41 protein-coding genes, 1 other RNA gene and 1 riboswitch are annotated in these 57,671 nt (G+C 33.5%); of the genes, 10 read left to right on the plus strand and 32 right to left on the minus strand.

Annotated elements, in window-relative coordinates; translation table 11 throughout:
* Window positions 1-367: 367 nt before the first annotated feature.
* From E4T68_RS00450 to E4T68_RS00520, 15 genes are all read right to left on the minus strand, one after another.
* A complete protein-coding gene (locus E4T68_RS00450; protein WP_135123030.1) occupies window positions 368-1,231 on the minus strand; it encodes an ROK family protein in 864 nt (287 codons plus the stop codon).
* 319 nt (window positions 1,232-1,550) lie between these two features.
* A complete protein-coding gene (locus E4T68_RS00455) occupies window positions 1,551-2,681 on the minus strand; it encodes an ABC transporter ATP-binding protein (protein ID WP_135123032.1) in 1,131 nt (376 codons plus the stop codon).
* Between the two features lie 481 nt (window positions 2,682-3,162).
* Window positions 3,163-4,035: a helix-turn-helix domain-containing protein gene (locus E4T68_RS00460; RefSeq protein WP_135123034.1), complete on the minus strand. Its 873-nt coding sequence runs from the start codon at window positions 4,033-4,035 to the stop codon at window positions 3,163-3,165.
* 16 nt (window positions 4,036-4,051) lie between these two features.
* Window positions 4,052-5,359, minus strand: a complete 1,308-nt coding sequence (locus tag E4T68_RS00465) for a response regulator transcription factor (protein ID WP_135123036.1) — start codon at window positions 5,357-5,359, stop codon at window positions 4,052-4,054.
* 41 nt (window positions 5,360-5,400) lie between these two features.
* Window positions 5,401-7,041, minus strand: a complete 1,641-nt coding sequence (locus E4T68_RS00470) for a sensor histidine kinase (protein WP_135123038.1) — start codon at window positions 7,039-7,041, stop codon at window positions 5,401-5,403.
* A gap of 9 nt (window positions 7,042-7,050) precedes the next feature.
* The gene (locus E4T68_RS00475) at window positions 7,051-7,662 is read right to left on the minus strand and encodes a DUF624 domain-containing protein (RefSeq protein WP_135123040.1); all 612 of its coding nucleotides are present in this window, start codon (window positions 7,660-7,662) and stop codon (window positions 7,051-7,053) included.
* Window positions 7,663-8,295: 633 nt separating this feature from the next.
* Complete coding sequence (locus E4T68_RS00480) at window positions 8,296-9,768, minus strand: ABC transporter substrate-binding protein (RefSeq protein WP_135123042.1); 1,473 nt, start codon at window positions 9,766-9,768, stop codon at window positions 8,296-8,298.
* Window positions 9,769-9,864: 96 nt separating this feature from the next.
* Window positions 9,865-10,788, minus strand: a complete 924-nt coding sequence (locus tag E4T68_RS00485) for a carbohydrate ABC transporter permease (RefSeq protein ID WP_135123044.1) — start codon at window positions 10,786-10,788, stop codon at window positions 9,865-9,867.
* A gap of 11 nt (window positions 10,789-10,799) precedes the next feature.
* Window positions 10,800-11,681: an ABC transporter permease subunit gene (locus tag E4T68_RS00490; protein WP_167753753.1), complete on the minus strand. Its 882-nt coding sequence runs from the start codon at window positions 11,679-11,681 to the stop codon at window positions 10,800-10,802.
* Between the two features lie 459 nt (window positions 11,682-12,140).
* Window positions 12,141-13,517, minus strand: coding sequence for a glycoside hydrolase family 1 protein (locus E4T68_RS00495; RefSeq protein WP_135123048.1), 1,377 nt, complete (start codon window positions 13,515-13,517; stop codon window positions 12,141-12,143).
* A gap of 72 nt (window positions 13,518-13,589) precedes the next feature.
* Complete coding sequence (gene manA / locus E4T68_RS00500) at window positions 13,590-14,609, minus strand: mannose-6-phosphate isomerase, class I (RefSeq protein WP_228099197.1); 1,020 nt, start codon at window positions 14,607-14,609, stop codon at window positions 13,590-13,592.
* Between the two features lie 267 nt (window positions 14,610-14,876).
* Window positions 14,877-17,975 carry a G5 domain-containing protein gene (locus E4T68_RS00505; protein ID WP_135123050.1) on the minus strand — a complete coding sequence of 1,033 codons (3,099 nt, stop codon included), beginning with the start codon at window positions 17,973-17,975 and terminating at the stop codon, window positions 14,877-14,879.
* Between the two features lie 214 nt (window positions 17,976-18,189).
* Window positions 18,190-24,843, minus strand: a complete 6,654-nt coding sequence (locus E4T68_RS09500) for a putative Ig domain-containing protein (RefSeq protein WP_209305042.1) — start codon at window positions 24,841-24,843, stop codon at window positions 18,190-18,192.
* 28 nt (window positions 24,844-24,871) lie between these two features.
* The gene (locus tag E4T68_RS00515) at window positions 24,872-25,303 is read right to left on the minus strand and encodes a hypothetical protein (protein ID WP_135123052.1); all 432 of its coding nucleotides are present in this window, start codon (window positions 25,301-25,303) and stop codon (window positions 24,872-24,874) included.
* Window positions 25,304-25,324: 21 nt separating this feature from the next.
* Complete coding sequence (locus E4T68_RS00520; protein ID WP_135123054.1) at window positions 25,325-25,915, minus strand: hypothetical protein; 591 nt, start codon at window positions 25,913-25,915, stop codon at window positions 25,325-25,327.
* A gap of 249 nt (window positions 25,916-26,164) precedes the next feature.
* On the opposite strand from E4T68_RS00520, the gene E4T68_RS00525 reads away from it, so the two are divergent.
* Complete coding sequence (locus tag E4T68_RS00525; RefSeq protein ID WP_135123056.1) at window positions 26,165-26,578, plus strand: VOC family protein; 414 nt, start codon at window positions 26,165-26,167, stop codon at window positions 26,576-26,578.
* A 556-nt stretch (window positions 26,579-27,134) separates the two neighbouring features.
* Here the strand turns inward: E4T68_RS00525 and gorA are convergent.
* Entirely contained in the window at window positions 27,135-28,484 is a 1,350-nt protein-coding gene (gene gorA, locus E4T68_RS00530; RefSeq protein ID WP_135123058.1) for a glutathione-disulfide reductase, read from the minus strand.
* A 254-nt stretch (window positions 28,485-28,738) separates the two neighbouring features.
* On the opposite strand from gorA, the gene E4T68_RS00535 reads away from it, so the two are divergent.
* The 3 genes from E4T68_RS00535 to E4T68_RS00545 all read left to right on the plus strand — a co-directional run bounded on the left by E4T68_RS00535 (window position 28,739) and on the right by E4T68_RS00545 (window position 31,465).
* Entirely contained in the window at window positions 28,739-29,599 is an 861-nt protein-coding gene (locus tag E4T68_RS00535; protein ID WP_135123060.1) for a transporter substrate-binding domain-containing protein, read from the plus strand.
* 119 nt (window positions 29,600-29,718) lie between these two features.
* Complete coding sequence (locus tag E4T68_RS00540; RefSeq protein WP_167753750.1) at window positions 29,719-30,384, plus strand: amino acid ABC transporter permease; 666 nt, start codon at window positions 29,719-29,721, stop codon at window positions 30,382-30,384.
* A gap of 133 nt (window positions 30,385-30,517) precedes the next feature.
* Window positions 30,518-31,465 carry a 1-phosphofructokinase family hexose kinase gene (locus tag E4T68_RS00545; RefSeq protein ID WP_135123064.1) on the plus strand — a complete coding sequence of 316 codons (948 nt, stop codon included), beginning with the start codon at window positions 30,518-30,520 and terminating at the stop codon, window positions 31,463-31,465.
* A 267-nt stretch (window positions 31,466-31,732) separates the two neighbouring features.
* On the opposite strand, the gene E4T68_RS00550 is transcribed toward E4T68_RS00545, so the two are convergent.
* The 11 genes from E4T68_RS00550 to E4T68_RS00595 all read right to left on the minus strand — a co-directional run bounded on the left by E4T68_RS00550 (window position 31,733) and on the right by E4T68_RS00595 (window position 42,462).
* Window positions 31,733-32,296 carry a redoxin family protein gene (locus E4T68_RS00550; RefSeq protein ID WP_135123066.1) on the minus strand — a complete coding sequence of 188 codons (564 nt, stop codon included), beginning with the start codon at window positions 32,294-32,296 and terminating at the stop codon, window positions 31,733-31,735.
* A gap of 13 nt (window positions 32,297-32,309) precedes the next feature.
* On the minus strand, window positions 32,310-33,026 hold the full coding sequence (locus E4T68_RS00555; protein WP_370543837.1) for a cytochrome c biogenesis CcdA family protein: 717 nt from the start codon (window positions 33,024-33,026) through the stop codon (window positions 32,310-32,312).
* 588 nt (window positions 33,027-33,614) lie between these two features.
* Window positions 33,615-33,773: a hypothetical protein gene (locus E4T68_RS09210; protein ID WP_167753751.1), complete on the minus strand. Its 159-nt coding sequence runs from the start codon at window positions 33,771-33,773 to the stop codon at window positions 33,615-33,617.
* Window positions 33,766-35,160: a Fe-S cluster assembly protein SufB gene (gene sufB / locus E4T68_RS00560; RefSeq protein WP_135123068.1), complete on the minus strand. Its 1,395-nt coding sequence runs from the start codon at window positions 35,158-35,160 to the stop codon at window positions 33,766-33,768. Before sufB ends, E4T68_RS09210 begins: the two co-directional genes overlap by 8 nt.
* Window positions 35,161-35,169: 9 nt before the next feature.
* A complete protein-coding gene (gene sufU / locus E4T68_RS00565; RefSeq protein WP_135123070.1) occupies window positions 35,170-35,607 on the minus strand; it encodes a Fe-S cluster assembly sulfur transfer protein SufU in 438 nt (145 codons plus the stop codon).
* Complete coding sequence (locus E4T68_RS00570; protein WP_370543838.1) at window positions 35,604-36,809, minus strand: aminotransferase class V-fold PLP-dependent enzyme; 1,206 nt, start codon at window positions 36,807-36,809, stop codon at window positions 35,604-35,606. The genes sufU and E4T68_RS00570 overlap by 4 nt, the downstream gene beginning before the upstream one ends.
* A complete protein-coding gene (sufD, locus tag E4T68_RS00575) occupies window positions 36,809-38,068 on the minus strand; it encodes a Fe-S cluster assembly protein SufD (RefSeq protein WP_228099198.1) in 1,260 nt (419 codons plus the stop codon). Before sufD ends, E4T68_RS00570 begins: the two co-directional genes overlap by 1 nt.
* Before the next feature lies 1 nt (window position 38,069).
* The gene (gene sufC, locus E4T68_RS00580; protein ID WP_135123074.1) at window positions 38,070-38,843 is read right to left on the minus strand and encodes a Fe-S cluster assembly ATPase SufC; all 774 of its coding nucleotides are present in this window, start codon (window positions 38,841-38,843) and stop codon (window positions 38,070-38,072) included.
* Between the two features lie 523 nt (window positions 38,844-39,366).
* On the minus strand, window positions 39,367-40,614 hold the full coding sequence (gene rseP / locus E4T68_RS00585; RefSeq protein WP_135123076.1) for an RIP metalloprotease RseP: 1,248 nt from the start codon (window positions 40,612-40,614) through the stop codon (window positions 39,367-39,369).
* 291 nt (window positions 40,615-40,905) lie between these two features.
* Window positions 40,906-41,694, minus strand: a complete 789-nt coding sequence (locus E4T68_RS00590) for a phosphatidate cytidylyltransferase (protein ID WP_135123078.1) — start codon at window positions 41,692-41,694, stop codon at window positions 40,906-40,908.
* A 15-nt stretch (window positions 41,695-41,709) separates the two neighbouring features.
* Window positions 41,710-42,462 (minus strand): isoprenyl transferase, encoded by a 753-nt coding sequence (locus E4T68_RS00595; RefSeq protein WP_135123080.1) that lies wholly within the window; start codon window positions 42,460-42,462, stop codon window positions 41,710-41,712.
* Window positions 42,463-42,626: 164 nt separating this feature from the next.
* Between E4T68_RS00595 and mvk the strand changes: the two genes are divergently transcribed.
* On the plus strand, window positions 42,627-43,568 hold the full coding sequence (gene mvk, locus E4T68_RS00600) for a mevalonate kinase (protein WP_135123082.1): 942 nt from the start codon (window positions 42,627-42,629) through the stop codon (window positions 43,566-43,568).
* A 291-nt stretch (window positions 43,569-43,859) separates the two neighbouring features.
* Here mvk and addA read toward each other — a convergent pair whose 3' ends face one another.
* Complete coding sequence (gene addA, locus E4T68_RS00605) at window positions 43,860-47,594, minus strand: helicase-exonuclease AddAB subunit AddA (protein ID WP_135123084.1); 3,735 nt, start codon at window positions 47,592-47,594, stop codon at window positions 43,860-43,862.
* Window positions 47,581-50,934: a PD-(D/E)XK nuclease family protein gene (locus tag E4T68_RS00610; protein ID WP_135123086.1), complete on the minus strand. Its 3,354-nt coding sequence runs from the start codon at window positions 50,932-50,934 to the stop codon at window positions 47,581-47,583. Before E4T68_RS00610 ends, addA begins: the two co-directional genes overlap by 14 nt.
* 63 nt (window positions 50,935-50,997) lie before the next feature.
* Between E4T68_RS00610 and E4T68_RS00615 the strand changes: the two genes are divergently transcribed.
* Entirely contained in the window at window positions 50,998-51,468 is a 471-nt protein-coding gene (locus tag E4T68_RS00615; protein ID WP_135123088.1) for an arginine repressor, read from the plus strand.
* Between the two features lie 109 nt (window positions 51,469-51,577).
* A riboswitch (PreQ1 riboswitch) is annotated at window positions 51,578-51,622 on the plus strand.
* Between the two features lie 6 nt (window positions 51,623-51,628).
* Window positions 51,629-52,138, plus strand: coding sequence for a QueT transporter family protein (locus E4T68_RS00620; RefSeq protein WP_135123090.1), 510 nt, complete (start codon window positions 51,629-51,631; stop codon window positions 52,136-52,138).
* Between the two features lie 737 nt (window positions 52,139-52,875).
* Here E4T68_RS00620 and E4T68_RS00625 read toward each other — a convergent pair.
* Genes E4T68_RS00625 through E4T68_RS00635 form a run of 3 tightly spaced genes read right to left on the minus strand, consistent with a single transcriptional unit; the run spans window position 52,876 to window position 55,438 of the window.
* Window positions 52,876-53,403, minus strand: coding sequence for a transcription repressor NadR (locus E4T68_RS00625; protein WP_135123092.1), 528 nt, complete (start codon window positions 53,401-53,403; stop codon window positions 52,876-52,878).
* 21 nt (window positions 53,404-53,424) lie between these two features.
* Complete coding sequence (locus E4T68_RS00630) at window positions 53,425-54,339, minus strand: pseudouridine-5'-phosphate glycosidase (protein ID WP_135123094.1); 915 nt, start codon at window positions 54,337-54,339, stop codon at window positions 53,425-53,427.
* A complete protein-coding gene (locus E4T68_RS00635) occupies window positions 54,332-55,438 on the minus strand; it encodes a carbohydrate kinase (protein ID WP_135123096.1) in 1,107 nt (368 codons plus the stop codon). Before E4T68_RS00635 ends, E4T68_RS00630 begins: the two co-directional genes overlap by 8 nt.
* 236 nt (window positions 55,439-55,674) lie before the next feature.
* Here E4T68_RS00635 and gpsB point away from each other — a divergent pair, with 236 nt between their 5' ends.
* The 3 genes from gpsB to E4T68_RS00650 all read left to right on the plus strand — a co-directional run bounded on the left by gpsB (window position 55,675) and on the right by E4T68_RS00650 (window position 57,595).
* A complete protein-coding gene (gene gpsB, locus E4T68_RS00640) occupies window positions 55,675-56,001 on the plus strand; it encodes a cell division regulator GpsB (protein WP_135123098.1) in 327 nt (108 codons plus the stop codon).
* Between the two features lie 18 nt (window positions 56,002-56,019).
* Window positions 56,020-56,388, plus strand: an RNA gene (gene rnpB, locus E4T68_RS00645) — RNase P RNA component class B.
* A 67-nt stretch (window positions 56,389-56,455) separates the two neighbouring features.
* Window positions 56,456-57,595, plus strand: a complete 1,140-nt coding sequence (locus tag E4T68_RS00650; protein ID WP_135123100.1) for a class I SAM-dependent RNA methyltransferase — start codon at window positions 56,456-56,458, stop codon at window positions 57,593-57,595.
* The last annotated feature ends 76 nt before the right edge of the window (window positions 57,596-57,671 follow it).

The following is a 57,671-nucleotide window of genomic DNA, read 5'->3' on the forward strand; positions in this document are numbered from 1 at the left end:
ATCTTGATAGAACATAGTAGGTGTATCCTTTCAATTTATATATGTATATTATAACAGTTAGTGAGGAAAAATGTATAAAATAAATGTTATACGAAAAAAGACCGCTGACAGTTATATTTGTCAACAGTCTGAAACGTGAAATCAATAAATTGGTTTCACGTTTTTTAATACAGCTATATGCTATTACTCTCCCTCAAAAATATAAAAATGGCTTTAAATCAAAGAGATTATTCCTTAATTTAAAGCCTAAATTCATACATAAATCTTCAGTTTTCCGTCTTTACATATGTGCTTACTAAAACATTTTATCAGTTGTAATATATCGTATACCTATCTAATCATTTACTATATCTAAATGATATAAATATTAACGTAATTGATTTTTTGCCAAAACAAAGCCCCCAGTAATACCAGCATTATCTTCTAATCCCGGTAAAACAATGTATTCATTAATTGGTGGAGTTTTGACATATTGATTATTTAATAATTCAAAATGTGTACGAACTCTATCTAAAATTCCCGGTGCTTTCATCACACCACCACCCAAAATAATGCGTTCAGGTGCTAACGTTAATGTATATGTATATAACCCTTGTGCAATATACTGAACAACATATTCCCAAGCAACATGGTCCATCGGTACATCAGCACCTTTAATTCCTAATCGACCATCAAAAGACGGTCCAGCAGCCATGCCTTCTAAACAATGTTTATGAAAACGGCACGTGCCATCAAAATGATCATCTACAACTGGTTGAATTAAAATATGTCCCATTTCTGGAGCATTATACCCCTCCATAAGAGCATTATTATACACCATACCTCCACCAATACCTGTTCCAATTGTCAAATATAAAACATGTTTTAAGCCTTTTCCTGCTCCATAACCATGCTCTCCTAAAACAGCAGCATTAACATCAGTTGTCCAGCCAATAGGTGTATTTGGATAACGTTCTTTCATAGCACCTAAAAAGTTAAAGTTTACCCATTTAATTTTTGGTGTACTTGTAATATAACCATACGTTGATGATGTTTTATCAATATCAATCGGCCCAAAAGAACCAATTCCGATTGCATCACAATTATGTTTGTCAAAAAAAGCAAATACATGCTCCATTGTTTCTTCAGGTGTTGTCGTTGGAAACGTCACACGCTCTATTACTTCCATATTCTCATTGCCAATACCACAAACAAATTTTGTTCCACCGGCTTCTATTGATCCTAATAACATTTTATCGCTCCTTTTTTATAGATACATTTATTCTATCATAATGAAAATGTTAAAACTATGCCATTATTTAAGACTTTTCTATCCAAATAAAAGAATTTACGTTAATTGCTCTATTTTAATATATATCTTATCAAATCATGATTTCATTTTATATACACTATTGCTTTACAGTTTTAACCATCAAATATTATTTTAGAAAAATCTATGTCCTTTTTTCTTTTTGCACGTATCCAATTCCTTATTTAAAATATGTTAAAAGGCAGTATACCACCTTTTAACAAAGAAACTGGTTGTATAACATTACAACCAGCTGATATGATTAAATCGCTTTTTCTGTGTCAATATCAAAGAAATGACCTTTATTTAAGTTAAATGCTAACTTCACTGATGAACCTGGTTCATGAAAATCAATAGCATCAACACGAGAAATAAATTCAAACTCATCAATTTTACTATATAACATTGATTCTGCACCCAATAATTCAGATACCATAACTTCTGATGTAATAATAGAATCAGAATAAGTATTCAATTCTAGTTCTGAAGCCTTAATGTCTTCAGGACGAATACCGAAAACTAAACGTTTTCCATTATATCCTTTTTCTTCTAAATGCTTACGTTTTCCTACTGGCAATGTCAATGAGAATGATTTTCCGTTTGAAATCACACCATCATTTAATGTCACTTCAAAGAAATTCATTGCCGGACTACCAATGAAACTTGCTACAAACTTGTTTGCTGGATAATTGTATAATTCTTGAGGTGTTCCAATTTGTTCTACACGACCAACTGTTCCTGTTCCACTTTCATTTTTAGAAGCACTCATAATAACAATACGATCTGCTAATGTCATTGCCTCTGTTTGATCGTGTGTCACGTAGATTGTAGTTGCACCAATACGACGGTGAATTTTAGCAATTTCTGCACGCATAGACACACGTAATTTTGCATCTAAGTTTGACAAAGGTTCGTCCATTAAGAACACTTTTACGTCCCTAACAATCGCACGACCCATTGCAACACGTTGACGTTGTCCACCGGATAAGTCAGCAGGTTTACGTGTTAATAACTCCGTTAACCCTAAAATACTTGCTGCTTGCTCTACACGTGATTTAATTTCTTCTTTTGAATATTTACGCAACTTCAATCCAAATGCCATATTATCAAAAACTGTCATGTGTGGGTATAACGCATAGTTTTGGAAAACCATTGCAATATCACGGTCTTTGGGCTCCACATCATTGACCAATACATTGTCAATATAAACTTCACCCTCTGTAATATCTTCCAAACCTGCAATCATACGCAAAGTTGTTGATTTTCCACATCCAGATGGTCCTACAAACACAATAAATTCTTTATCTTTAATATCTAAATTAAAGTTTTCTACTGAATAATGTTCACTTTTTGGGTATTTTTTATAAACATTATTAATATTTAATTGAACCATTTCTTGTCCTCTTTTCTATTTTCTGCTTATACAGCAAAACTAGATTTTCCATTATCTGTAAACTGTCTAGATTTCTATATAATGTTTTTTATGATATTTACATTATAATTGAAAACGTTTTTTAAGGCTATATCAAATTGCACGAAAAATTAACTAAAACTTGTGCAAGTTGCTTAAGTTGATAATAATACGCTTTATAACAATATGATACACATGTTTCTTGTAGAGTTCGTCATGTTTTTTAGTAGTCAAGTGATAAACAACTTAGTAATATATTTACGAGCTATTTCTATTCATAAACACAATTCATACTACACCAAAAAATGACTTTAAATTAAAGATTATAGATACCTCATTTAAAGTCACTTTATTATTTATATTTTTTCTCTACCCTATGTTCTATTCATGAGTATTTTTCATTCTTAATACTTTTATCCCCTTATCTTTAAAGATATTCTTATACTTTTTGTTTCATCTCATATTAGAAAGCACTATCCATTAGCACAAAATAGCATAGTGCTAAATCGTCCATTCGTTTTAAAGACAGTCCTGTCTGCTCATAAAATCTATCTAGCTTGTATTGTAATGTGTTCCGGTGCATGTACAAATTTTGTGCAGTTTTCGTCAACACCGCTCCCTCATGCCAAAGCATTTTAATAACGTCACTCAATTGTTCATGATTTTGAATAATCTGCTTTAAATATGTTGTTAAAAATAAGATGTCCCCTTGAGCATTGCGTTGTCCCCACAACACTAATTGGCTAAATAATAAACATGTGGAACGCTCATACTCTTTCACCCATTGATAAAACAGTTTATGCTCTATTTGAAATAATTTTGGCAATAAACTCTTGGCACTCTCCCATATTTGTCCAACTAATACCGCCATTTTTACACCAAAATCAATTTCTATAGTCGCTGTAATATCACTTAAAGCCTCTTGATCTATAGTAAGAACAGTTTGGTCAAGAATAAATATGAGATTACTGTCGCTCATATAACATTGTGCTAAAAGATTAGGAAAAAACGCTTGAAAAATACCAAGAATATCTTTCTGGAATGTTTTACCTTGATATAAATGTATATGGATAAACTGAATTTTTGTACACTCAAACTGAACAAAGTCTTTCTCTAATATGAGGTAACGATACCATGGTTGATGTTCTAAATGACTGGTTGTTTCTTTATCATAATAGGTACGAATAGCTTGTTGTTGTATAAACGTTATACATTTATTATCTAATTCTATCCATCTCCCTAATGACAAGGGCAATACAATTGAGCTCTTTGTTTTTGGAAACTGTTGATGTATTTCAGCTTCTGGAAAAAGAGATATAAATTCTTGTTCGTTCATAGAAACTCCTTAATCTCTAATGTTCATTTAATTCCGATCTCAAACTTAAAATTTGTTTACGATAAGCCTTTGGTGATTCTCCACATAAACGTTTAAACGTTTTATAAAAATATCCTACATTACTGTACCCTACTTTATAACAAATAAGGTCAATACTGTCATTACTTCCTAATAATAGTTGTTGTGCTACTTTAACTCTTTGTTTGTTCAACAGTTCAGCAAATGTTAAAGATGTTTCTTTTTTAATAATTTGTCCTAAATAAACAGTATTAATAAATAATCGCTGACTAACAACTTTCAAAGTCAAATCACTTTGATACTCTTGACTAATAATAGTTAATACTTTTTTAACATTATGGCTATAATGATGTAACTCAATCATATTTAGTAATTCGTTTGAAATAAATTGAATTAAATCATTGAAGAGTTGGTATTGTCTAACAGATGTAAACAATGTTTGTAAGTCCTCATGCCCAACACGATTAAAGTATTGGTACACGTCCATCATTAATTGGATAAACAACTGTTGTGTCAGATGAACATCTGGTGTCCATTTTTCTAATTCACTTTTTACAGCAGGCAATTTTTCCAAAAAGTCATTTACTTTTCCAGCTAAAATTGACGGGTAAATATCATTGTATATTTCCCAAAGCATGTCTTTATTTTCGCCTAATTTTCCATAAAACATAATCTTCTCAACTTTTGTTTTAAATGTTTCAAAAAGTGTATGGTGTATTAATTTTTCTGCATAGATGATATTGTCCACAAGCGTATCCACAATAGAGAAATGAATAACTTTCCCTTGAACGTGTCGCTCCAATGAAATAAGTGCTGGAATAGTATCATAGCTAGCCACCAAATACATGTCCTTATCACAAGCCATATCCTCCATTACATCATCAGCATTGACAGGATAGCCTTTTAGAAAATCGAGTGGACGACTAGCTGATTGCAATTTTGATTGCACAATACGGCGAATTGTTTGTTCCAATTCTTCTTTATTAATAGGTTTCACTAGATAGTTTTTTACACCTAAGCTCATTGCTTTTTTGACATAATCAAATTCTTGATAACCTGACATCACAATACATTCAATCGTTAGTTTTTTTTGATAAATCTCTTGAATCATTTCTAAACCAGACATTCCCGGCATTGTCACATCAGTAATAATAATATCTACATGATTTTCCTTGATATATTGCAATGCACTCTCAGCATTTTCTGCCGTATGAACAATTTCAACATGCAAAGACTGATAATCCAAAAAGCATTTCATTCCCTCCAAAATCATGTACTCATCATCAACAATCATTAATTTATACACTCTATCTCTCCTTTATTCTATTTAGTCTACATCTATTTAATTTATTCATTAAAAATTTCTTGTCCCCGTAAATAAATGTGATATGTTACCCCTTCATTTTCTTTAGTATGTAACTCAATATCATAGTTATTCCCAAAGTGCAACAACATTCTTTCATGCACATTAACAATACCTATAGATTGCGTAGGTATACCTATTTTAGAAATATCACGTGTTGTTAAAATTTTTGTTAAATATGCACAAGTTTCCTCAGACATTCCTTTTCCATTATCTCGAATAATCATTTCAACACCTTGTCTTTTTCGCATAACTTTCACACTTATTGCATTATTTGTACGACGTAAGTCTATTCCATGGACAAAGTAATTTTCAATAAGTGGCTGAATTGTAAACCGTGGTATTTTAATGTTTTGGCATCCTTCATCAATAATAAACGAGTATGCAATGGCTTTTGGATGTCGAATTTGACAAATATAGCTGTGTTTTTCGCAAAATGCCAATTCTTCTTCAATAGTTGTCATTTTTTCTTGAGAAATACTGCTTCTTAATAAACTAGAAAACGCATAAATCATATTAGCCAATTCGTCCATTTGTTTTGTAATAGCATACATTCTAAAAAATTCTAGCGTATTATATAAAAAATGTGGATTGATTTGTGCCTGTAACGCTTTCATATTGGCATCTTTCTGTGCTATTTCTAGTAGATAGATTTTATTGACAGAACTTTCTATGGAATCTAGCATACGATTAATTTCCGAAGAAATAAGATGCATTTCAAATTCTTTAGAACTTACATCAATTCGTCTTGTTTTATCATCTTCTGCAATCACTTGAATGGTCATTACTAAATCTTCTACTTGACGTTTGTATTTTAAAAATATTTTTTGTAATAATGTGAGTAAAATACTAATTAAAATGACGCTTCCAATAAAGATAAACAGTAAAAGTTTAACCAATTCATAAAAAATATGTTCTTTTGATACTGCAACGGTCAACACAAAATCATCTACCGATAAGCTCGTTGAAAATGATGTGTCTAAGTCTTTGTTTAATGTGTACAATTCATTACCATAATTGCTTTTTACAACAGCCGATACGGGAATATTTGTTACACTGGCAACTAACTGATTCAAACGTTCAACATCAATGGTAATGTACGCCACTCCAATTGCATTTGAAGATGCTGAATCATATAAATTAATCGCAAAACTATTGTTTGGTGCGATATACTCAGACGCCAATACTTGTACACCACCTTTTTCATCAGCAGTGGATACAAAAACTTTATTCTCAGCATTTAAAGCAATATCAATACCTTTGATAAAGGAATGCCGACGATAAATATTTGCAATATTATTATGAAAAGACATTTCTTTAACAAATAAAAAAGGATGATGCAATCTCCATAATTGGTACTCTTCTGGATTAAGTGAAAAATATTTATATACACTTTCTAGTTTGTCTTTATCTCCAATAAAATCATATATCTCTAGTCTTGAACGGCTGATTTCATAAACAATTTCATCTCTAAGCTGTTCAATGATTTGCTGCTGAACATGAGCCATATCATTTACAGTTTGCTGCCACCCTAAAAAAGATAACACACTCGCAAAAAAGATAATAATAATGACTACAACAACTGAATAGCTTTTTAATAGTGAATGAATTAATATTTTCTTCATATTCAACACCTAGTCTTGATAGTATTGTGCCACACGTTCATAAATAGGATCTAATACATCAAATACAAACATTAACCAAATAATTGGAATGAACACAGCTACAATTAGCGTTACCTTTGATAAAATAAAGGTACAAATTGCTGTTCCAATCGCTAATTTTGCTAAAGATTTAATGCTGAAAAATACAGCTATGGCGGATAATTTTAATCCAATAAATAGTCGAAATTCATAATACACGTGTAATTTTAAATATACTACATAAACACAAAGTATATAAAATATAATAAAGGCATTAATGATACTGAATAATAATGTGAAAATGGATTGATTAGGTAATTGAACCAATAAATATAAACCGTATGCCATAATGCTGATGCTTAGACCTAGAACACCTCCTAGCGCATTAGTCGACCAAAAAATAGTTTTATAATATTTCCATGCATCAGCAAAATGGTATTTACTAACATCCATACGATATTGGCGATACATGTATAAAACGGTCGCATTTGCAGGTGTAAATCCGAAAATAAAAAAGCCTGCTACGAGCATAACGATATAAATCATACTTAATCTCATAATAAAAAATACTCTTAAAAAAATATTCTCTAATAAACGTTCCATACAATCCTCCTAGTTTTTTTCTTATTATACCAAAAAATCAAGGTAAAATAAACATTCCTTCATTATTTCTAAGCAAACATCATTCTCTATGATGCTAGTGACTATATATATTAATAGACACCTACGATAAATAATTGGCCCGATTTTTATAATCATTTTTTACTTAAATAGCACATCATATCACTTGATTACTCTCCTAAAGTATATATTATTAACAGAACATGACTATATTTAGCGTTTTACTAGTGACTTTACGTTGTTACTGTTTGCCATAGTCGTCTACTAAAATAGTATTTCACCTTTTATATTTACATTATTTAGGAAAACATGGCATAAAGATTAATCTTAATAAATAAAAAATCATTCAATTCACAAACTTAGATTATCCTCAAGCCTAATGCATGCTGCTTTTACAATTCCCTTACACGTCTATACTTGATACCTTATAGTAAATAAGAACAACAGTAGGATAAACTATTATGAGGATACAATATTTATTTGTTTTTAAGCTAGGTATATATGTAGAAAGCAGATAAACCTATTACTAAAAACATAAAAAGTATAGAGGACATTATAGAATAATGTGTCTATACTTTTTATGCGTGTCAAATTTAGGATATTAAATGATTAAAATTAGTTTTTATTTTTCAAAAATTCATCATATTGACGTTGAATTTCTTTCAATACTTTTTCGTATGAACCTTCAGATTTTAATTTTGTTAGCATTTCTTCAATAGCTTGATCTGGATCAACTGTTCCTGTTCCAATATTTTTAATGTATTGTTTCATAACGTTTTGAACACTTGAAATTTCAGATTTAATGCTATCTGTGTTTACAGTAAATCCTAAAGCTGGAGATTCTTTAGCTTCTTTTAATACTTTTTTAGATTGTTCAATATCTGCATCTTTTACTTTATCAGTTGTATATAAGATATAGTTGTTACCTAAGTTCCAAGCTGACATACGAGTATCTGATTTGTAACCTGGTAATAATTTAATACGGTTTTCACCTGCTGAGTCTTTTTCCCAGTTTTCGCCTTCTGGACCATATACTAAACCATTTAATAATTCTTTATTAGTATTTAATAAGTTTAATACTTCCATAGCTTTTTCTTTATTTTTAGATGTTTTAGAAATAACAAAGTTTGCTACTTGTGTTGATCCACTTGTTTTATACGCTGCTGTCACTGGACGAGATACAATTGGGTAACCTGCAACAGTTGTTAATAAGCTATCACCAAAGTCTGCTGGTCCTTGTGTTTCTTCACGAACAAACCATGTTTCTTTTTCTAATGGATAAGTTGCTTTACTTGTTGCAATATCTGCTGGAATATATCCTTTTTGATAGAAACCACGGATTACTCTTAATTTTTCTTTATAGCTTTCTACTTCATAAGGATTTACAATTTTAGTTGTATCTCCGTCATGGTCAACACCAAATGGCATTTCATTTCCTAATGGATGGAAGAAGTTTGCTGATGTTTGTCCTGCTGGGAAAGGTACAATTCCAGGTTCTTTTTCTTTAATCACAGCCAATAGCGGTTCTAAGTCTGCATAAGAATTTACTTTAGAAATATCTAAATTGTATTTATCTACCAAGTTTTTGTTGAATGATAATACTTGTTGTGATGCCACATTCGCATTAACTGGTACAGCATAAATTTTGCCGTTGATTGTATTTCCTTTAATGTAGGCAGGATCTAAACTTTCATACAATTCTTTACCTTCTTTTTTGTATAACTCTGTTAAATCTGCATAAGCACCTTTTTGAGCATTTACAACATAATTATCTGCAAATGCGATGTCATAATTTTCACCAGAAGATGTGATGATTGACATTTTTTCTTTATAATCGCCCCAGTCAATGTATTTAATTTCTAACTTAGCGTTTAATTTTTCACCGATAATTTTGTTTGCATTTTCCATCAATTTATCCATATTTTTTGGAGCTGTACCAATTTGGTACATTAAAATTGATGTTTTTTCATCTTTTTTAGTTTCTGATTCGCCAGTTTTTTTAGTACTGCTTCCGTTACCACATGCTGCTAAAGCTAAAACTGCTGTTAAAGTAGCACCTGTTAATGCCATTTTTTTCCACATTTTCATAATGTATTCTCCTTTGATAATAAAATAATATAATAATTGATACCTAAATTTAACAACTTTTTCGTGCATCACTCCTCTCAAGTGAATAACTATTGATTATTCTTTCACGCCACCAATCGTTAATCCTTTGACAAAATAACGTTGGAAGAATGGATAGAAGCAAGCAATTGGTAAAGTTGCTAGTACAACCATTGCCATACGTGTTGCTTCTTGAGGAATACTTGAGCCAACAGAAGATAATTGAGCTCCACCAAGTGCCGCCGCATTATTTACCATATATTCAAGATTGGCTTGAATTTTCATCAGTAAATATTGTAATGGAACTAATTCTGGGCTTTGGATATAAAGCAAAGCATTATACCAATCATTCCAAAATGCTAATGCTGTAAACAAACTGATTGTTGCAATTCCCGGTAAAGTTAGTGGTAAGCAAATTTTAAAGAAAATTCTCCACTCACTTGCTCCGTCAATTCGTGCAGAATCAATAATAGATTCTGGAACTGTCTTTTTAAAGAATGAACGCATTAACATAATATTAAACGGACTTAACATCATTGGTAGAATTAAAGCTGCCAATGTGTCTTTTAAATTTAAAAATGTTGTCACAACGATATATGTAGGAATAACCCCTGCACTAAACAACATTTGAATAAGCATAAATATTGTAAAGAAACGTCTATATTTAAATGTGCTTCTTGAAATTGCATAGGCATAAGTTGTTGTAAAAAAGACATTCAATGTCGTTCCTACAATTGTAATGAAAACTGTGACAAATAAAGCAGAAAGAATTTGATCTTTTAATTCATATAAATATTCATAACCGGCTAAACTCCATCCACTTGGGAAAAAAGAATAACCATTTTTTAATAAACTTGCCTCGTCTGTAAACGAAATAATAACAACAAATACAAACGGAATTATACATGATAATGCTAAAATTCCAATTAATAAACTAAAGAAAAAATTACTACGTTTACTAAAGGCATGAATACTAACTGTATCAATTTTTTGTTTACTCATCTAACATCCTCCTAGAACAACGCTGAATTTTTATCCACTTTACGTACAATGAAATTCGCACCTACTAATAGAACACATCCTACAACTGATTGATATAAGCCCGCTGCTGCTGCCATACCAATATCTCCAGTTCCAGAGATTCCACGATATACGTAAGTATCTAATACTTGTGTTACACTATATAATGATCCTGAATTTTGTGGAATTTGATAGAACAACCCAAAGTCTGCTCTGAAAATATTTCCGACAGCCAAAATCGTTAAAATTGTAATAAGTGGAATAAGTTGTGGAATAGTGACATAACGGACACGTTGCCATTTTGTTGCCCCATCCATAACTGCGGCTTCGTAATAAGAAGGATCAATTCCCATAATACTTGCATAATAGACAATACTGTTATATCCCAAGCCTTTCCAAACACCTAAGAACAGTAAGATAAATGGCCAAAATGCTGGCGCATGAAACCAATTGACTGGCTCCATATTAAATTGTTTCAGTAATGCATTGATAACCCCTTTATCTGGGCTTAAAAATGAATAGACAAAGAATGCAATAATAACCCATGATAAAAAGTGTGGTAATAACATTGCTGTTTGATAAACTTTTACTAAGCGTTTGGAACGCATCTCACTAAAAATAATTGCTATCCCCACTGCACAAATTAAACCTATCGTAATAAATCCTAGATTATATCCAAGTGTATTCTTAGTAATAGTTGCCGCATCTGAAGAATTAAATAAGAACTTGAAATTGTCCAATCCGACCCACTCGCTCTTAATTAAGCTGTCAATAAATCCTTCCCCTGTATGATGAAAGTCTTTAAATGCAACTAAGTTCCCTAGAACGGGTATATAGAAAAATAAAACTAGCCAAATGGCTCCAGGTATAACCATAATTAAAAATATTAAGTTTTTACGTAATATATTCAGTTTATTTTTCAAGTTTTTCACTCCTTCCTTTCAAACGCTTTCATTGATTACATCTATATCATACCATTTATTTACCGTTTGAAAATATGCTGACTATAGTTAAAATTCTACAAATTATATGTTATTACAAAAAGAATAGAAAATTTGTTTGTTTTAACTGAATTAAGTGCATTTCAAACACTTTACAAGATGTAAAAAAGTAGGCGTTTTTGTTTGATTTCTTCTATTTTTAAGAGATTTTTTCACACAACAATAACGTAAACGGTTCTACGCTATTTTATATATTTTTTATCTTCTACCATTTATTTTTTCAATAATTTTCATAAATATTATAGTCTTGTTTATTCGCCTTTACACAGACTAAATATCATTCAGGCAAGTAAAAGTAGGTTGCTTTAATGTGTCAACCTACTTTCACAACTGTTAAAACCCATTATTTTGACTAAGTTCTTTAAACCAGTAGCCAGATTTTTTTATTGTTTTTTGTTGAGTTTGCAAATCAAGAGATACTAAGCCATATCTATTTTTATAAGCATTTAACCATGACCAACAATCAATAAATGTCCAAACAAGGTAACCTTGGCAATTTGCTCCATCTTGAATGGCACGATGAAGTTCAATAAGATGTCCTTTGAAAAAGTCTATACGGTAATCGTCCTGAATAATTCCGTCTACACAATATTTTTCTTCGCCCTCAACACCCATGCCATTTTCTGTTAAAATCCAATCAATATTTCCGTAATTATTTTTAATATTCATCGCAATATCATAAATTCCACGTTCATAAATTTCCCAACCACGATGTGGGTTCATTTTTCTTCCTGGCATAACATAATGGTCGTAATAATGCTCTGGGAAAAATGGAGAATTAGGATGTGGCGCATATTTCGGCGCAGCTACACGCAATGGTTGATAATAATTGACACCTAGAAAGTCAACTGTGTTTTCTTTAATCACACGTAACTCATCTTGAGTATACTCTGGCATCAACTGATGCTCTTTCAATATGTCAATAAGTTCTTGAGGATACTCTCCTTTTACAGAAGGATCTAAAAAGCTTCTTGCTTGGAATAATTCAGCAATATGAGCAGCTTTAACATCTTCTGGGTGTTGGCTGCGTGGATAAGCTGGTGTCAAATTTAATACAATGCTAATACGATGATGTGCATGTTGTTCATGACAATGTTTAATGGCTAAAGCACTTGCCAATTGTGTATTATACGCCACTTGTACAGCTGCTTTGGCATCTACTTTACATGGATAATGGTATTGATATAAATAGCCACATTCTACTGGAACATAAGGTTCATTAAACGTAATCCATGTATCAACTAAATCTCCAAACAAAGCAAAACACTCTTTAGCGTATTCTGCATAAGCATAAACTGTTTCTTTATTTTCCCAACCACCATTTTTTTGTAATGCGTACGGAATATCAAAATGGTATAAATTAACAATTAATTTAATGTTTTTATCAATTATACGCTTAAACATGTCACGATAAAATACTACAGCCTGTTGATTGACTTCTCCTACCCCATTTGGCATTAAGCGTGACCATTGAATAGATGTTCTAAATGCTGTATGCCCAGTTTTTTCTAAAAATTCAATATCTTCCACATAGTTTTCATAAAATGTACTCGCTTTTTGTGGCCCTATCCCTTGATGAAATTTATACGGTTCTTTTTTAAACCAATAATCCCAATTACTTTCTCCTTTACCGTCTTGTGCAACGTATCCCTCACTTTGCACACCAGACGTTGAACTTCCCCAAAGAAAATCTTTTGGAAATTGAATCATATTCTGTACCTCTTTCATATTTGCAAAAGCAATGTTATCTAAACTGTTAGTCTTAATTGTCAATATATCTAATTATAGCGGTGTATTAGATACGATAAGCTCTAGTTTACCTGTAAAACGTACGTTCTTAACACCATACGGTAAAATAAATGAATCTGCTGTATGCAATGGATAAACTGCATCTCCAAAATTCAATTCCCCTTGTCCAGAAATTACTGTAGCTAAATAATAATTTTGTCCCAATTGACACTCTAATTCATCATTTACTTCCCATTTTTCAACTTTGAAAAAATGATTATCTACATACGTTGTAACAGTTGCTTTAGGATATTCTTTAATTCGAGTATTCAATTCCGGTTTTTTGTCTGGAAACTGCGTTACATCAATAGATTGTTGGATATGCAAATCACGTGCATTTCCCTTATCATCAACACGATCATAATCATATACTCGATACGTTGTATCAGAATTTTGTTGTGTTTCTAAAATAACAATACCTTCTCCTATAGCATGAATTGTTCCGTGTGGCACGTAGAAAAAATCTCCTGCCTTAACGGGAACTTCAACTAATAAATTTTTCCAGTCTTTTTGATTAACTTTATCTAAAAATTCTTCTGGTGTTTTTGCATGATGACCATAAATAATTTTAGCATTCGGTTCTGCTGACATAATATACCAACATTCTGTTTTTCCCAATTCTCCCTCGTGTTCTTGAGCATACGTATCATCTGGATGAACTTGAACAGATAAATTTTCTTTTGCATCTAAAATTTTAGTTAATAATGGAAAACGTCCATCTGTTTCATTCTTTCCAAATAGTTGAGGTTCTTTTTGGTATAATTCATCTAATCCTATACCTTTATATTGGCTTGGTGAAATTACTGTAGACACCCCGTGTGGATGTGCACTAATACACCATGCTTCTCCTATTGCATCTGTTTTTGCATCTTTTGGCAATTCTAATCCATATTCTGTATATAACTTATTACCACCCCATACTTTTTCTTGAAGCACAGGTTTTAAAAATATTGGTTCCATAAGCACAACTCCCCATGTTTTATTTGTTTCTAGTATATCCTTTTTTCTTTCCATTTGTAAATGCCTCTTGGACAAATACTTTAAATTGCGTAATAACTCCTAAAAATATGACTGATATTTGTGTGTTAATTTATTTGTTATGACACAATCTATTTGTTATAACTTATCATAATGAACTAGCTTTTTATATAAAACATAATTAAAGTTATTTATTACATAAGGGCTATTAATAGTTCACTACTTTATAAGATAGTTTGCTCTAAAAAAATATTAAAATAGTATGAAATCAATACTTCATCAATTTCATACTATCTAAATTAACTATTTACTTTCTTTTCTCTTATGCATCCCTTTATACATAAGTACTCCACTTAATCCTAAAAGCATACCGACAACATTTAAAAACTGTGTACTAGCTTCTCCTGTTTCTGGTAGTATACTTAAAGGTTGTGTCTTATCCTCTAAATTTTGAATTTCTAAAAGTGGTAATGGACTGCCTTTTTTAACTTGGCGATGAACCACAGGTATGACTATATGCTCCACTTCTTGACTACTTATATCGCCTGTTTGTGTATCTAATGTATATATTGTTTCAATACGCTTAATACCTTGACGTCCAGATACAACTTCAATTTCTTTTCCACGTTCAATGCGAGTATCCTCTTGATAAAGCGTATCAAATGCTATCACTTCATCTCTAAAGTCAGATTTTACTCCAACTTTAACAATTTCAGAAATCGGTTCAACACTTACTAAAGTTGACAAGTGTGTACTGATTACTCCTCTATCATTTATTGTGTATGTTATCGTCGTTGTTTCTAATCCATTTTGCCCAACTTGAATCGTGTCATATTCTCCATAATGACGAGTATCATCTGCTATAAATCGAGTGGTAAATGGCTTGAGTGTAACGTGTTGTTGTGGTTTAACACCAACATGCGTTACTTTTGTTACTGGATCTATCTTATCTATAATTGGTGGATTAACTATAACACTTCCTGTTATTGCATTCACTCCGTAAGTTATAATCGTTGTTGTTGTCCCAATTTGCCCTTCTACAACAACAATTCTCTCCCCATAAGGCAAAGTGTCATCTGCAATATACTGTGTCTTATATGCATGTAAATCAACCGTTTCTGTTGGTTTTATCCCTAATTTAACCACTTTATTTATAGCCTTTTTGATTATTTTTTCAGAGTTTATTGTGCCGTCAGCATTTAACACAATTTCTTTTTCCCCATTTTGTCCCTCAACAACAGTGTCTTTTTCTCCCAATGCTTTTGTTATATCTCCCACATAAACAGTCGCAAATGGAACAATTTCGTGACGTATTGTTTCTGTTGAAGAAACAATCACTTCTCTTGTCCCTACTTTGATAATTTTTGTTATCGGATTTGTTAATGTTACGATTGGCTGTTCAATATTGACTTGACCAGTTTTGACATCTAATGTATAACGTGTTGTCGTTGTTTTTATCCCCTCTTGTCCGTCAACTTCTACACGTTCAATGCCTTTATCCAATGTATCGTCATTTTGACGTATTGTATCAAAAGCAATTGATTCACTAACAACATGAGATTTTGTCCCTACTCTAATTATTTCTGTAATAGGATTTATGGTTTCTATTGTTGGTTCATTTTCAATCACTTGACCTGTTACACTATCTAATGTATATGTTTTTATTGTTGTTACTCTTCCATTGACACCACTCATGTCTACATGACGTTTACCATAATCTAACGTGTCATCTGCAACATACTGAATAGGATAAACTTGATTGATTACCGTTTCAACAGATTTCGTACCTACCCTTACTACTCGATTAACAACCTGTTTTGTAACCGTTTCGGATTTTACTGTACCGTCCTCATTCAAGACAACCCTTTTTTCTCCGTCTTGACCTTCTTGTACAATCTCACGCAATGGCACATCCTTAGTCACATCAGCTTCATAAACCACTTCAAACGGAATAGGTTCTGTACGAACTACTTCCTTAGAGGTGATAGATGTTTCCGGTGTCGTTTCGTCTTTTGGTTGTACACTTGTTTCTGGTGTCATTTCGTCTGTTGGTTGCGTACTTGTTTCCGATGTCGTTTCATCTTTTGGTTGTGTACTTGTTTCCGGTGTCGTTTCGTCTTTTGGTTGTGTACTTGTTTCCGGTGTCGTTTCGTCTTTTGGTTCTGTACTTGTTTCCGATGTCGTTTCGTCTTTTGGTTCTGTACTTGTTTCCGATGTCTTTTCGTCTGTTGGTTGTGTATTTGTTTCTGGTGTCGTTTCGTCTTTTGGTTGCGTACTTGTTTCTGGTGTCGTTTCGTCTTTTGGTTGCGTACTTGTTTCCGGTGTCGTTTCGTCTGTTGGTTGTGTACTTGTTTCCGGTGTCGTTTCGTCTTTTGGTTCTGTACTTGTTTCCGGTGTCGTTTCGTCTGTTGGTTCTGTACTTGTTTCCGATGTCGTTTCGTCTTTTGGTTGTACACTTGTTTCTGGTGTCGTTTCGTCTTTTGGTTGTGTATTTGTTTCTTTTGAGTTAACAAATTTTTCTAATGGAAAAACCGTTTGTGAACCATCTCCAGTATATGTGATGACAATATTAGAATCTTGATAATCAAGCGTATACTCTTCATAACCTGCTACGACATTATTGATGAGTTTTTCAATGTTTTGTTTATCTTCAGCAGTTAACTGATGTATATTTTGTACATCCACTTTTCTAATAAGACGATCATCAAAAATATTTTCTTTTTCTACATTTTGAGCAATTGTGTCTGAACTTTTCAACTGGCTAATTGCAGCATCAAGTTGTTTTTTTGCCTGTATCAAAGGATTATGTGCGTCAGGTTGTCCAAATATACGCTGATAATCAGATTTATAGGATTGAACATCTTCCCACACTTGTGTTAAACGTGCATGTGCTTGATTTACTTCATCATCTGTAGCAATATTGTATGCCCATCTACTTTCGCCTTGCTCATTATCTTTAGAATGACGAATGGTATACGACTCATTAGCATAATTAGATACTTTATCGCTTTGAGTAGCTACCTGCTCATGACTGGATCTAGCTTGTTCTAAAATAGATCGTGCATGACTTAGGGCATCTCGATACACGCTCCAAGATTCTGGTGTGTAGTCAGACTCCATTTTATTTTGCGAGTCTACAATCTGACTTAATGTATCTATTTGACTTTGCGCATCTGCCAAATTCGGTTCTGGATTTTGCATGAATGCATGTGTCGCACTAATATTATCATCAAGTTTAAATATTGCTAAAACTTTTTGTTGCCTAGTCATTTCTTGTGCGTAAGCAATCATTGGAGTGCTAGCAGACAATATATAATTTGTACAAATCCCTACTGAAACCGCACCTACTGCAAATTTACGAATAGCATACACTTTAACTTTTCCCCATGTACTCTTTTTCATCACATCAACCTCCTAATGCTTTATTTTTATTTTTTAAACATACATCATATAAAAAGTCTACTCTTAACATATTTTCACATATTAAATAGTTTACTTTTCATTTTTCAAAAATATTATCCCCTTTTTATTTTATCAATCGCTTAATAAAATTAAGCAATTTTTAAAATCAAAACCAAACCAAAACTCCTAAAAATCAGGAGTTTTGATTATTCAATTACTTCGCATCTTTTCTACGACGATTTGATACATACAATAGTGTGCTTCCAGTCGTTAATCCTAGCCATGCACTAATTTCTAAAAATCCACTAACAGCTGTCCCTGTATAAGGTAATTGTTTAGGTGATTCTGTTTGATTTAATTCATTTTGTTTAGTTTCTTCCGGTTCATAGATTGAAAGGAATGGTAAATCCTCACTTGGTTTTGTCGGATATGTTGAATCATTTGGATTTATTGGTTTGATTGGCTTTGTTAACTCTGTTGGATTTGTCGGTTTAGTTGGGTCTGTTGACTCTATTGGTTTATGACATCCACAAATGCCATCTTTTACAAATTCACGACTAATTTCATTACCATCACCGTCTTTTACAATAATCCAAACACCACTTTGTCCACTTTGATTTTTGCCTGACTCTGTTTTTACTGTTGGTGTTTTTCCGTCCTTGCCATCTTTTATAAAATGGCGACTCACTTCTATACCGTCACTATCTTTAATGATAATCCAAATTCCTGTATTTTTGTCTTTTAATCCTACTTCTACATCAACAATTGGTGCTTTTCCATCTTTTCCATTGATACCGTCTTTTACAAACGCTCGACTAATTTCTTGACCATTGCCATCTTTTGTAATAACCCAAACACCACTTTGTCCATTTTCATCTTGCCCACGTTGTGTTTCTACACTTGGTGTTTTTCCGTCTTTGCCATCCACACCGTTTTGTCCATGTGGCACAAATGTACGGTTTATTTCAACACCATTTCCATCTTTTACAATAATCCAAGTGCCATCTACCTGTACACCTAATCCATTATCACCTTTGCCTATTTGCGTTTCAACTGTTGGTGTTTTTCCGTCAATACCGTCTCTTCCTGGATCTCCTTTGTCTCCCTTGTCTCCTTTTTCCCCAGTTGCTCCGGTATCTCCTTTATCTCCCTTGTCTCCTTTTTCTCCGGTTGCTCCGGTATCTCCTTTATCTCCCTTGTCTCCTTTTTCCCCGGTTGCTCCGGTATCTCCTTTGTCTCCCTTGTCTCCTTTTTCCCCGGTTGCTCCGGTATCTCCTTTATCTCCCTTGTCTCCTTTTTCCCCGGTTGCCCCAGTATCTCCTTTGTCTCCCTTGTCGCCTTTTTCTCCGGTTGCTCCAGTATCTCCTTTATCTCCCTTGTCTCCTTTTTCCCCGGTTGCTCCGGTATCTCCTTTATCTCCCTTGTCTCCTTTTTCCCCGGTTGCTCCAGTATCTCCTTTGTCTCCCTTGTCTCCTTTGTCCCCGGTTGCTCCAGTATCTCCTTTGTCTCCCTTGTCGCCTTTTTCCCCGGTTGCTCCGGTATCTCCTTTGTCTCCCTTGTCTCCTTTTTCCCCGGTTGCTCCGGTATCTCCTTTATCTCCCTTGTCTCCTTTTTCCCCGGTTGCTCCGGTTTCTCCTTTGTCTCCCTTGTCTCCTTTTTCCCCGGTTGCTCCAGTATCTCCTTTGTCTCCCTTGTCGCCTTTTTCTCCGGTTGCCCCAGTATCTCCTTTGTCTCCCTTGTCGCCTTTTTCCCCAGTTGCTCCAGTATCTCCTTTATCTCCCTTGTCGCCTTTTTCCCCGGTTGCTCCGGTATCGCCTTTGTCCCCGGTTGCTCCAGTATCTCCTTTGTCTCCCTTGTCTCCTTTTTCTCCGGTTGCTCCAGTATCTCCTTTGTCTCCCTTGTCACCTTTTTCTCCGGTTGCTCCGGTATCGCCTTTATCTCCCTTGTCGCCTTTTTCCCCAGTTGCTCCGGTATCCCCTTGGGTAATTTGAGGCACTACGGTTATATTTATAGCATCACTAGCTGTTTTATCTCCCTCTGTTTGTTTCACTGTGACAGTCTGTCCTTTGATGAACGGAATAGCGTTCTCTACAGTCCATGTTCCGTCTGAATTTACTGTTTCCTGCACTACTGTCCCATCTGGCAACACAACAGAAATATTTGCTCCTGCAACACCTGTACCAGATACTGTTGCTCCCCCTTCAATAATAGGGTTTACACGTGGATCTGCTGATTGTTCTTTAGTGGCTTCTGGTTTTGGCAATTCAATAACGTCTAAAGTAATGACTACAGATTTTGTTTTGCTTCCATTTAAACTTGTCGCATTTACTGCCAAATCATAGCGTCCCGATTTTGTTGGTGTTCCTGAAATTGTTTTACTTGTGGCATCATAGCTTAATCCTTCTGGCAATGTTGTTTCATCAAACGTTAATGTTGCTCCATCTGTATGTGAAATAACCATGTGGCGAACATCTTTCCCTAATAAAATCGTTTGATTAGCATTTGTTACCGCTAAATCTAATACATCATCAATCACGGTAAAACCGAATGATGTTGCTGCACTTGCTCCCCCTAGTTCATCAGGATTCTTAACTTTCACACGTAACTCAAAAGTTCCCACTTTATTAGGTATTCCTGAAAATGTTTTTGTTTGTTTATCATAACTAATACCATACTGTGTCTGCACATAGTCATGAATACGTGCCTCTGATAATTCTCCATAAGGAGTATTCAAAATGACTTCAGCATGTTGACTTGGTGTTACAACAACATTTGTTAACGCATTGCCTAATACAATATTTTGACGTTCTGGATTAGCAACCACATTCACTTCTAGTGGTGTTACTGTAATAGTCAATGTTTTTCTAACGACAGGATTATTTTGTGCATTTGGATAACTTGCCTCAACTGATACATCATATACACCCACCACAGTTGGTGTGCCTGAAATTGTTTTAGTATCTGCATGATACGTGGTACCGGTTGGTAATCCTACTACATTTAAACTTGCTCCCTCACTTGCTGTTAATGTAATTGGGTTCATTTCATCTAATACTTTAACTATTCTGTTCTCAATCGTTACATCAATCGGTTTTGGTGTTACTGTAATTTTAAACGTTTTAGTTGTGGCTGGGTTGTCTTGTAAGTTAGGATAATTCGCACTTGCTCTAATGTAAAACTCTCCTACTTGAGTCGGTGCACCTGAAATTGTCTTAGTATCTGCATTATAGCTGACTCCATTAGGTAGATTTCCTGACTCTACAGTAATCAACGCACCATCACTCGCTGTTAACGTTAATGGGGGCATCTCATCTAAAACTTGAACCGTTCTATCGTCAACTACTAAATCGGCTATTTTTGGTGTTACTGTGATAATTAACGTCTTTTGAGCAGTTTGATGAAAATCAACTGGGTATTTAGCCTCTACATCAATGTAATATGTTCCAAGTTTAGTAGGGGAACCACTAATTCGACGTGTTGTTGGATCATAGCTAACTCCAGGTGGTAACTGATAATGTGCATTAGGCAATGTAATTTGTGCTTTATCACTAGCACTTAAAACAATTGGTGTCATTTCATCAGTAATCACAACTGTTCTATCTTCAACTGTTACATCAATCGGTCTTTCTTTAACGTGGATAGATACTGTTTTATTCACTGTAGGGTGATTTTCCAAATGTGGATAGAACGCACTAACTTGAATTTCGTACTCTCCTAATCGAGTTGGTGTACCTGAAAATGTTTTAGTTTGCTCATCATATTTAATACCTTCTGGGAGTCGCCCTGTATCAACTCTAATTTCTGCACCATCACTTGCTTTTAATGTCAATGGAGCCATTTCATCTAATACGAACAACTCTCTATCTTCAGTTGTAACATCTATGTCTTTGGGTGTTACAGTAATGTATACATTCCCTTCAGTCATATTCGTTGTTCCATCTGCCTTAGTTCGAACATAATTTGCATACCCATTGAAATTCCCAACACTAGTTGGTATACCTGAAATTGTTTTAGTGTTTGCATCATAACTTAACCCATTAGGTAAATCAAAAATTGTATCAATAGATACATTATTTGGCACATTAATCTTATAAGTATACGCTGAATCAACAGGAATCGTTTCTCTAATATGCTCTACTACAAAATTCCCCGGTGTCACTGTTAACGATACTATTGCTACTTTTGTTTTTCCTTCTTTTTCTACAGTAATCGGCACAGTATAAACCCCTTCATACAATCCGTATCCAGCAATCGTTTTTGTCCGCTCATTATAGCGTGTTCCTAATGGAAGTTTAGATGTGTCAACACGTAATATTGCACCGTCTGTATGACTAATGACCATTGGTTCCCAATCTTGTCCTTCTTCAACTGTTTGAGTAGCATTTGTTACAGACAATTCCAAATCATTATCTTCTAAAGGCTGAACTTCGTACGTAAAGGTGGTGGATACAATTGTACTTGTTCCGTCATTATTAATGTATTTCACATCTACACGAGCTTTTTTATGTGTATCAGTTCGTTTAATGGCATATCCAGTAATAGAAGAATTCTCATTATCAACCGTGAAATAAGCAAATTCTGCATTATCTTCTGGAATAATACTAATTTCAGAAATGGCTGTTCCTTTTTGCATACTTACAGGTATAGCCGGAATAGCCTGCCCCTCAGTCCAGACTTGGTGTGCAATCGGATTAATATTATCAACAACTTCAAATGTGAATACACGTACAGGAGCATTATCTCCAAAATGTCCGTCAATGGCTTTAACTTCAAACGTATACTTGCCTGGTGCCAATTCAACTCCAGCTTTTTTTACCACTTGTCCCTGCGCATTCAATTCTGTTCCATCTGGGAATAGAACAGCTTTTAATGTTGCGTTTTCTTTATTTTTAGTAACTGTTCCTAAAACTTGCTCAGCACTATCCACAGGAACATACACATTTCCTTTATCAAGAAACTGTTTTTCAGCATCAAATTTTACATCTGCATTTGTTAGAGATCCATCTTGTGAACGTTCTTCTGTTGTAATATCTAAGTTGAATATTTTTTCAATACCGACACTATCCAATAGTTTAACTTTTGCAGTATAACGCCCTGCTGTACTAGGCAAATGGGTAAAACGCAGTAAATATGGAGAATACGCTAATCCGGTACTTGCTCCTCCCTCTCTTAAATACATGTTTACGACTTTTTTATTAGGATCACTACTTATAAATTCTCTATGTTCAGCATCATTATACTTTCTATCATCTTTATGTGGTGTCCATGCATAACCAGCACCTTTTTCAGTATTATCTGCCTCTCCCTTAAAACCCATTTCTTTACCAGTTTTTTCGCGAATATCAATCAACTCAACTGTAACACCATTATCTTGTCCCTCAATCTGCTCAAATGATACAATTTTTACTTGTTTATTATTCAAATCTCTAATAGAATCTAAAGATACAATAGGAATTTCAGCAAAATATTGAACCGTATCTTTTTTTGCATCAGCAACAGTTTTATTGCCTGGCAAAAAATAACCAAATGGCGTTGTTGTCATTTTTAGTGCATACGTCACACGGTTTGCTGGATTAGCTACCCCGTCTACTACTTGAACTTCAGAATATTCTGGAAGACTCTGATTGTTGTTATGACGTTTTTCACCATAACTGTTATCACTAACTGCTCCAGATATGACACCATAATTAATTGAATTCCAATATTGAGTTCCCACACCAACTGGATATCTTGTATTAAAACGAACATTATCTTCGTGTTTCCCACCATTTAACCCTCTTAAAAAATCATACTGTGATGCCGTATCACTCCAGTCTACTCCATACATTGGACGTAAAACAAATCCTTTAGGTGAATTAATAATAAAATCTGCTGTGGCTTTTACTCCCGGATCAGCTTTGGACACTAATCCAATCACATATTTTCCTAGTTCAATTGTTCCATCTAGAGTGACAGAACCTGTAATATAATTGGCTACCGGATCATAGGTTAATCCTAATTTTTTAGCATCTTCTGTTAGTTCAACTTCATCAGATCCAATACGTGTTAACCCCATTTTATAAGACAATTCTACTGTTTCACCATTTTTCACAACTGTATAATTCACATTACGATTTTGACGTTCATTCCCCCAATAACGCTCTATTGTCAAATAAGGATTAGTATTCTCATCACTTGCATTTCTCAACACATGATTCAAATCAGATGTATCTGTTGCAACATCACGTACACTTCTTTTGGTTATTTCTTTATAAGCTGTCTCATCTTGTGTTGTAGCACTAGGCTGTACAGGTTTACGTGCAACAATATTAAAATTGACAATATTTTTTTGTCCAGATTTAACAACTTGTTGAATAGTCTGCTCTTGATGAGGTGCTAGTTGATAATCTTTAATATCTTCTGCACGAATAGTAAGCAATGTTTCAGCAACATCTGTTGTACTTGTCCCATACGTAGAATGATTTTCAGAATATACGACTTTTCCATTTTCAATATCTGTATATGTGACTTTCACTAAAATGCCTATTGTATTTTCTACTGTTCCAATAGGTAATCCTTCTATCTCTTGATCGCTTTCTTTTAAGTTAACTTTTTCACTATCGCTTTGACGACCGTCTCTATCTAATTCTGTCTTATCTTCTCTTGACTCGTTTGCTTCACTCGTATTTAGTGTGTCGCCTTCTTCCACTAAAATAACATTCCCTAACTCATTTGTAGAATATGCACGTTCACTTGCTACCTCTGTTTCACTTACTGTATCAGTTATTGGCTCTGCTGCCAAAGCTACTTTACTATCTATCAACACCCCGCCAATAGCACCGAGTGCAGTTGTCGTTAATACTTTCTTCAAATGCTTTTTCTTTTGCATAACTAAAAATTCTCCTTATATTTTTATATTAAAAAATAACTGTTGCTCCAAACTGATTGCTCAAGTCTACCAACAATTTTTTTACTAATGAACTCCCCGTTTGTAACGTATCATAAACAACTTGCATCTGTCCATGTACCTCACTAACATACCTTAAAAAAATTCTACCATCTAATCCCAAACATAAATAATAATAAATACCCTGTGTGACGTTCCAGTTATTGATAAACTGTAACCATTTCTCTCTATCCTCAAACTTCTGACAACATGCTAAATTGTGAAACACGATTTGACATACCCCTTTTTGCTCTCCTTTAGTTAAAGAAACCGCAAAGTCAATAACATGATATTCACTTGCCATAAGTTTGCCTTGATATACCCACTGTGTGTCTTCTTCTGTTTGTTTTAACACAAAATTTTCTCTAGCTAATATATCCTGAAATGATTGATTTATATCCATGACATCACCTTACCTTTAGCACTATTTAAATGTATAAATAGGCATATCAGCTTCTTGAATGCTCTGCTGTCTTGTTGGCAAAACGACTACTTTTTTACTAATATTTTTTGCATTTTGCACTAACTCTTGTTGCGTTTGCTCAACACTTTTCATCATTTGTGCATGACTGGCAAACTCTGACATATCCACACTCTCCAAGTGAGTCATATATTTGGCTAACACGTCCATTAATTCATGTTTTAGCCCTTTTTCTTGCGTAATCATATCATGTTTTAGTGCATGTAATCGTTGCATAACAACTTCATGCTCAGCCACTTGTTGATTCAATTTTTCTACTGTTTCATTCTTCAGTTTTTCAGCACTCTTTTCAGCACTTAACACAATATCCCTAGCCATATCTTTGGCTTCTAAAATCGACTCGGATATAAGCAGCTCTTTTTTTCGATAAGACAAAATTTCTTGTTGCATTTTTTCAATCACTTGATCTTTGTCTTTTAATTGTCTTTCGAGCATTGTTTTATCTTCGTCCCATTTTTGTTGCAACACATGCACACTCTTTTTAGAGTAACCAAAAATGGCATTCTTTAGTTCAACTCTACTCAATCTTTTCATCTCTCCTTTACAATTTTTTGACTATTAATCCAAATTTGAATATCGTTTATGACATAAGCAAACGTATCATATTCATTTCTGTACTAATATATTTTTTCCTAATATATTCGGATTATAACAAATATATATTTGGTTGTCTACTCATAATAGTCCTATACTCAAAATAACTAACTGTACAAATTTATTGACAAATTATGTATTTAATTATACAATGAACATTTCCACTAACGAAGAAAGGAGAAACCCTACATGTTAAAATCTATTGAAGCATATATTATCACAAACGGAAACGGTTCTGAAGCTGTAGCATTTTATAAAGATGCTCTACAAGCTGAAGTTATTTCTTACGAAACATTTGGAAATAATTGGCCAGAATGTCCTAGTGATATGAAAGATTATGTCATGAATGCTCAACTACTTGTTGATGGCAAGCGTATTATGCTATCTGATAACAATCCTAATATGTTTGACTATCAACTAGGTCATCAAGTTTCAATTGCTTTAATTAGTGATGATGTGGCAACAACTCAGCGTTTCTTTGAGAAACTCTCACATAATGCAAAAAATATAGGCATGCCTTTACAAGCTGTTCCATGGAGCCCTGCTTACGGAAACTTAACGGATCAATTTGGTGTAAATTGGCAGCTCAGTACAGAAGTATAAAATATACACTGATTGACAATTGTATATACTTTATACAAAATTTATAACATAAAGCAAAAAGTTAGAATAATGTTGTCGTTTTTTATTATTGATATAAAATTCGACATTAACCGTCTCATATTATCCATAACACAAAAGCATGAAATCAACTAAAGACGTGTTGATTCCATGCTATTTTTTATTTTACCTCTACACCTAGATACTCTCCATCACAATTCTTTTATATGCATCCATATCCTTACATACATCATATTATTTTCTCTTATCTATTATAGTTTGGTTACAAAAACTATAATCTTGTTGCTACTCTACAATTTTATATGTCTTTCTGCCTAAAATCATTTTTGTATATTTTTACAATCCCACTAGAAAGTTACCATATTTCTACAATAATTTTTCCAATATCCATTCTCTTTATAAAAATCTATTTTGTGTTATCTACAAAGTGGCTATTCTAAGCTAAACATTCGGACTATTATTTCCTACAGTTATCATCTCAATAAAAAAAGTAGCACAATCATACATTGATATAGGCTACTTTTCTCATTATTTTCGATTAACGCATCGTCACAAATTCTTCTGAACCTGTCGGGTGAATAGCAACTGTACGATCAAAATCTGCCTTAGTTGCTCCCATTCTCATGGCTACAGCAAATCCTTGAACCATTTCATCTACACCATACCCGATTCCATGCAGACCGATTACTTTTTCATCCTCTCCTTGTGTAATCAATTTCATTTTTACACTTTGTCTATGATTAGTCACAGCCGTATACATAGACGTAAATGACGTTTGATACACTTTAATATTTTCTTTTCCATACATTTGAATCGCTTCTTTTTCGCTAAGGCCAACTGTTCCGATTGCTGGATGTGAAAAAATAACAGTTGGAATAAGCGTATAATCAAATTTTGCATGTGTTTTTCCATTAAATAAGCGTTCAGACAATGCACGTCCAGCAGCAATAGCTACCGGTGTTAAAGCAGCTTTATCAATAACATCTCCAAGAGCATACACTCCTTCTACAGTTGTGTTTTGATAGTCATCTACTTGAACGTATCCTTTAGTATCTAAAGCAATTTGCGTATTTTCCAATCCTAATTTAGATACATTTGGCTGTCTTCCGATTGCCCAAATTAAACGCTCGACTTGAATATTTTCTAAACTTTCCGTGGCAAGAGTTAACATGCCGTTTTTCTGTTTTGTTACAGATACAGGTGTTGCATACTGATGTACGCTTACACCGCTATTTACCAATTCTTCATATAAAGTTTGAGAAAGCATATCATCAAATTGGCGAAGCGGCATATTAGAACGTATAATCAAATGAACATGTACCCCAAAACTATTTAGCACTCCAGCAAGTTCTACTGCAATATAACCAGCTCCCACAATCGCTACACTCTTTGGTAAACTCGTCCACTCAAAAAATTCATTTGATGTTTCTCCAAATTCAGCACCGGGAATATTAGGCACTTTAGGGCTAGAGCCTGTTGCGATTAAAATATGTGGTGCTGTATACTGTTCTCCATTTACTTCAACAGTATGATTATCTAAAAATTTAGCATATCCTTTAATAAACGTTATGCCATTATTAACAAAACTATTCGCATAAGAATGTCTAGCCCGTTGAATGTATGCTTCTCTATTTTTCAATAAAATATCAAAATTTAATGTATCTTGTTCTCCACTAAATCCATAGGCTTGTTTATACAAATTTAACGTATCTGCAATTTGTGCCCCATACCACATAATTTTTTTAGGCACACACCCTACATTGACACATGTTCCCCCTAAAAGATTTCCCTCAATGACAACAACTTTAGCCCCATACATTGCTGCACGATTTGCAGAAGCAATCCCGCCACTTCCGCCACCGATAACAATATAATCTACTTGATTCATGTGTTTTCCTCCTTGTTTATAACAAAATTTATCATAATACGTGATTCATAAAATTACAACTTTAATACCTTAACTCTTATGTATTTTATTTATAATCTATCGCAAAAAACCACAAAAATCTGTTATATAACAAAATTTATTTTTGTGTTATAACACATATAAACTCTATTTTAACAACTAAAATCTGTATTATTTTTGTGTTGACTTCTGTTATTATTTTGCTATAATGTGTATATTATCAAGGAGGTAACACTATGAAGAAAATTTTTAGTTTTTTTGCTTTAATTAGCATATTCATTTTAGGTGCATGTTCTCAGAACCAACCACAAACAAAAACCACATGGGAGAAAATCCAAGAACGTGGCACACTAAAAGTAGCTACACCAGGAACTTTATTCCCAACATCTTATTATAACGACAAAAAAGAGTTAGTTGGTTATGAAATTGAGATGTTAAAAGAAATAGGCAAACGTTTAAATGTTTCTGTTGAATTTGTACAAATCGGCGTTGCCGAAGCATTTACATCTGTTGATAGTGGTGTGGTAGATATTGCAGTAAATAACTTCGATATTACTAAAGATCGCTTAAACAAATACAATATGTCTGAGCCTTACAAATATTCTGTAGGTGGAATGATTGTACGTGAAGACGGTAGTTCTGGACTTGAAAAAGCAGATTTAAGTGACTGGAAAGGAAAACGTGCAGGTGGTGGTGCCGGTACACAATACATGAAAATTTCTGAAAAACTTGGTGCTATTCCTGTCATTTACGATAATGTAACGAATGACGTGTACTTACGTGATGTACACACTGGACGTACTGACTTCATTCCAAACGATTACTTCACTCAAGTTGTTGCAGTAGAATGGGTTAAAAAAGCATTTCCAGATATTAAAGTAAAAGTAAGTTCTGTGCAATATAACCCAACAGAACAAGCCATTGTCATGACAAAAGTTGACAATAGTGTAAAAGAAAAACTAGATGCTGTTATTCAAGAAATGAAAAAAGACGGCACATTAAAACAAATTTCTGAAAAATATTATGCTAAACAAGATTTATCAAAACCTATTGAACATGGTAAAAACTTACCAGTTATCGACACATCAAAAGAATAATTAAGATGATATTGAATTAACACGCTCATACCCAAGCATTAAATGGCTTTAAATAAGGCACTTAAAATCCTTTATTTAAAGCCATTTTTTAAAATATATAGTAAAAAAGGAGAATATTTATGAAATGGGACGCTATTTTTAATCCCGACTTAGCTATCAAGGCATTACCAACTATTTTAAGTGGTTTACCTTATACATTATCACTTTCATTAATCGGCTTTTTTCTAGGTACAATTTGTGGATTTTTCATTGCATTAATGAAATTATCAAGATGGAGAATATTACGCACTTTGGCACATATACATATTTCCTTTATGCGTGGCACACCTTTAATGGTGCTTCTATTTCTCATCTATTATGGATTACCGTTTGCAGGTATTCAATTTGATGCCATTACTGCATCAATTATTGCATTTACTATGATGTCAAGTGCCTATCTTTCAGAAATTATCCGTTCATCTTTACAAGCCATTCAAAAAGGTCAATGGGATGCCGCTTATTCACTAGGACTAAATAAACCTATTATTTATCGTAAAATTATTATTCCTCAAGCTACTCGTATTGCTTTGCCTCCTTTAAGTAATGTGCTATTAGATATGGTCAAAAGTACCTCATTAACTGCCATGATTACTGTCCCTGATATGTTTAATCAAGCAAAAATTGTTGGTGGATCACATTCTGATTACATGACAGTTTATATTGTTGTGGCATGTTTATATTGGGTCATTTGTACAACTTACGCTATTGCTCAAGGTTATTTAGAAAGCCGTTTAAATACGTATTAATTGATTATCAGCATACCTAAAAATTAGCTATACCAATCTTTACGATTTTGTGATATGCTTTAATTAGATTTATTTAGCCCTATCACTTTTTTCTTAAGTGATAGCAGCAAAAAATAATAAAAAGGAGATTATTATGATTGTAACAATAACATTAAATCCATCTGTTGATTTTCTTTATTTTTTAGATCACTTCTTAAAAGAAGGTGAACATAATCGTGTATCTAATCCAATAAAAATGATTGGTGGCAAAGGCATTAACGCAAGCCGTGTATTAAGTACGCTACAGTCTAATTTTGCAGCAATCACTATTGGTGGAGGAAGCTACTTGTCATTTTTAAATGCCCAACTGGCAAAAGATAATATTCCAGTCCACATAATTCCTACTCAAGATGAAATTCGTACAGCAATGACCTTTATGGCAAACGGAACCCATACCGAATTGGTCGAAAAAGGTCCAAAAGTTGATCAGACAATAATCCAAAAAGTACTGCAAACACTTGAGAATTTAAATACACAAGAAAAATTAGATATCATCTCAATTAATGGTTCTATCGTTTCTGATAATGAACATATTTATGCAGAACTTATCGACACATTATATCGTATATACGGTTCGGATATAAAAGTTATTTTAGATGCCTCACAAATTCAACTAAAAAATGCTTTAAAAGCTAAACAAGCACCGTATTTTATTAAACCAAACACCAAAGAACTGTCTGAATTATCGCACCAACTTATTAATACTAAAGACGATGTGATTGCCTATTTAAAAGCTGGTCATTTTTCTCATATTCCATTCGTATTGGTATCTATGGGTGAAGATGGTGGTATTGCACAATTTAATGGTCAATTTTACGATATTACTATTCCTAAAATTGAACTAGTTAATCCAACAGGTTCTGGTGATTCAACCGTTGCTGGTATTTGCCATGGACTTTCTCAACAACTACCAATTCAAGATATTTTAAAACTTGCAATGGCATGTGGTATGTCTAATGCAATGAACAAAGGAATAGGTGTGATTGATTTAGATATTGTTCAATCCCTTATCCCACAAATTACAGTATCTGCACTTTCTTAATAGAGCACATACACTGTCTATTATGTAAATTTTAAAACACTCATGCCAGCAATAAAAAAGTTGTCAGCATGAGTGTTCTTTCTCTTAATCAAAGAATATCACTTTACTATATAAAAAAATTGTGTTAATAAACTCTTTTGTGGTACTAAAAACAATACTAGTTGAAACAATAGTTTTGTTTCACGTTACTATACAAAAAATCGTGCTAGCAAATTCTTTTGGTTCACCAACACGATTTATTGTATACGTATTTTTTCTTCAATCTAACTATTTCATTTTTTGCAAAGTTTCTTCTAAAATATCCATAGTCATCATACCAGACACTTGTGCATTTAATGTCCCATCACTATTAATAAAAATATGTGTTGGAAATGCACGTATGCCATAGTTTTTAATAAAATCATCTTTCACATCAAACAATATCGGATACGTGATACCTAAACGTTCTTTAACACCTAAAATGCTGCTTTTTGTTTCATTACTTTGCAAAGTATTTTGAAATTCTACATCATTAGGATACGTAATAGATAAAAAGACTAAACTATCATCATCTTTATGTTTTTGATACGTCTTTTCAAGTTCTGGAATTTCATGTATACATGGTCCACACCATGATGCCCATACGTTGATATAAACTTTCTTCCCTTTAAAATCACTCAACTTGACTCCCTTACCATCCATATCTTTTACGCTAAAATCATAAGATTTTGCCTGTTCAATTTTAGTAACTGTACTATTTGTCGTACTTTTGTCTGATGTATTTTGACACGCTGCTAACCCTAATATTGTGAACAACAAAATAGGGAATGTGTACTTTATTGTCTTTCTCATAATATAATCTCCTTTAAAATATTGTAAAATATTTCATGATAACATAATGCATACTGCCTATAATGATAGATATTCCGATAAGAATTAATATAACGCCTGAAATAATAACCGTATATTTAATCACGTATTGATGTTTTTTCAGAATGTTTAGCAAATTCGTTGCAAATAACGACACAATGATAAATGGTAAAATAAATCCTAATGAATAGACAAAAATGAGGAGATAACTGAACAATCCACTATGTGTATTTGCATATAAGAACACACTTGCTAAGACCGGTCCTATACACGGTGTCCATGAAAAACTAAATGTAAATCCCATTAATAATGCAACCAAAGGCGTCACATGCGTTGCTTTAATTTTATGTTTTAATGAACGCTCTCTTTTTAAGAAAGTAAAACGAAGTGCTCCCACTTGAACCAGTCCCATTAAAATAATTAAAAGAGCACTTATCATTTTTATCGTATCAATATGAGTATTTAAAAATATACTAATATAACTCGTTGCAAAAGCCAAAATGAAAAATGTCAACGCAATGCCAACAACAAAAAACAAGGCATTAATTATGCTATTTTTTCGGTTAATTATCAAATTCCCATGTTCATCATATTCTTTTTTTCCTGCTAACATCGTCAAATAAATTGGAATAATCGGAATAATACACGGCGAAAAGAACGACAACATTCCTTCCATAAATAATGCCATTAACTTAAATACGTTAAAATCCAAGTTTTTTCCTCCTCATGCTTTATACCGTCATTATATAGGAGAAAGCCCCTATAAGTAAAGGTTTACGAACCGAATATATCCATTAAATCCCTAATACAAAAATTTGTCAATACTTTTTGTCGCTGACCACAGGAAAACCTGTTATTCTATTTACATCTCACTAAAAATAATATTCCTTCTCTATCTAATATTTTCCAAACACACCTATCATATTCTATGCAACATATAAATATGCATCACTTATTTATTGAACAATGTTTCTAGTTATAGACTAGATTTCTAGTCGATATTCCTACACTTATTTAATCATACTTTAACTACTCCTGTTTATTTAAGTAGAATAAACATCACTACACACTATATTTTCACTAACATACAACCCCACTCTATATTGTTTTTTACTCGTATGACTTTATTCCTCAATGTAAACATAGAGACAATTAAATGGCAACACTTATTTTTCTTTGCATAAACTAAAAATTGGCTGCTATACATTCTCTCATATAAATGTTGCACTGCTCTATAATAAAGTATATCATCCCTTCAAGTTCTATACTACACATACAAAACAATCTATTCACATACTATTTAAACAGTTTTCCAATATCTTAAACAGTAAAATCTCCTTAATGAATAAGGTGTCTTTGTTACATTATAATGGTATAAACATAAGCGTGTTGGCAAACTTTTTTGTTCGCCAACACGCTTAATGACACCTTTCATTAAAGGAACAACATTGTTATCCAACAGAGCCTTCCATTTCATAGGCAATCAATCGGTTTAATTCAACCGCATACTCCATTGGTAATTCTTTTGTAAAAGGTTCAACAAATCCCATAATAATCATTTCAGTCGCTTGACTCTCGCTCAATCCACGACTCATTAAATAAAATAGTTGCTCTTCAGATACTTTTGACACTTTTGCTTCATGTTCTAATGACACTTTTCCATTGTGCAATTCATTAAACGGAATAGTATCAGATTTAGAAATATCGTCCACTAAAATGGTATCACATTCAATATGAGAAATAGATCCTTGGGAATTTTTCCCAAATGTTACTTGTCCACGATAGTTAACTTTACCTCCGTCTTTAGCAATAGATTTTGACACAATAGAACTTGACGTTTGAGGTGCATTATGAATCATTTTAGCTCCTGCATCTTGCACTTGTCCTGCTCCAGCAAAGGCAATAGACAACATTGTTCCACGTGCATGACGTCCATTTAAATAGACACTTGGGTATTTCATTGTGGTTTTTGCCCCTAAATTTCCGTCAATCCATTCCATTGTTGCCCCTTCATAAGCTACAGCTCGCTTAGTCACTAAGTTGTATACATTATTAGACCAATTTTGGATTGTTGTATAACGGCAATACGCATCTTTTTTAACAATAATTTCAACAATAGCTGCATGTAAACTAGCACTAGAATAAGTAGGAGCAGTACACCCCTCGACGTAATGGATACTAGCACCTTCATCAACAATAATTAATGTACGTTCAAATTGTCCAGATCCCTCATTGTTGATACGGAAATAGGTTTGTAAAGGCACATCACACTTAACCCCCTTTGGTACATAAATAAACGTTCCACCAGACCATACCGCAGAATTTAACGCTGCCTCGAAATTATCACTGGCAGGCACAACTGTACCAAAATATTCCTTGAATAATTCAGGGTATTCTTGTAAAGCAGTATCTGTATCTGTAAAAATAATACCTAGTTTTTCAAATTCTGCTTTCATGCTATGATACACAGCTTGTGATTCGTATTGAACTGTTGCACCAGCCAAATATGCTCTTTCAGCTTCAGGAATGCCAATACGTTCGAAAGTTTCTTTAATTTTGTCTGGTACATCATCCCAAGAGCGTGCAACTTTTTCTGTAGCACTTTGATAATATGTAATATCCATAAAATCTAGTTCTGATAAATCAGCACCCCATGTTGGCAGTCCCAATTTATAGAATGTATTTAACGATTTCAAGCGGTACTCTAACATCCATTCCGGCTCACCTTTGCGACTTGAAATATCTCTAACAATATCTGCTGATAATCCTTTTCCTGTGGAATATAAAATTTCAGCGTCATCTTTAAATCCAAATTTATATTCAGATAGTGCTGGCACTTCACTCATAGCACACCTCTATTCTTCTATTTTTTTATCAATAATGTGTTCTAATGCTTTCCAAGCTAATGTTGCACAACGAATTCTAGCTGGAAATTTAGACACACCTTCTAATAATTCTGCATCTTTCAAGTCTACATCACTATGATGTCCTTGCACTAATTCAAAAAAATTGATAGCTTTACATTTCGCCTGTTGCAAAGTATCTCCTATAATGTTCTCCATAAGCATACTGGCACTTGCTCGACTAATAGAACATCCTTCTCCAAAAAATGTTGCATCAACAATACAATTATCTTTAATAGCCAATTGCACCGTAATCACATCTCCACATGTTGGATTTTTAAGTTCTATATAATCTGTTACTGGAATAACTTTATTATACCGTCTAGGATTTTGTGAATGATCCAGTATTACTTGTCGGTATAATTGATCTAATTTTGACAAGGCACTCATTTAAAATACTCCTTTACACGTTTTAAAGCAATAATAAACTGTTCGATGTCATCAAGCGTATTATAAATATACACACTTGCACGTACTGTTGATGATACGTTTAAATATCGCATTAACGGCTGTGCACAATGATGTCCTGCTCTAAGCGCAATACCCTCCATATCTAATCCTGTTGCTACATCATGTGGATGGATAGGATTTAGATTAAACGTCACAATACTCTGACGTAACGTCATATCAGTTGTGCCATAAACTGTCAATCCTTGAATATCTTTTATTCCATTTAGTAAATGTTCAGTTAAAAGGCGATTATGCTTGTCAATAGTATCTAATCCAATATTTTGTATCCACTTGATACTCTCACCTAAAGTAATGACACCTAGAATATTTGGTGTTCCTGCTTCAAACTTATACGGTACCTGTGCCCATGTACTCGAGAATTTGTCAACTTGATTGATCATATCTCCACCAAATAATACAGGCTTCATCACTTCCAACCATTTATGTTTTCCATAAAGCACCCCTGTTCCTGTTAATCCTCCTAGTTTATGTCCACTAAAAGCAACAAAATCGTATTTGGACACATTGACGTGTCGATGTGGAACACTTTGAGCACCGTCAACAACAATGACACCACCCTTAGCATGCACTAAGTCACTTAATGTATCAATATCATTACATACGCCTAATACATTACTGCATTGTGTAACAGCTATAATTTTTGTGCGTTGAGATACCATAAAAGACACCTTATGCACATCAATGTATCCGTCTTGAGTCACTGGCATGTACACTAGTTTTGCATGTTTTCTCTTAGCTAATTCTTGCCACGGTATCAAATTAGCATGATGTTCCAACACAGACACAAATATTTCATCATCTTCTTGAACAAAATATTCCCCAAAACTTTGTGCTACTAAATTCAAACTTGCCGTTGTTCCACTCGTAAACACAATTTCTGAACTTTTTTCAGCTCCAATAAACTGTTGTACAATCTGTCTAACCTGTTCATATTGGTCACTTGCTCTTTGAGAAAGCGTATAAACACCACGATGAACATTCGCATAATCTGTATTCATAAAATGGGTCATGCGTTGTTGTACAGATAAAGGCATAGGTACACTAGCTGCACTGTCTAAATAAACATAAGGTTCATCGTTTACAAGCTGATTAAATATTGGAAATTCTTGTCTTATATCCACTATACTTCACCTAATTTGCTATCCATAACATCAATTAACTCACGTTGAACACTTTGTAATGGAATAGCTGAAATAACGGTTCCTAAAAAACCACGAATAACTAATTTTTCTGCTTGAACACGTGGAATACCTCGACTTGTTAAATAAAATAATTGTTCTTCATCAACTTGTCCAACACTAGCAGCATGTCCTGCAGTCACATCATTTTCATCAATTAATAAAATTGGATTAGCATCACCTCTAGCGCTATCTGAAAGCATAAGCACACGGCTTTCTTGCTGAGCGTCTGCTCCTTTTGCACCTTTAATAATATGCCCTATACCATTAAATGTTAAAGTCGCTTTATCCATGATCACACCGTGTTGTAAAATATGCCCTACAGAATGTTTCGCATAATTTGTAACACGTGTATCTATTCCTTGAATTTGTTTACCACTAGAAATAGCCACTACTTTAATATGACTTGTTGCACCTGTTCCAACTAAATCTGAATCAAAATCTGCTATAAGATTTCCGTCATTTAATGCACCAATCGCCCAATCAACATTAGCATCTTTTCCAATATTGCCTCGTCTATTAACATAAGCAACACTTGTTTGAGCCAATCTATCCATAGCTGCATATTTCACTTTAGCACCGTCTAAAGCAATAACTTCTACAACAATATTAACAGAATTTTCCTTAGTGCCAAATGTCATTAATTTTTCAACATAACTCACTTGGCTATTACTATCGGCTACAATAAGCACATGCTTTGCAAATAATTCTTGAACACTGCTATCTTGAATAAGTATAGCCTGAATAGGCTCATCAATCACGACATTCTTTGGCACATATAAAAACAAACCGCTATTCATATATGCTTGATGAAATGCTGTCAATTTATCTTCATTATAGTTTACAGCTCCATTCAAATACTTTTGAACTAATTCTGGATAATCATGCATAGCTGTGAATAAGTCCGTTAAAATCACACCTTGCTCAACTAATTCTATTGGGAGTTGTTCAAAAATAGTACGTGTCCCATATTGAATAATCATAGGTTTATCATGATCTAAATTAGGCAACACACCATATCCACGCTCATCACTTTGATCTTTACTCTCTAAGGTTTTATCAAATAACTTCCAACGGTTAAATTTCACACGTTCAATGACAGGAAGTGATAATTTTTCTAATTGTTTATATGCGTCTAAGCGTCTTTGTAAAAACCATTCTGGTTCTTGTCTTGTCTTTGAAAATAAGGTTAATTGTTCCATATTATTCACCATCAATCTCAATATCTAAACCTAATTCATCACGTATCCCTTTATAGCCCTCTGCTTCTAAGCGTTTTGCTAGATTAGCATCACCTGTTTTGACAATTTTTCCACCCATCATAATATGCACAATATCTGGCTCAATATAGTTTAATAAACGTTGGTAATGTGTGATAATCAATGAGCCAAATCCCTCTCCTCGCATAGCATTAACACCTTTAGATACTACTTTTAATGCATCAATATCTAAACCAGAATCTATCTCATCTAAAATTGCAAAACTTGGTTCAATCATCAATAATTGTAAAATCTCATTTCTTTTCTTTTCTCCACCAGAAAACCCTTCATTTAAATAGCGTTCTGCCATTTCCTCCGGCATATCTAATAGAGCCATTTTTTCATCTAATTTTTGGATAAACTCACGTACTGATATTTTATCATCTTCTGAACGACGAGCGTTTATAGCCGCACGCATAAATTCAGCATTTGTAATCCCAGCAATTTCACTTGGATATTGCATAGCCAAAAATAAGCCAGCACGTCCACGCTCATCTACTTCCATTTCCAAAACATTTTCACCATCTAATAAAATTTCCCCCTGTGTTACAGTATAGCTAGGATGTCCCATTATTGCCGCTGAAAGTGTGGATTTCCCTGTTCCATTTGGTCCCATAACAGCATGAATTTCACCTGTTTTAATTGTTAAATTGACACCTTTTAAAATTTCTTTATCTTCAATTGACACATGTAAATCTTTAATTTCTAAAATCGCCATAACTACCTCTTCTTTTCCTTTTTCTCTTTTCTATTTTAAATAATTCTACATAAAAATACAAGAAAAGATGATTATATTGTAACAAAACTGTACGTTTACATTATCTTTTCATGTAAAAATGACACCGTATTATATTCTGCCTTATTTATATCTCTGCATTGCAGTATATATTTTCCTAAAACAATGGTTAATTACCATCTTTACATTAGCTTCCCATAAAAAACATTTTTCAGCAATTAACATAGTTCTTAAAACATATATGACACTATAATATACGCATTTTAAGTTATTTTTACTACATCATTTTCCTTATTTTTTGTTCTACAAGAGATAAATTGATAAGTCTATCTCTACTAAGAGTAAAAAACGGCTTTAATTTAAGGCATTCATCTACCTATTTTAAAGCCGTTTAAGTTAGTAACGAATGTTTCGTATACCACTAATTTTCCTATGACATGTTAATAGTACTATCTTACATATTTGCTGAGGATATCAAATCACATAATAGCAGATGATGGTGTCACTAACGGAATAATCGCATAATATCGTTGAATGTTACTGCAATAACCAATACTATCATAATTCCCGCACCAACCATAGTCACAATCATTTCTTTTTCAGGACTGATTGGTTTTCCACGAAGAAGCTCAATACTATTTAATAAAATTTTTCCACCGTCTAATACAGGAATTGGTAACAAATTCATAATACCTAAGTTAATACTTAGCATGGCAGTAAACCAAATAACAGCAATAAACCCTTGTTCTGCCACTTGACCAGTCGTTTGTGCAATCGCTACTGGACCACCAAATTGTTGAATATCCAAACCTTTAGTAAACATATTGCCTAAAACGGAAAAAATATTTGTTGCAATTCGCCAAGATTCTGTAAACCCATACGTTATTTTACTCATAACATCTGTATAATGATAAGGGGACACCCCTATTTTTCCGTCTTGTAACACAACTTTATACGTATGCTTTGTCTGATTTTCTTTTTCAACTTCTATACTTACGTCTTGCTGGACGTTAGTTTCCTTAGCTTTTCCTAATTCTTGCACAATACTTTGCCACGTTGGTGTACTTTGCCCATTAACAGATACAATTTTATCTCCATTTTGAATACCTGCTAGCAATGCAGAGCTATTGTCTACGACTGATATTTTGTTAGACTGCCCACTTACACCCCCACTGATGAAAGCAAATAAGATAAACAATACAATCCCTAAAATGAAGTTGTTCATAGGTCCAGCAAAATTAACTAACATTTTTTTCAAGGGATGAATAGATTCTATTTGTTTTTCAATGGGTGCCACTTGAATTTCTGTCCCATTTTCTTCAATAAATGTCGCTTCTTTTGATACTGATAAAGTCACAATGTCTGAATTTCCTACCATAGTTCCAGTAAGTATCATCTCTTTTTCTAAATCAGATGCATGCACTTCAAACGGAACTGCATTAGCAATAATTTTTTTTGTATTGGTATTAATAGTGTGTACGACCTGATTGTCATCTTGAACAATCGTAATCATCTGTCCAGCTTTCAAAGGCTCAACATCATCCCCACGCCCAGCTAAACGTACATATCCCCCTATTGGTAACATACGGATAGTATACGTGGTTCCATTGTGACGTGTTGCAAAAATTTTAGGTCCCATACCTATAGCAAATTCTCTTACTAAAACACCTGATTTTTTCGCAAAATAAAAATGTCCAAATTCGTGAATAGTGACAATCACACTAAACACAAGTAAAAATATAAAAATTGTCATTGTTTTCTTTCCATTCTTATGATTTTTTATGTCTTTTTCTAAAACTTATTCTCACCAAATAGTTACATTCACTCCTAAACACTGTTCAGTTATAGTGCATCAGCGTTCTATTGTTACCCTAGCACTTTTTCTCCGTTCATATCTCAAGTTCCATCATTTTCTAATGCTATCTTAGTCAATCGAGTTGCATTTTACACTGTCTTGAAAAATACTGCTCTTTGTTTGTATTCTACCTTACTTTACAACAATTAAACACTTTTTATCCTTAGCTTATCGCGTAAAATACCTCTCCTATCTTAAAATAATTAAGAGTAAATGGCAAGCGACTACACTAAAAAGAGTGCTATCAAAGCGATCGAGTACACCTCCATGTCCAGGAAATAATTGTCCAGAATCTTTAACAGAATAAAATCTTTTAAGCGCAGATTCGACTAAATCTCCTAATTGACCCGCAATTGATACACTTAGTCCAAGAAAAGTTACCCCTACTACATCTAAGTGAAAAACTGGATACGCCATATAAAAACCTAATGTAAATATTACTGCTAACAACACTCCACCAATAGAGCCCTCAATTGTTTTATTTGGACTAATATGAGGAGCAAGTTTTCTTTTTCCACACGCACGTCCTACAAAATAAGCACCTGAATCTGTTACCCATGTTATCATTAATGTGAATAACATTTCCAAAAAACCAAATTGACGAATGCTTAAAACATAATGTCCACCTAAACCAACATATAATGCACCTAGCGTAACAACACCTACACGCTCAAATGAAAATTTATTTTCTGAAAACACTGTAATAATTAATAGTAAAAAGGAACATAAACTTAGTAATAATAAAGGGCTTATCCTAAAATAAGTGTAGTACCTTTCCGGTAATGCCAAGCCAACTGTGGCTACAACTCCAATAATGGTTTCAGGACTTTTTAAACGAATATTTGCCATTTGCATAATTTCTAAAAAAGCCAATATAACTAAACCAACAATCGCAATCTCAAATGAAATGCCACCAAACCATACTAATGGAACAAGCAGTACAAGAGCTGCAACGGCAGTTAAAATTCTTTGTAGCATCTTTTTCCTCCTCTTTTATAGACCACCATACCGGCGATTTCTCTTTTGATAGACTGCAATTGCTTCTTCCAGAGCAGCTTGTGTGAAATCTGGCCAAAATACATCAGTAAAATAGCACTCGCTATACGCAATTTGCCATAACATAAAATTGCTGATACGTTGCTCACCACTAGTTCTAATTAATAAATCCGGCTCAGCATATTGCCCTAAATGACTAGACCATAAATGATCACTCACAATTTCTTCAGTGATATTTTGTGGATTTTCAGAAAATTCCACAGCAATTGTTTTAATCGCTTCTACAATTTCTGCACGAGATCCATAATTTAACGCAAAGTTTAAAATCATGCCATCATTATGTTGTGTTTGCAAAACAGCATCTTTTACGGCTTTTTGCGTATGCTCAGGTAAAGCATCAATAAACCCAGTTGTTGTGACACGAATATTGTTTTCTTGTAACTCTGGAATAAATGTGCTAAAAAAGTCAATAGGTAATTTCATTAAAAAAGATACTTCATCATTTGGTCGTTTCCAATTTTCTGTGGAAAAAGCGTATAATGACAACACTTTAACACCTAATTTTTTAGCATGTAACGCTATTTTTTTTACAGTCTGCATACCTTCTTTATGTCCAGCAATACGTGGCAACAGCTTTGCTTGCGCCCAGCGTCCATTACCGTCCATAATAATAGCAATATGTTCTGGAATGGCACCATTACTGTCAAATTGTACTTGTTTATCTTGTTTTTTTCGGGAAAAGAAAAACATAAATCACCTTACTCCTATGTAGTTTCCTCTATTTTAACACATATTGACAAACTACTCCATGACAAATAAACATTATAACAAATATATTAAGAAATTTTTAAGATGCTTTACTTTTTTCCCTATTTTTCTTAGACTGTTAAACAAGAGAAAATTAAGGAGTTTTTATGTATACAACATCTCAAGACATTGCAACTGGGCAATCTTTTGGTAAAATCATTCTCATTGGTGAGCATTCTGCCGTTTATTGTAAGCCAGCAATTGCTCTCCCTTGTACAGCAGTAAAAACCCAAGTAAATATTAGCCCAGCAGAAAATGGTATATATATTTATTCAGACTTGTATCAAGGTATCATTGATGACATGCCTGAATTATTACATAGCTTAAAAGTAATTATTCATGCTACTTTATTACACTTAAATCAAGAAAAGGCATCTCTACGTATTCACATTCGTAGCTCAATTCCAATTGAGCGAGGCATGGGATCAAGTGCAGCAGTTTCTACGGCGATTATCAAGGCCTTGTTTCATTACTTTCATAAATCCCCTAAAAAACAAGAGCTTTTTCATCTTGTGAATATTTCAGAAAAAATAGTACATGGTAATCCTAGCGGCTTAGATGCAACAATTATCATCAATCAAACCCCTCTTTTTTTCAAAAAAGATAACCCTATGATTCCGCTTAATATTCAAACAAAAGGCTTTTTAGTTATTGCAGATACTGGAATTACAGGACGAACAAAACAAGCGATTGACAAAGTATTTTGGTTAAAAAAACACCATCCAAAACAACACCATATCATTATGAGCAATTTAGAAAAACTAACCATTAAAGTGGGAAAAGATTTAATTTACGGAAACATCAAACAACTAGGAGAACACTTAAGTAAAGCGCATCTCCAATTACAATTTTTAGGTGTATCGCACCCCAAACTTGATTCTCTTGTTAAAACAGCTTTACACTATGGTGCCTTAGGGGCAAAAATGACTGGTGGTGGCATAGGTGGCTGCATGATTGCTGTTACTGAAACAAAACAAATGGCTCAGCATATTGCCACTCAATTAGAAAATCACGGTGCCACACAAACATTTATTCAAGCCTTATCTTAATTGTTTAATAAATCCTGTTTATATAAAGCACTCCTATTTTGATTTATTAAACACTAAGCATAGGAATCGGGTAGATTCTTTTTGAATAACAACACCCCATTTTCATAAACCATATCACACCTTGTTCACATTCAAAGTCTACCCTTTCCACAAAAACGGGTCTACGTCACATAATGTTGACGTAGACCCTCAATCTTATAATTTATCTAATCACTTATTAGAACACTTTCTTTGTTTACTAGCACGATTTATTGTAGTAAGTGCAGTGACCTACACTCGTTATTTAGCTAACTACACTTTCCATTTTTTCCACTCAATTGAAATAGTTTCATTCACACTCAAAGCACAAATGTACACATGCTTAACAGGTTTTTCCAAAATAGCCTCAAGTGCATTGGCATAAACAGATAGCTGATTTGTATATCTTTCTATCAATACATTTCGTGCATTTTTGTGCGTTACATTGTCCGTCTTAAAATCGTACAGCACAATACCCTCGTCTGTTTCTATATATCCATCTACAATCCCATGAACAAGCACTTTTTCATCTAAATGTAATTCATTTGGGAATAACTGACTTGCTTTAACAACTAATGAAAAAGGCACTTCTCGTGATACATGTTTAGCATGTGCTATCATATATTGACCAAATGAACTTGAAAAGAAATGAAATAACTGTTCTCTGCTCAACTTTTCACCGATTTGAGTGGACAGTAACTGATTAGACACTAACCATTGAATATGCTGCTCAATACTGTTCCATGTTATTTGTTCCTCTAAAGGAATAGTTTGCATAAATAAATGTATAGCATTTCCTAATGTAGCTCCATTTACTTCTTGAGCATGCTCCATAAATTTAGGCTTTTTAAATTCTTTAACAACATACCTATTGCTGCCTAACATTTCCATTTGCAACACATCAGGGTCCTCAATCATTCGCTTCAGTTCAGAAACTGATTGATAGCTAGTGGTTCGTGTCGCTGCTTCATAAGGATAGTGATAATGCATCTGATAAATAAGTTTTTCTATGCTCTCTTGTTTAAAATGCTCGTTTTGTTGGTTCATCCACTCTTGAATAGTTGTTTTTACAGCATCTCCTTTAAGCACATTTTTTAGAGCATCATTCGTGTAAAACGATAGCGTGTACTGTACGGGAAAATGTGCTAATTCTGTAGGATAATGTTTTTCTACTAAATACTTATTATTAGCACAACGATGACGCATCAATGCCATACTGACCCAACCTAATAAGGACTGACTTTGCAAACGACTCGCTACGGGCAAAGTAATTGGCTTATGCTCTTGAATCATTTCTAAACTTTCCCAATATTCCTTCTCATTTTGACAACTTCCCACTAAAAATAATTGTTCTTTAGCACGTGTTAAAGCAACATATAACTTACGCATTTCCTCTGCCAACATCTTTTTTTCTTTAAATTGCATCATGCCTATACGTGCTAAAGTTGGGTATCTCCACTTATATTCATGGTTAAAATAGTCACTCCCAAAACCATATTCTTCAGTAAAAATATATGGTTTATGCAACTCCTGCTTATTAAATGATTTTCCCATATCCATAATAAATACAATAGGAAACTCTAATCCCTTACTAGCATGAATCGTCATAAGCTGAACAGCATTTTCTGAATGTGCTATATGGGAAACTTCGGCTAAATCATTATCTTTTTCTTGCATTTTTTCAATAAATCTTACAAATTGAAACAGTCCTTTAAATTGTGTTTGTTCGTATGATTTAGCATGTTCATACAAGGCATGCAAATTTGCTTGTCGCTGTTTTCCAGAAGGCAAAGTCAAAACATAATCTAAAAATTGAGTATCTTGATAAATTGTCCAAATAAGTGCAACTAAAGACTCCTTATGTGCCATAAAACGCCATTTTTCTAAACGTTCTAAAAACACACATAATTTGTCATAAATATGATGATGAAAGTCATTTTGCACAATACTTTTTTCACGATAATGATTAACAAATTGCAAGACAGCATGAAAGTAATTTCCTGTCCTTTCATTAATTCGAATGGCTGCCAATTCATTCTCGTCTAATTGTACAATTGGCGAACGTAAAACAGAAACAACAGGAATATCTTGATATGGGTTATCAATGATTCTTAATACCGACATCATAATCATCACTTCTGTCCGTTGAAAATACGTATCGGCTTGACTGACAAAAATTGGAATAGTGTACCGTTCAAAAATTTCTTGAATAATGACATTATGCTTACGTGTTGGCACTAAAAGAACAATATCTTGATAAGTTACTGGTCGCTTTTGTCCGTTATCTTGAATAAGTACTTGCTGTTGAATTAACTCATTAATTTTATGAGCAACCATTGTAATCTCTCCCTCAGCCTTACTATCAATCATAAAGCGTTCATCAACATCTCCTAACAGTTCTCTTTGTGGAGTAGTCTGTTCTTTTTCATAAAGAAGTACAGTTAATGGATACTGCTCATCTTGTTCAAAAGACATGTTTCCTTGTACAAGCATAGCATCTTGATCATAGAGCATATCTCCAACTTGTTTATCCATAATTTGTTTGAAAATAAAATTAACGCCTTGTAGCACACTCCCACGAGAGCGGAAATTTTCCGCCAAAATGATACGTTCTCCCCCACTTTTCTGCCCATAAGCTATATATTTTTCCAAAAACAGACTGGGTGTTGCTAAACGGAATGAATAAATAGACTGTTTCACATCTCCTACCATAAATAAATTGTTCCCATTTGTTAAGTAACTTAAAATGGCCTCTTGTAGACGGTTCACATCTTGATACTCATCAACCATAATTTCATTAAACTGTTCCTTAAACTCTTTGGCAATCGCACTTTCGTAACGTGTACCGTCCTTTTGTATAGGGGCTAAAATATCTAAAGTAAGATGCTCTAAGTCACTAAATTCCAACACGCTAGCTTCTCTTTTAGCTTGTGTGTAACGCTCTGAAAACAATTTAACAACACGCACAACCTCCTCAATAAATGGAGCTTGTTGATGTAGTAACTCTAATTGTCTATCTTGTGTCCCGTTAAAAATTTGCTTTTGTAAATGTGTTATCGTGTCTTTAATTGTATCTCTAATTTTTTTCGCTTTATTAGCCAAATCTTTTAAGGTATCATCATCTTTTTTTCCTGCACCTTTCCACCGTTCAAAGTTAACATTTTGCACAGCCTCATATATATCATCAAAATTAGACTGTTGATTTAATTTCTGTTGAATAAGATAAATATGTTGGTAATCTTGCTCTAATATTTCCACGCTTTTTTGTAGCGTACTCTCTCCTTTAAGAAAATGTATCGCATACTCTAATTGTGCTATACTCTCTTCAATGACAGCTTGCACATTTGGTCTAATCAACTCTTGAAACAACTGACTAGATCCTAACTCTTGAATGGTGTATAAATCGCTCAAATGATTTAACCATTTATCTGGATATTCATTAGATAAGGCAAAGGCATGCAATGAAAAAACCAATTCTGTTAGACTGTCATCATATTTATCACTAGAATAGGCTTTAGCTAACTGAATAAATGAGTCTTCTTGATAAAGTTTTTCTTTTAATTGCAGCCATACATCTTCTTTAAATAATGCAATTTCAGTATCATCACTCATCAATCGACAATTCGGATCTAAGTGAACTAAATAAAAATATTGACGAATTAACTTCAAACAAAATGCGTGAATAGTACTAATGTATGCCTGTGGCAACAAAGAAATTTGCATTTGCAAGTGCCGTTTTATAGTATCATCAACACTTTGATTAATCTCTTCTTTTATCACACGTTCTAAACGTTCTTTCATTTCCAAAGCAGCCGCTTGAGTATACGTTACCACAACGAGTTGCTCAATAGATACACCTTTTTTTAATTTTTCTACAATTCGTTGCGTTAATACTGTTGTTTTTCCGGAACCAGCAGAAGCCGATACTAAAATATTTTGTCCCTCTTGGAAAATAGCACGCCATTGAGCATCTGTAAATTTAACATTACTCGGCTTAATTGGTATCATGTTGCTCACCTACCTTTCCACGAATTAATGACATGACATCTTTATGTTTAATAAATTGTCGATAGTGATTTTCTGGTAAAGTTGCATCAAATAAAGAAATACTGCGAAATTCTCGTAAAGATGGTGTAAATAATTCATCTTTAAAAGGTTGCAAACGAATATCACCTGCCAAAATCCGTTCTCCTGCTTCCTTAATTTTTATTTTTAAATATTCAAACAATATAACTAAATCCTCGTTGAGAACCGTAGGCATGGTTTTTTGTTTATCATAAGTTTGCTTAGTGGTCAGTTTTGCTTGATAAAACAGCCCATTGCCATCCACGGTTTGCATACTTTCTTCATCTAGCGTCAATAGTCCTGTCAATTTAGGTGGGGTATGTATCAATTCACTAGGACTGAGCATAATGTTTTGAACTGTTTCATAAGCGTTATTCACATGATAATAGAAAGCACCCATTGAGTGTTTATCCTGTACTTGCAATTTCTCTCTATTTTGATTCAACACATATAAATATGTCACTAATTGTAAAGATAATCCCTCAAAAAAACGATTAAAGTCAAATTTTTGCTGACTTGATTTATAATCAACAACACTGAGAAATTTCTGATTAATAACATCAATTCTGTCAATTTTTCCACGCAAAATAAGTTGACGATTATTTTCCACATAAATAGGTGGAATAGAAAGCAAACTATCTTGTCGACTAGAAAAAATGCTCTCCGTTAACAAAGTGTGTACATTAATCGTTTTTGCATAATCATGTAGACGCATGATCACATGCTCCAATGTATCACTCAATAAATATTTCGTAAATGCCATACGGTTATTCATATAAAACAATCTATATTGAGGTTGATTGAATACGGATTGACATACATCATCAACAATACGTTTTAACTCATCAGTTGTTAAATTTTGAAACACAAGTTGACGCTGCTCCAAATAACGATACAGCACGTCTAATGTATCATGAAAAACATTTCCAACATCAGCGGATCGTAATTGCAATAATTGTCTTTCTTTTACATGCAGTCCATATTGTAAAAAATGACTATACGGATCTTTAAAATAACTTTCTAACTGGGATACCGATAAAGCCAACTGTTTAGGATATAACTCCATGGCTAATTCAAGTTTTGCTGGAATATTTTTATAATAAAACCCTTGTTTTAAATGTTTAAACTGATGGGCTAGTGTATCATGTTTTTCAATATAATCTATCAAATGTTTCGTCCGTTCATCTAACATACTTTGTCTATCATAAGCCTGACGAATATCTATAATCACTTGCCGTATCACTTGTGTTGTTTTTCCATATTTTGCTAATGTATGCTTATGTTTAAAACGTCTATCCAATAACTCTATGTACATAGAGCATTCCTGTTGCATACTTGGATAAAATAAATAAAGTTTTTCAGTAGCACTAGCAAATACTTGATATGCAACAAACGGCTCAATTAACGTACGATAGGTGCTATCCAAAACTAAATAAGACTGATTAGATAACACACTAGAAAACATAGCTCTCTCTTGATTGGATAATAAACTCAAATTTTCATACGACTTAGGAAACTGCTCTGCACTTGCTCCTATAACAAAGACAACTTTACTAGGATGTTCACGATTTGTATCTAAACTTGAAATCGTCACTTGATCTAAACTTGGTGGTACAGAACTGTACTCTGCCTGCTCAAAACCTTCAAATAAAATTGTATAGAAATCATCTAACTGAAAGGGCTGATTTCCTAATACCATAACAAACTCATCTAATAACTGTCCAAACATCTCCCATGCTTGTTCATGTTCCCTAGCCCGTTCTAATTGTCCTTTATCAAGCAAATCATCACGCCAATGAATCAATTTGTCCATAACACCCATTTGCTCAAAAAATTGATACAATATTACACTTGCCTCTTTCATTGTCCTAGCCTGTTCCAATTGAGTTTGAAACGGCAAAATTGCATCCACAATTTGAAGCCTTAGCGATTGATTTTCCCACGCTGCATCATGAGTCCACCAATATTTCCCTTGATACCCGTTTGCTAACAATTCATTCTCTAATTGATCAACATCATAACGTTCCTCTCCAACAATTAGCTCTGTTCTCAATAAACGCATGACATCTTGATATTGCCAATTTCTTTTTTGTAGATGATATAAAGACGACAAACACTCCACTAGTGGATGATATGCCATAGATTCAGCATTATCAATAAATATCGGAATATCATTCTCCTTAAAAATTGGCTTAATTAACATTTCATACGATTCCACCTGACGCATCAACACATGAATATCTTTATAGCGATAATGTCCACTGGACACTAAAGCATGAATTTCATTAGCTACTGCCTCTACTTCTGCCTGTTTGCTCGCAAATGCTTGAGTAACTATGGCATCTTGTTCCATAGGATTTTGAGTGTACTGGTACCCTTTTTGAAAAATATCTTTCCAATACTCTAAAACATCTAATATCCCTTTACTATAACGCTCTTTACCTTGCTCAATCTGTCTAATAGGTAGACAATTTATATCATGCATTCTTGCCAACTGCCATAGTCTATGATACGTCTGTTTAGACACATACGTTAAGGGATCAAACACATCACAATGAATATCTTTAGCCTCTAAAGCTAAACTAACAGACACTTTATATGCTTGTTTTAATAAAGCCAAAATAATAGACTGCTCCTTAGCTGTAAAACGATGATACCCATACACATAAATTGCTGTTTGTGATAAATCCAATTGTAAAATGCGTTGCACTAGTTGATCATAAAGATCCTCTTTTTCAATATACTGCCCAATGAGTTGCTCATTAAATAACTGATACAAATAATTTAATTCATTGATTTTTTGACTATTTTTTTTAATGCTGGAATGCTTGGAATAATGCTCTTCAAAGGCATTCAAATCTTCAGTTGAAATAGTCCCCCCACGGAATTCTAAAAATAAATCTGTTAACTGTTGAATAAATCCAGAATGCCTAATATCGCCACGATATACGCTTAATTCGTTTTCATGCTCCAGTAAAATATGGCGGACAAGCATTGTTAATCCAACTTTACTTAGTGAAGTTTTAGACAAAATTCCAGTATCCTTTAATAAAAACCACGCTAATCTGGAAAAACTATAAATTTGTACACGAATACTGCCTCCAAGTATTGAATTTTCTCCCATTAAATGTGATAATACACTTAGTTCGGAATCAAATTTGATATGCTCTGGGACGAGATAAAAAATAGTGTTTACATGTTGTGTCTGTAATAGTTTAGACATATCTTGAACAATCCATTGCTGTTTGTTGGCTGTTATATCACCTAAAATGAACTCTAACATAATGCTCTCCTTCACTTTGATTCTAACGTTTTACAGTCAATTTATAAATATAAGGAGATTTATATGAACAAAAAAGAATCACGTCATCAATTAATACGCTCTTTAGTCCTTGAACACACTATTCAAACGCAACAAGAACTGCAAGAACTTCTTGCTCAAAATGGCATTTCTGTGACACAATCTACTTTATCACGTGACATTAAAGACTTAAATTTAATTAAAGTTAATGAAGTCGATTACTCCTATTATGCTATTTATAGTACTTCCCAATCAAAATGGGCAAAACGTTTAAGTTTATATATGGACGATGCGCTTCTATTGCTTCGCCCTGTTCAACATACGGTTATTTTAAAGTCATTACCTGGATTAGCTGAATCTTTTGGATCAATTTTAGATAAACTAAACATTCCAGAAATCGTGGCAACAATTTGTGGTGACGACACTTGCTTAATTATTTGTGAAACAAACGAAGATGCCAAGCGTTGCTTTGAGCAACTAAAATCATATACACCACCACATTTTTTCAAAAAATAACCAAATGTTATAACTTGCCATAAATTATACTATACATTATAGCATAAAGTCCGATTAAGACGAACAACCAAGTTAATCTTGAATTTTAATATTGATTTTTATATAATGGAAACACGTGGTTCGAAACCCTCCCACGAAAAAAAACTAGGAGGCATATTATATGCAAAAATATTTTTCAACTAAGGAGTACATTATAACGGCTTTAATTGCCGCAATTTATGTTGTATCAACATTATTGTTGGCACCTATCTCGTATGGTATTATTCAGTTTAGACTGTCCGAAATTTTAAACCATTTATTAGTGTACAACAAAAAATTTATCGTCGCCTTAACATTAGGTGTATTTATTGCTAATTTTTGGTCACCTTTTGCACTATACGATATTATTTTCGGAACCGGAGCAACTTTTTTATGCTCTCTTATTTCAATCGTTGCGTTTAAATATATTAAACATAAACACATACAATTTATATTTAATACGCTTAACTTCTCATTTATTGGTATGGTTCCAATTACACTAATGATTATCGCTCTAGGTGATTCAAATACATTTTTTGCAATATATTTTCCATTGGTATTGAGTGAACTAATCATTTTAGGTGCTGGACAAATCGTTTTACACCTTTTACATAAAAAAATCAATTTATCAAGTTACTTGAATGATAAATAACTCAAAACTGTATAACTTTAGCATAGACTAATGTTATACAGTTTTTTAGTGTATCCTTTCTTTGTTATATGGTTAATATACTGTTCATTTCATATACAAACTATTATCCAATACCGACTATACTCACTAAAAAATATCAAATATTTTAGTCTAATGATATAAGGAATTGTATTATCACACGTGTGTTATCCTAATTAAAGCAATATAAACTAAACATTTTATCCATTAAAACCATTCCATACTAACTTAACATCTTTCTTGCGTTATTTAAATATAATGTCCTAAATTGCTCTTCGTCAAATTATATGCTAAAAAACAGTTTTGCTTCACTATATAAATTAATTCGCCAAAACGATTTATTGGATACCTCTATCAATATTTAAATGAAAGTAGCTATTTTTATGATGCACTGCCTATTTTTTATGTGTACACTTCTAAAAATCTAAAGAATTCACTTATTTTTTTACCATATTCTCAACAGGAAAAAAGATTCTAACTAACAAAATCTGCAAAAAAATCAACGTTTATAGACAAAGATTTCTTGCAAATTTAAAAGATTACTCTATCCAACATTTATTTTTTTAAAGTCAAAGTACAACAATTTATCAAATCATCATTACTTTTATTTAGATAGAATTCAAAAAACTAGCAAGGTTCAATGTTTTTTATCATTGACACTTGCCAGTCTAATCTAAATTTTTATGTTAGAGTAATATATGACGTCTTATCTTACTGAATTACTCATCACTCACTAAAAAATGAAGTGATTCCAATTCAGCTTGAATATCGTCTAAAATTTCCTTTGTATCAGCCTCAACCAGATGATATTGTATACCATCTGTAGTTAAATCAATCAAGCATTTAAATCCTTGAGCTTTAAATTTCTCAACAAACTGTTTGATACAACGCCGACTTTGTATATTTAATGCAACTTCTATTTCACCATAGATAGGGTGTTTTATTCTTACATTTTTTACCACACCACCGTTGTCTATAATCGCTTGATATTTTCTCACAATATCTTCACGTTTATGTTGCACTTTAAAGATGCGACTATATTTTCTTTCTGATTTTTCTCGATGATATAAATATCCTCGATTAGTACTTAAAATGGTTTCTCCATTAGCTTTTAGTACTGCAATATCTTGCACGATAACCTGTCTAGTGACATCAAAATTATCCGCCAATTTTTGTGCATTAACTGCTCCCTTTGCATTTTTTAATGCATGTAATATTTTTTTTCTTCTCTCTTCTACATTTTTCAACTTTCTTCCCTCAACCGTTTCTTACTTATTTGCAAAAAACTTAACGGCTAATTGTGCACCGACCTTAGCGTTATTTTTTACTAATTTGATATTAGCCTCTAAACTTTTTCCATCTGTTTTCTCAACAATTTTCCCTAATAAAAACGGCGTGATATCCTTCCCTACGATACCATTTTCCTCCGCTTCTTGAACAGCTAATGCAATAATTTCATTAATGTATTCAGGATCTAAAGCATCTTCATGTGGAATTGGGTTAGCAACTACCACACCACCTTTTAAGCCTAAATTCCATTTTGTATCAATCATATATGCAATATGCTCTAGACTATCTGAACTTAAAGCTAGTGGTAACCCACTATCTCTTGTAAAGAATGCTGGTAAGTTTTTCGTACCATACCCTACAACTGGAACACCTTTTGTTTCTAAGTACTCCAAAGTAGCTGGTAAATCTAAAATAGACTTAGCTCCTGCACAAATGACCGTCACACTTGTTTGTGCAAGTTCATCCATATCCGCTGAAATATCAAGCGTACTTTCCCAACCACGATGAACTCCCCCTAGTCCACCAGTGACAAAGAATTTAATACCCGCTAATTCAGCAGCAATCATTGTTGTGGCAACAGTTGTTGCACCTAAACGTTTTGAAGCCACAATATCTGCTAAATCTCTACGTGATACTTTAGCAATACCTTTACTACTTCCAAACATTTCCAATTCTTCATCAGACAAGCCAATTTTAATTTTCCCCTCAACAATAGCTATTGTTGCAGGTACTGCACCATTGTCACGAATAATTTGTTCAACTTCACGTGCCATAGCAACATTTTGTGGATACGGCATACCGTGCGAAATGATAGTTGACTCTAAAGCAATAATTGGCAAGCCTTTTTCCATACCTTGCTTAACTTCTTGAGATAAAACTAAATACTCATTCATTATTCCGATACTCCTTCATTTCTTTTTTTAACTGAGTTTTTGTTACATTTTGACGAACCGTATACTCCGATTGAATGGTATGATAAGCATTAGTCATTCCAGCTAAAACACACTCCTCATCGTCCATTCCATGATACCATGCATCAATATAAGCCGCACTAAACGCATCTCCTGCTCCAGTGACATCAACAATAAATTGATTGTCTAATGGTTTAACTTTATACCATTTTTTCTGAGGAGAAGCGACAATAATGTCGTGTCCTCCAGCGGTTAGAACAACACGTTTAACACCTAATTCTAGCCACTTATCCATTGCTAATTCTATTTGCTCTTTTGTATCTAAAGTCATATTAAAATAAGCAGCACTCTCCCCTTTATTGACAATTAAGCAATCTACTGCTGATAATTGCTTAGGCAGTCGCTCCATTTTAGGCTCAGATACAGTAATAACAACCAACTTAGTGTGGTGTCTTTGGGCAAATGAACATAAATATTCAATGGTTTCTTTAGGGCAATTCAAATCGACAACAATGCACTTGGCATGTTGAAGCAATGTAGATTGTTTAGACAACACTTCTGGCGTTAGACAATCATAAATAGACATATCAGCTAGGCCTAAATACATTTCCCCTTCTTCATCTAAAAGTGCCGTATACGTTCCTGTTGATTGTCCTTCAATCATTACAACACTTGTCACATCCATAAATGGACTAGATAACTCTTTAATATATGCCCATTCTGAGTCATTACCTGACACAGAAATTAAAGACACTTGATTCCCTAATCGTCCCAAATTTTCGGCAACATTACGTGATACTCCTCCAATAGACGTTGTAGAAGTCACAGGATTGGACGTGTATTGTTTTAACTGTCCATTTGTTTTTATTTTTTTATCAACATTTGCAGCACCAATACACACAATTGTTCCTAATCGCTTCACAACATACGCTTTCCCTAATAAGTAATTTTTACGAATTAGACTAGAAATAATATTTGCTACTGCTGAACGTGATAGGCCTACTTTTTCAGAAAGGGATTGTTGGGATATAAACGGATTTGCTTGAATTAATTCAAATATTAATTTCTCATTGTCTGTCATAATATCCTCCACTTTAAAACAAATGTTTGCTTTTGAAACATTTGTTTATATTTTACTCCTATTTTTTGTGTATGTCAATATTTCTCTTGAAAAAACATGTAATTTATCTATTTTTTATATATTTTGTATTATTTTACCTTTTTAATAGTATAATACTTTAAAAATTGTGACAGTCATTGTACAATAAAGGAGATACATCATTCTCTATGATGATAAAACTTAACAAGGAGATTATTATGACACATAAAAACTTGACTTCCCAAGACATTTACCAAAAAAATTTTAGAACTAGCATGCGCGGATACAAAGCTACTGAAGTAGATGAATTTTTAGATTTAATCTTACAAGACTATGACACGTACGAAAAAGAAATTGCTTCACTAAAAGCAGAAAACGTTGCTTTATTAAGACGTTTAGAAAATGAAGAAAAACAACACTCTTTTAGCGATCAAACGATTGTTGCCAAATCTTCTACACAAATGAATGGTACAAATTATGATATTTTAAAACGTATCTCAAACTTAGAAAAACATGTATTTGGCGCAAAATTAGATAACAATTAATGACACAACGAACATGTAAACTTCGGATTATTGCAGTCTTTTAGGCTGAGGAAAGTCCATGCTCGCACAAGCTGAAATGCTTGTAGTGTTCGTGCTTAACGAAACAATAAGTTAAGGCAACCAAATGGTTGACGGCAGAAAAAATGACTAAGGGAAACTATGTCAAAGTATTCTTGAAAGTGCCACAGTGACGAAGCAATATTGGAAACTTTATTGGTGGAACGCGGTAAACCCCTCGAGCGAGCAACCCAAACTATTGGTAGGGGCACTCTTTATTAGGAATAACAACGAAAAAAGAGGTGTGCATTTGTCAATGTACACAGACAGATAATAATCGATGTTTAAAATCTCCCGAGTTTTAAACGGAACAGAACATGGCTTATAGAAGTTTACATATCGGGTCAATTAAACCTGCTGCTTCAGCAGGTTATTACTATGTAATAGGAGAATGAATATGCAACACTTTCAACTTATGGCAACTTGTGCTGCAGGAATTGAGGCTTTAGTTGGCAAAGAATTACGTGAATTAGGATACACTTGCCAAGTCGAAAATGGCAGAGTACTTTTTCAAGGAAGTGCTGAAGATATTGCCAAAACAAATCTTTGGCTTAGAACAGCTGATCGTATCAAAATTATTTTAGGACAATTTAAAGCAAAAACATTTGAAGAACTATTTCAACAGACAAAAGCATTACCATGGGAAACGCTCTTACCAATGGATGCTAATTTTCCGGTATCTGGAAAATCTGTAAAATCTATATTACATCACGTCCCTAGTTGTCAGGCGATTACTAAAAAAGCTATTGTGACACGTCTATCAGATTACTATCATCGTAAAACAAAATTACCTGAAACAGGCGCAATATATCCAATAGAAGTATCTATTTTAAAAGATATTGTCACATTAACACTCGATACAACTGGATCTAGTTTATTTAAACGAGGATATCGTAGTGAAAAAGGTGGTGCTCCACTTAAAGAAAATATGGCAGCTGCTCTTGTTTCATTGACAACTTGGTTTCCAGACAGACCACTTTATGATCCAACATGTGGCTCTGGAACAATTTTAATTGAGGCTGCATTAATGGCATTAAACATTGCTCCTGGTTTAAATAGAGAATTTGTCAGTCAACATTGGCGTTTATTTGATAATACAATTTGGCAAGAGGCAAAACAGGAGGCAAAAAAACACATTAAAACAGATATCACACTTGATATATTAGGAACAGACATTGATCCAGCGATGATTGATATTGCCAAATGTAACGCTGAAAAAGCAGGGGTATCTCAACATATTACATTTAAGCAAATGCAATTATCTGATTTTAAAACAACGAAAGAATTTGGTATCTTAATTTCCAATCCACCGTATGGAGATAGATTACTAGACGAAGAAAAAGTACATCACTTATATCGTCAAATGGGCGAAACCTATGCACATATCCCAACTTGGAGCAAATACATTTTAACAAGTGACTTAGCATTTGAAGATTACTACGGGCAAAAAGCAACAAAGAAACGTAAACTTTATAACGGTGCTTTACGTACAGATTTCTTTCAATTTTGGGGTATAAAACCCAAACGCCATAATTAATGCAAAAAAATTATGTCTGAAATTAAAGCTGCGAGGATTTTTCGTTTATAAACGAAAAATCCTCGCAGTAACTCGT

Origin of the sequence: Granulicatella sp. WM01 (genome assembly GCF_004570605.1) — a bacterium.
Lineage (GTDB): Bacteria > Bacillota > Bacilli > Lactobacillales > Aerococcaceae > WM01.

Excerpts from the sequence above, each read along its gene's own strand:
- E4T68_RS00460 (WP_135123034.1), bottom strand. The coding sequence starts at position 4,035 with ATGAACGAACAAGAATTTATATCTCTTTTTCCAGAAGCTGAAATACAT.
- E4T68_RS00490 (WP_167753753.1), bottom strand. The coding sequence starts at position 11,681 with ATGGTTATACCTGGAGCCATTTGGCTAGTTTTATTTTTCTATATACCC.
- E4T68_RS09500 (WP_209305042.1), bottom strand. The coding sequence starts at position 24,843 with ATGCAAAAGAAAAAGCATTTGAAGAAAGTATTAACGACAACTGCACTC.
- E4T68_RS00495 (WP_135123048.1), bottom strand. The coding sequence starts at position 13,517 with ATGATTCAATTTCCAAAAGATTTTCTTTGGGGAAGTTCAACGTCTGGT.
- rseP (WP_135123076.1), bottom strand. The coding sequence starts at position 40,614 with ATGACAATTTTTATATTTTTACTTGTGTTTAGTGTGATTGTCACTATT.
- E4T68_RS00635 (WP_135123096.1), bottom strand. The coding sequence starts at position 55,438 with ATGACAGACAATGAGAAATTAATATTTGAATTAATTCAAGCAAATCCG.
- E4T68_RS00595 (WP_135123080.1), bottom strand. The coding sequence starts at position 42,462 with ATGTTTTTCTTTTCCCGAAAAAAACAAGATAAACAAGTACAATTTGAC.
- E4T68_RS00520 (WP_135123054.1), bottom strand. The coding sequence starts at position 25,915 with ATGAAAAGATTGAGTAGAGTTGAACTAAAGAATGCCATTTTTGGTTAC.
- manA (WP_228099197.1), bottom strand. The coding sequence starts at position 14,609 with ATGGAAAGAAAAAAGGATATACTAGAAACAAATAAAACATGGGGAGTT.
- E4T68_RS00535 (WP_135123060.1), top strand. The coding sequence starts at position 28,739 with ATGAAGAAAATTTTTAGTTTTTTTGCTTTAATTAGCATATTCATTTTA.
- E4T68_RS00475 (WP_135123040.1), bottom strand. The coding sequence starts at position 7,662 with ATGGAACGTTTATTAGAGAATATTTTTTTAAGAGTATTTTTTATTATG.
- mvk (WP_135123082.1), top strand. The coding sequence starts at position 42,627 with ATGTATACAACATCTCAAGACATTGCAACTGGGCAATCTTTTGGTAAA.
- E4T68_RS00450 (WP_135123030.1), bottom strand. The coding sequence starts at position 1,231 with ATGTTATTAGGATCAATAGAAGCCGGTGGAACAAAATTTGTTTGTGGT.
- E4T68_RS00470 (WP_135123038.1), bottom strand. The coding sequence starts at position 7,041 with ATGAAGAAAATATTAATTCATTCACTATTAAAAAGCTATTCAGTTGTT.
- E4T68_RS00515 (WP_135123052.1), bottom strand. The coding sequence starts at position 25,303 with ATGGATATAAATCAATCATTTCAGGATATATTAGCTAGAGAAAATTTT.
- sufC (WP_135123074.1), bottom strand. The coding sequence starts at position 38,843 with ATGGCGATTTTAGAAATTAAAGATTTACATGTGTCAATTGAAGATAAA.
- E4T68_RS00550 (WP_135123066.1), bottom strand. The coding sequence starts at position 32,296 with ATGAGAAAGACAATAAAGTACACATTCCCTATTTTGTTGTTCACAATA.
- E4T68_RS00630 (WP_135123094.1), bottom strand. The coding sequence starts at position 54,339 with ATGAATGAGTATTTAGTTTTATCTCAAGAAGTTAAGCAAGGTATGGAA.
- E4T68_RS00525 (WP_135123056.1), top strand. The coding sequence starts at position 26,165 with ATGTTAAAATCTATTGAAGCATATATTATCACAAACGGAAACGGTTCT.
- gorA (WP_135123058.1), bottom strand. The coding sequence starts at position 28,484 with ATGAATCAAGTAGATTATATTGTTATCGGTGGCGGAAGTGGCGGGATT.
- E4T68_RS00480 (WP_135123042.1), bottom strand. The coding sequence starts at position 9,768 with ATGAAAATGTGGAAAAAAATGGCATTAACAGGTGCTACTTTAACAGCA.
- E4T68_RS00455 (WP_135123032.1), bottom strand. The coding sequence starts at position 2,681 with ATGGTTCAATTAAATATTAATAATGTTTATAAAAAATACCCAAAAAGT.
- gpsB (WP_135123098.1), top strand. The coding sequence starts at position 55,675 with ATGACACATAAAAACTTGACTTCCCAAGACATTTACCAAAAAAATTTT.
- addA (WP_135123084.1), bottom strand. The coding sequence starts at position 47,594 with ATGATACCAATTAAGCCGAGTAATGTTAAATTTACAGATGCTCAATGG.
- E4T68_RS00615 (WP_135123088.1), top strand. The coding sequence starts at position 50,998 with ATGAACAAAAAAGAATCACGTCATCAATTAATACGCTCTTTAGTCCTT.
- E4T68_RS00505 (WP_135123050.1), bottom strand. The coding sequence starts at position 17,975 with ATGAAAAAGAGTACATGGGGAAAAGTTAAAGTGTATGCTATTCGTAAA.
- E4T68_RS00620 (WP_135123090.1), top strand. The coding sequence starts at position 51,629 with ATGCAAAAATATTTTTCAACTAAGGAGTACATTATAACGGCTTTAATT.
- E4T68_RS00650 (WP_135123100.1), top strand. The coding sequence starts at position 56,456 with ATGCAACACTTTCAACTTATGGCAACTTGTGCTGCAGGAATTGAGGCT.
- E4T68_RS00610 (WP_135123086.1), bottom strand. The coding sequence starts at position 50,934 with ATGTTAGAGTTCATTTTAGGTGATATAACAGCCAACAAACAGCAATGG.
- E4T68_RS00545 (WP_135123064.1), top strand. The coding sequence starts at position 30,518 with ATGATTGTAACAATAACATTAAATCCATCTGTTGATTTTCTTTATTTT.
- E4T68_RS00590 (WP_135123078.1), bottom strand. The coding sequence starts at position 41,694 with ATGCTACAAAGAATTTTAACTGCCGTTGCAGCTCTTGTACTGCTTGTT.
- sufU (WP_135123070.1), bottom strand. The coding sequence starts at position 35,607 with ATGAGTGCCTTGTCAAAATTAGATCAATTATACCGACAAGTAATACTG.
- sufD (WP_228099198.1), bottom strand. The coding sequence starts at position 38,068 with ATGGAACAATTAACCTTATTTTCAAAGACAAGACAAGAACCAGAATGG.
- E4T68_RS00485 (WP_135123044.1), bottom strand. The coding sequence starts at position 10,788 with ATGAGTAAACAAAAAATTGATACAGTTAGTATTCATGCCTTTAGTAAA.
- sufB (WP_135123068.1), bottom strand. The coding sequence starts at position 35,160 with ATGAGTGAAGTGCCAGCACTATCTGAATATAAATTTGGATTTAAAGAT.
- E4T68_RS00540 (WP_167753750.1), top strand. The coding sequence starts at position 29,719 with ATGAAATGGGACGCTATTTTTAATCCCGACTTAGCTATCAAGGCATTA.